Here is a 57,671-nt window from a genome sequence, read left to right on the forward strand (position 1 = left end):
AAAAGTTAATACAAAGAAACGCCAAAACCGACATTTGCCGGAATTGGCGTTTCTTATATTAGGGACTTATTTTACAGCCCCCATAACTGGTGTTACCTTGTTTTGGTTTTTCGACAACTATCAGGCAAATCTGGTGACCACGGCATGATCTTTTCAAGAGCGTTACCTAGAACGTTGTCCCAGGGATATTTCATAAGCTCTGTCAGAAGATATGGAAAATACTGATATGGCTTCAGATTGTTTGCCTTTGCGATTTCATCAATGCTGTAAAGCAGTGCAATGGCTCCTCTGATCGAATCAATGATGTGCCATGAATGCTTACCTGCACAGAATGCCTTGATACTTTTCTCGGCATCATTAAAGAATGCCCTCAAGTAAATTTCCTGATTAATAGAATAATTAATTGTTTCCTTCAGATTCGCACTACTGATGTTTTTCAGCTGTGCTGTTTGACCCGTGCGAAATAAGCATCCACAAAAGACTTTACTGATATTTATCTATTATCCAGCATCTCCTTTGCGGGTAATCTCTTAAGAATTTTCAAGATGGTACATAGCATCTATTCGCTGCACAGCTTCCGCGGCCACTTTCTGAGTTGGGGTTAATGCGGCTCCTTTTCTGATGGATTTGATGAGTATTGCGAACTTCCGTCTCGCATGTGCCCAGCAGCAGCTACCTCGATATCATCACTATGTTTTGCCAGCGTATGATAAGGATGGTAGCCATCGGTAATCAGTGTACCTTTATAACCCCGTAGATAATCTCGGATCACATCTTTCTGTGCACAGACTCAAGGCAGTGTTCGTATAGGCGTATCATCCATCCAGTCATATCCTGCCACGGGATATTAACATCGTTTCGCAAGAATTCCTCCGACAGTCAGTTGCGCGGCACAGCGTTAACACACTTGGCATTAAACACTGTAGCAGCAAGCTCCAGTGTAAGGATACTGTGAGGGAGAAGACAAGTCGGGCTTTTAGCCCGCTGATTCCACTTTTATCACCATTAGAAACACAAATCTTAATGTGGTGTTCCAACACTTTGAATCTGGCAAGAATCCGCTCCATTGTCAAAGTAAGTTCATTTCCGCACTATAAGGAATTAAGGGATTTTGACTTTGAATTTCAAACATCTATTAAACCGGAAATCAGGGATTTTGAAACACTGCGTTTTTTAGAGGCCGCAGAAAATATCGTTTTTCTTGGTTCCAGTGGTGTGGGGGAAAACACATCTGGACACTTCCATCGGTATAACTGCCGCCAAGAAGCAATACAGCACCTACTTCATAAAGTGCCATGATCTGATACAGCCGCTGAAGAAAGCAAAACTGAAAAAATGGCTGGAAACCCGGCTAAGGCACTTTTTAAGTATAAGCTGTTAAGCATTGATGAATTAGGCTATTTACCGATTGAAAAAGATGACTGAAAGCTGTTCTTTCAGCTGATTGATCTGCGAGGTGAAAAGCAAAGCACTATTTTGACTACAAATATAAATTTTAATTTCTGGGATGATGTATTCCATGACCCAGTCATCGCAAATGCAATCCTGGATCGAATTTTGCACCATGTACATGTAATAAACATAACCGAAAAATCTTACTAGTTAAGGGAATACATGACTCAAGACAATGAGTAAGCAAACTTGTACATACTTAAATGATCAAAAATGTACATTTTGATGTTGACATTTATATTCTCTTTTATTTTCATTGATGCCAACCACTAGCTTATATACCCTATTTTTTCTTTTCATCATCCAAATTATTATTTTGAGCAATTATCGTTAAAATTTTTTCAACTTCCTCCGCTGAATATCCTGTCATATCGATTCCTTTATATTTGAATCGGCTCTTTTTATATTTTGTCAGTGCAGCTACAATAATGGGGGTCAATCCTGCAATAACGCATGGCATAACCTCAATTAAAATTGTTATCAGCCTTATGTCGCCATTAAAAAATTCACTTTGGCTTTCCTGCATCTTACAGCCCAAGCGCTCTATTTCATCCTTTAATTCATAATCCTCTTCCGCCAATAATAAAGTTAATTTGTCCATTTTTATAATCCGCCTTTCTGCGAAAGGCACCAATGCGTCATGAAACTTGTTGGGCACTTTCGCTCTCTATTTTCTTTTTCTGTTCCCTTCTAATATTATTTACCTATAAGACTGACACACTACAGAACACGTGGAGGTGAGTGGCGGGGCTGTATAGCGGCGACCTCGCATTTTTATTTGTTGTCGGTCATCCGTTAAGGCATCAAAGATTGGCGCATAACGTAGCCCGTAAACTTATCTCTTCCAAAGTCGACTCGATTTTGCCGGATGACCAGTCACTGTCAGTTTCATAACCATAACTCATCAGGAGGTACTTTTATTGTCGTTTAAAATCCTTAAAAATAACTGCTGTGGACTTGATGTCCACAAAACCTGGATCTTTGCCTGTATCGGCATCACGGATTCCCTTAAACGTACGGAGTATAAACAAGCCCGCTTCTCTTCCTTTTCCAAAGGCCTGCAGGAGCTGTATGACTGGCTTTCTAAATACAACTGTACGGATGTCTGCATGGAATCTACCGGCAAGTACTGGATCCCTGTTTTTAACGTCCTGGAGAAGAATAACATCTGGGTTACTCTTTCCCACCCCAAATATACCAAGCCTCAAAAAGGCAATAAGACCGACCGTAAGGATGCCCGGTGGATCTGTGATTTATATATGTGTGGAATGGTAAAGCCTTCCTTTATTCCACCTGCTGACATCCGTGAATTACGGGATTTGGTAAGATACCGTTTCAAGCTCACCTGTATGATCACCGGTGAGAAGAACCGTGCCCATAACTGTCTTACCGTTTCTAACTTTAAATTAGATGATGTCTTTTCTGATATATTTGGTAAATCTTCACGTTCCATAACGGAACAGATTTTACAACACCCCGGGGAAACTTTTGATGTAGCACCTTTTGTTGATGGCAGATGTAAAACTCCTATCGGGGAAATACAGGCTGCTGTTGATGGTGCCATATCCAAAGAACAAGCTGTAAAGCTTAGACAATGCTTAAATCACATCGATGAATTAGAAATGCACAAAGTGGAAATAGAACGGGAAATCTTTCGCTTCAGTGATAAATATGAAAGCGTTCTCTATCTTATACGAACCATACCAGGATTCGATAAGAACCCATTGACTGCTATTCAGGTGCTATCTGAAATCGGAGGTGATATGTCTGTCTTCCCCACAGCTAAAAACCTCGTATCATGGGCTGGATGTTGTCCACGTAATGATCGGAGCAATCATAAAATCAAATTCACCAGGATTTCCCGTGCTGGTTCCTATTTTAAACCAGTTTTGGTGCAAATTGCAAATGCTAGATCAAATCTAAGAAACATCCTGAATTTACCACTCGGTATCGACGTATAAAAGCACGTCGTGGTCACAAGAAAGCCATTATTGCCATCTGTCGTATGATCCTGACCGCTATCTGGCACATACTCACAGATTTGAAACCATATACCCCAGAAGGCTTTCTTGAATCACGTCCTGTGAAGAATGAAAAAGTTCTTTCCACTTCACAAGCACTTAATCTTTTGAAACAGCGAGGCTACATCATCAAAGATGAACCTTTAACAACTTCCTGATTAGGTGTTGTGTATATATTCAATTTTTAAAACCGGCTGCTTAGGCGGTTTATTTGTCATGTCCTCTATTTCTTAACTGGCCTCTGCTTATTTGTTTCAAACTTGTTCTCCCTTCTACCATCTCAATTTAATCTTAAAACATCTTATTTTTCTAATGAACAATTTCTATATTTTTATGCATTTCCGAATATATGTGTAATATTTCATCTATATTTAGCGCTTGAAGTATAGGATCCATCGCCATAAAATCTAGCTTTGGATTCTTCATCTGTTCCCGTTTCATTGCCAATTGCACATTTGATACTAATTCATCATGAGTAACAGCGTTACCCACGGCTTCTGCATTAACCACCCCAGTACATTGTTCTTTTCCCTTTTCCCTTTTTATATACATTCCTTTAAACTCTTTCGTTATATATCCATCCTGATACATATGAAACACTGTATATATTGCTGACTTATAGTAAAACTCATGAATTTCATCTAATCCTTCCAAAATACATTCTATTCCATCGTTTAATTTCTTTTTGAAATCAGATTCATCCGCGAACTTCATAAACACATTAAATAATGGCACATATTTAAGAAATTCAGGATCTATATCACGCCCTTCTTCTATCATGTACATTTCATTTAGTACACAATTTACAAAAAGCTGTACCCTACTTATATGCCTTGATTTAATATGCTTTACCCTTCCTTCAAGAAATCTTATCATCTGTGTCACCATATGATTCGTTTCTTGTATTGTTAATATTCTGATTATTGTATCAATTGCAAAAAAAGCATCCTCCAATTTGCAATCGTTTTCTGCTTCCAAAATATCATATAATGCCATGAAATCACAATAACTCTCTTCTATAATTTGTTCAATGTCGCCAATTCCCTCATCCCCATTATCTATCCTTTTTTGTATTTCGCTATATATATTATAAAAATGAGTCCATGACATAATTTCTGGTTTGCTTGCATTTAATAACTCATAGGCACCCTTATCGTTTCCTATCTCCTCCGTCAATTCCTGAATAATCAAATGGCTTCTTTTATTTATTCCCCCTGCAACCGAATTCCATATGTCATCGTTTCCTTGTTCTCCTATTCCCATTTCTCCAAAATACCAAGCAGCTAATTTATTGAGAGGTACATTATTTTCACGTTCTAACTCTATATGATGTATCTCATGTGCCATTAAAAAAATCCCGCTTTCTCTCATCAGCACCGCTTTCCATGCAGCTATCCCCCCTCTCTTAAACAGGTTATATTGTTTTTCTCTTACCCAAATTTTCGTTTCTCTTCTATACAATATATTTGACTGCTCAATATAATGAAACGCGGCATCATAATATTCATGTACAAACAATACATCTGCCATAATTGCATATATATCTTTAATAATAATCTCGTAATTTATTTTTCTTTCATAAGCATATTCCAAAAAATCTTCCGGATCAATTCCATTTGCTGTGGCCCATTTAATATATTCTTTGGGATCCTCTTTTTCCAATTGTTCTACTAATTCCGGTCGTTTAAATCTTCCCAACGAATCTTCATTTGTAAGTAATGCTGAAATAATAACCTTTGTGAAATCACAAATTTGACTGTAACTTAAAATTATTGTTTTTTCACCATCTATAGTTAAATATTCAGATGTCTTTTCTAAATCGGAGACCCATTTTATGCTAGCCATCTCTTTATCCAAGCCACATCTCTTATAAATTTCTTTAGCACATTCTGTTAGATCATCAAATAATTCTATAATATGATAAAACGCCTTAAAATCTTTGACCAATTCATCGTATTTCGTTTCCGCGGATGAAAAAGGTTTTATAGTATCACTTACCTTCGCCTCAAAATTTTCTTCCAATCCATCAAAAATCTCTCTTAACTTTTCTGTACTGCAAACCTCACATTTATTAACTAATTCATTTACTAATTTTCTCCATTCTTTCAGCGAAAAATTTTCTGTTTTTTCTAAAAAATCACATTTAATGGCAGATAATATATTCGATGAAATAATATGTCTAGTATTTTTCAAATAATCTCTAATTTCATCAGAACTATAAGTACACCAAGGATATGCTATATATTTAGGCTTCTCACTCATTTTCCACGCTTTCCTTCCACATTATATATACAATAAAAGTTTCATAGTGCCAATGCAATGAACTACGATCTTATTGAAACTGCTAAAACCAGTTACCCTACAGAAATGCAATTTTTTGTCGTGTTACTCACAACTGAGGGTTTACTTTTTCTCTAATATATATCTCATCATCAATTTTTAGTACTTTTTCCCCATATTTATAATTATATAACTTTCCAACCACAATGTAAAGTTATATAACTGTAAAGGACTGCATAAATTTACCTTCGGAGACAATAGAACAGAGTTCTCCCACGACGTGCAGATAAAGCAGTAAGCATGACTTATGGATTTAATATACATCTTTTATACCCAACTATAAACGAGCAAATTTGAAAAATTGCACAAAACTACACTGCCAATTTCATAAACGAGTCAAAGTCATCGCTTTCCCTTGCACATTGAAACAGATACCGATACTGTTCCTGTTGGATAATATCGTGTATCCGTTGATATCTGTTTTCAAAAAAGCATGATTCTTTTGCCCCTGTAACACATATATGATATGCCAGTGACATCAGTAGCCAGTACCGCCGGATTCCCTGGCAGAACGTATCTTGTAGCTGCCCAGAGCCAGTTTATCCTTCCACTTTCAGAAAAATGCTTCGATTTGCCACCGGCATACAACAGGACAGGATTTCATCGGTTGATAATGATACAGCGGTGCTGAGAAAAGCCCGCAATGCTTTCGGATTTCCAAATGCTTTTTCCGAGTAGCTCAAAAGAACAACAGTATTTTCGATACCATTAAGTTTTCCTTCATACCGATACACATAGTAATTTTTGCGTTTAACTGTCACAAGGTTAAAATCTGAATATGTTACTGAACAGAAGGGCAGCGAATTCGCTGAGTTTCTTCCTGATCCTGAATGGATAAATCGTCCGGTTCGTTTTTAATGCACCAATCGTATGAAATCCTCTTTCCGCAAAGGCACTAATTATTTTTTCAGAAACATACCAGCAGTTGCAGAGAAAATAGGACGTTACCGGAGAAACCGGTAATTCCTCTGCAATGTTTTGCACAATGTCGATTTTGGAAAAGGATTTATTGTACAAAACAAAAGCATAATTCAAGACTATGCCGTTGTAGGAAAGCATGACAGCAACAGCCTGATACCCATAATTCTGTTTTCCTTTTAAATGGAACTGGTGGAAATACGCATCTTCAATTGGATGCAGAGCCCGTGACAAAGGCTTTGTCTATGAAGCGATCGTATTATCCACAATGCAGAAAACAGGCTTTCCGGTACGTAATGCTTCTGAATAAATAATTTCAATGACAGAACGTTTTAAAGTATCTGTAAGTAATGAGCCATCCCATTTCCCAAAGTTGAGAAAATGGGCAACCGTAGTCCTGTGACAGGAGCTGTTTTTAGCAAAGTCCGTGGTTTTTCCGTGATATCCTGTGACCAGAATGCTCATAAGATGATTTATCACCCAGTTAGAATAAAATTTGCAAAGGTTAAATGCTTATTTCGCATACTATTGCAAATTGACGTTATACTTTTTTTGTAGTATGCTATATATATAAATAATTTCTACGAACTGAGGTGAAAAATGTCAAGTTCCAAAAATGATTTAGCAGATAAAGAAAAGAACAATGATGAAATGATTGACTGGTGGGTTGGAACTGTTATCTTGGCTTTTTTCCCAATGATTATATCTATTATAACAAGCCTTTGTAGGTATGGAAGTGTTGATCTAAACCGTATGTTTGGAGATGGTGAACTAATTCTATCAGCATTTTTGATTACAACTCCTTCCTTGATCAATTTTTATAAAGAAAACATTTATCAACAAGGATCTAAAGTGCTATTTTACTTATTACTATTTACAGCTTTCTTTCAATTGGTTGCATATACTTCTATTAAAACCAATTCATCCAACGAACCTACAGTTGTATATATTACCTCCGCTTTATGTGTGTTTTCTTCAGTAATTATTTCATGGCTGGGAGAAAAAATATGCAAAGGAGGACTTAGCAAATGAACTTAATTGATTTATTCACAGATGTTCTTCCTATTTTTTCGGCCTTGTTAAGCCTAATAGCTTCCATCATTACTTTGGTATTTACCAAACGGATTAACAAAAAGAAAGATGATGTTAACAAAGTTACCCTTAAACTAAATAATAAAAAAATTAATGTTGACGGATATAGTGAAGAAGAACTAATGAAAATCCTCTCAAATGTTATGAAAGAAGAAAAACTTCAAAAGGAGCAGTTCGGCAAAACGGAAACTGAGAATTCATCTAAAAATTAATATTTATCAAAAGTTTGAACTATCTAAAAACATGAAGATATGTTGTTACGGTTAGCAACTTACAGGGAACAGATAACAAATCTGTTAAAGATATGAATATTCAGTTGAAGAAATAGGCTTTGGACTTACTGTTGTGTCTCTTCGGGGATATAGGGATTGAAATTGTGCTGTTATTTGGAGGCGAGGGTGCGGACATTTTCTTGGACTATCTAAGTGACCAATCCAAGTCTATGTCTGTACTCTATAGGACTCAAATATCCTAATGATTTTTTTATTCTTTTTTCATTATACCAATAAAGATAATCATTTAAAATACCAATAAATTCTGAGATGTTTACCCCAGACCAATCTGCATTATAGAACATCTCATTTTTAATTCTTCCAAATACGCCCTCGCAGGCAGAATTATCAGGTGAACAGCCTTTCTTTGACATTGATCGTATGAAACCATTTTTCTCCATCCTGTCAATCCAGCCTGGCCAGCGGTAGTGTACGCCTCTGTCTGAATGTATGATTGGTTTTTCTCCTACAGATAGTAATTTAGCTGCATCGTCAAGCATAGAATTGACAAGTAATGCATCTGGAGAAGTGCTTATATTCCAATTGACAAGTAAGCCATCAAAACAATCTACTATAGGCGATAAATAAACCTTTCCTGCCGGAATTGCAAACTCGGTTATATCTGTTAACCACTTTTCGTTAGGTTTAGATGCAGAAAAATTTCTGTTAATTAGATTATCTACTGCTGGAGATATTTCACCTTGATAGGAATTATATTTACGAGTTCGTTTGATTTTTACTACAAGTTGTTCTTCTTTCATAATCCTACGAATAACTTTTTCTGAGACAATTATATTTTCACGCTTAAGTAGGGCGTGAATTCGTCTGTAACCATATCGACCTTTATTCTCTGTAAATAATTCAATGACTCTAACACGTAAAAGTGTATATTTATCTTCTTTTTGTAGGGATTGTTCCTGATAATAATAACTACTTTTTGATAATTGTAATTTCTGTAATAATAATGGCAGTGGGTATCTATTTTTCAAGACATCGATTATCACCGCCTTCTCTCTGTTGCTGAGAGCACTCTGATCGATGTCTGGGTCTTTTTTTAATACATTTATCGTTTCTTTAAGAATGTCTATTTCTAATTGCATATCTTGCATTTGAGCCTTCAACTGATTTATTTCATCAGAAGAAATATCTGTACTTGAAACAGAACCTTCTACTAATGTTCCCGGAGTAATGTTTTTGTGATTCATAAGACCTAATGTACCTTCTTTTAAATAACGTTTTCGCCATTGATAAATACTAGCTCTACTATACCCAATGTCTTCTGAAACATATTTTATATTTTCTCCGAGTTCATAGCAACGGTGAATTGCATCTAATTTTACTTCTAATGGAGGATTGCGAGGATGATCAGGAGGATTATCAATTACAGGGTATTCTCTCCTTGTTTTGGGTGGGGTATTTTCTTCAGCAATCCATGTGTACAGATTTCTACGTGTTGGATACCCTAGAATCCTAATAGTTTCAGTTACAGACTCTGTTTGATGATATATCCGTAGTGCAATATCCTTTTGTTCTTTTGAATACATAAAAAGGCTCCTTTCGAAGCCCTATAGTAGTCCAGAATTTTGTCCGCACCCTCCCGTCATTTTGTTAGCTGAAATATTGAATTTTCAATGTGCGAATCCCATTTTAGGTGTGGGAAGTTTTAGTTTATTATTCTCAGTCAAATGAGCCACTGACATGGATATTTTTCTACATCTGGTGTTAAACATAGATGATTAGGGTATACGAAGTAAAATGTCATTATTTTTCGTTTTACATGACCTTGTGTATCCCCTCCCTTCTATGGCCGTCAACCTCCCATGTCTAACAGGATTTGGGTACTTTCCAGCTTAACCTCTTGATTACTTCTTTATCGTGGCTGGGATCAGGTGTCAAGGGTAGAACCGTTCCACGGCACTTTGTGCCCTTGATAACTTATTCCAACCGCGATACACTTGCAATAAGGTTCAGTAGTTATGCTACCTGCAGCATCTGTTTTTGTGGTCTTCTGATGTCACTTATCATCTTTGCTCCATCGTAATCAACTCTCGTTGTCAGGATCTTATATGCGATTTTCAAAAACTTACATGCCACTGCAACAAGCGATTGTTTCTTCTTTTTTAAAGGATTCTCTTCCCAGTGCGTGTAATAGTAGTGCAGTTCTTTAAACTCTTCATTCTTACCTACAAGAGACAGCGATGCTTCAAACAGTAAATATCTCAGCTTTTTTCATCCCCGTCAGCTTATCCGGGTTTCTCCCTGATGCTTCCCTGAACTATCCTCTACCAACGCATATCCAGCTAATTTCTGTATCTGTTTCGAATTATCAAAACGTCTTATGTCTCCGGCTTCAACTGCTAATCCCGATATTGTTTTTATTCCTACTCCCTCTATCTGGAGCATTTTTTCTACATATGGAATCTCTTTTACCAGTTCATCTATAAGTTCTACTAGTTCTTCCATTCGTTTGCTGTATCTCTCATAGTCTGACAAAAGTTTTTTATTTCCATACATGCTGTAGTCAGACCTTCCCGGCTTCCAATGCTGTGCTCTGCAGCTTCCACAAGCTTTATTGCTCTTTTCTTTCCTGCACCTCGCAGCTTGGCATCCCGCTAGATTTTGTTAACCCCATCCACACCTAACGCGCTGATATCAGCAGTCAGTGGCGCCTGTTCCGGCATCGTCAATCTACTTTTAGATTCACTTTTTCATAAGCGTCTTTATACTCTGGAAAATAAGTGCCAAACTATCTTGCAATCCTGTTCAAAATCCTTGTGAGTTCCTCCTGTGTCTGAAATTTCAGATTTGAAGCACTCCTGAGTTCTGCATAGACTCCTTCCGGAAGGTATGGATAAGTAAATCGCCCATCTTTGATCAGTCCTGCAATTACTTTTGGATCTTTTCGGTCATTCTTTGATGGGTTATTATCATCAAGTTCCTTTGACTGCTTTACATGATACTGGTTGACGAGTACCGGCTTTCTGTCTTTATCCTGTAAAAACTTTCCAAGATCAAACCAGTAGTGTCCTGTAGGTTCCATGCCTGGCACCAATTCCTCCTTGCCATTGTCTTTTGCGGTGTCCTGCATCAATTCTAAAAAACTGGCAAATTCAGCTTCTGTGTTGCTAAATTAGGAAAGCTTTCTTCGAGTACTCATAACCTCTCCCGTCAAAAGCCCTTGAATAAACGGTTTCGCTGCCTACATCAATACCTACGACTAAAGTGTATTCATTTCTTCGTAAATCCTCGACCACAAGTACCTTATCATGATATCATATTTTTGAGAAAATATCTCTTGTATCGTATAGCTCGAATCGTGCGATTCGCGCAATTCGTCCAATAAATACTCGGAAGTATCTCTCATGAACACGAAACAAAAATTACACCAGCTTCGTATGAACGAATGGACTACCCGTTTTTCAAATCAGAAAACAAGCGGGCTGACTATCAAAGAATGGTGCAATCAAAACAACTTATCCATTCACACTTACAACTACTGGAAACATGCTCTGAAAGAAGAACTCGCCAGTCAGGTTCTCCCGGACATTGTTCCAATCGTTATCCCTGAAACACCTGCATCTCCTGCTCCAATCGTATCTAACGATTCGGCTCTAACAAATTGCGTGATTCGCTCGATCGCAAAACTTACATACAATAACATCTCCATCGAATTCGATTCTGACATTTCAGAAGCATTTCTGGTAACCATCATTAAGGCGGTCCGCCATGCTTAAAGATGCTGATCTCGACGGTCTGCCTGCGATCACCGGCTTCCGGATGAAGAACTGGCCAGACTTTTTCCTCACAGATACAAAGGACTTCCGGACGAGATCTATCGCTGGCTTCACATCATCCATGCAAACGAGACACCTGTTAAGGTGATGCGTATTGATAACAACAAGATCAAAAACGGAAGGAAAACCTACATGTGGGTATACCGTAACCGCCCAACTGAAAAGGCCAGGTCGTCGATCGTTCTCTTTGACTGGCAGAGAGTGCGATGATCTGACCATCGGCGGCTAGCGGATATACGCAAGGCGTCCCAACTTTATGAAATCCCTCAATAGCATGATTGGAAAAGCATTGCCCTATAGGAATCCTATCTCCTCACTTTCTTGAATGATGGCGATGTTCCTACGGATAATAAGTATGCAGAACAGGCAATTCATCCTTTTGATCGTAAGAACTTCATTTTGATTGAGACCTCAAACGGAGCCCGTGTCAGTGCAATGATCTACAGTATTGTTGAGACTGCGAAAGCCAATTACCTGAATGTTTATCAATACTTCGAATTACTTCTCCCTGAGATTCCAATGCACATGAATGACGCAAATCTAAAATTCATGGATGAACTTCTTCCAGGGACACCACGTGTCCAGGAGAACTGTCCAAGTCGTTTTAAGAAATCTTAATTATATATATCAAAATCAGCTTAACCCTACAGTAATGCAGGGGGGTACTTTGTCGTGGTACTCACAATTGAGGGCTTACCAATCCGTCGTCTTCCCAGACCAGGCCTTTGATACTACATGCATATCGCAAATCAGAACAAATATTCTCACAAAGAAATTCTATTTTCACGGACGCTTCTCCATTCATTTACTTCAATGTTAATAATACAAATTGTTCTTTCAGCCAGTTACAATTTTTCGAAGTAAATACAAGCCCTTATCACTTTCATGGTTGCATTTACTATAAAATTTTATCTAATTTCTAACCATCTTTATCCAAAGTTGACACTATGTGAACAGATATATTCAATAACATATTTTCTTGCATTTGATAACGAATTTTTTTCATCAACTGGCTGGTAATTTCCGTCAAATTTTCTATTTCTGTTTTATCTGATATTATTTTTTTGCACATTTCATTTGCACATGCTTCTATTGCAATAGATATTTTTTCCCTTTTATACCAGGTTTGTTGAAAGAACACTGGATACCGTACAGAATTATATGCCCAATTTACGATATCAGATACTTGATGAAAGTTTTGATAAGTTATATATTCATCACAAATCATTTTTGATTCTTCATTTTTAATATTCATTCTTTTCCCCTGATATCCAGCAAAAAAGAGAGCATGATATATAGATGTTGGCCTATTTTGCGCAAATTCTTTTAAGAATAAATTCATTACATCCAAATTTTTATCATATCTATAATTTATTTTCGCGAAATTGCAAGCAAGCAAAAATTCCAAAATCGACCTATGTGCAAAATATAATCTATCATCATTTCGATTAAACAAAGAACGATTTCTTTTTCCATCAATATAATCTATATATGAAGTATTCGTTATTTTTTTTAGTTCATTAACATATATATAATAGTCACCTCTTTCTGGAAAAACTTTATACATATATACAGCAGCTTCATTAATTAGTTTTTCTAATGTATATCTTACATTTTCCGTTCGCAGAGATTTATTTTTTTTAGAAATGAAGAATGCTTCTCTTTTTATCCAGTTTTCAACAATCTCATTATAAATATTCAACAGTCCATGATACGAACCTTTTTTTATTATCAACAAATCCATGTAACTAATAATAACAGGTCTACATGCCAGATTCCCACACTTATAAATAATTCTACGTGCTTTTATATATTTATCAATTCGAAATTTATACTTTCTTATCAAATAAAAAATAACGTCCAAATGTGTAAAATCACAAATATGAAATATTTCATATTTTTCATTTTGAAGTGTAAGTACCCGATCTATGCCAATATCCCTATTTAAAAATTGATCATTATCAAAAAAGTTATTACGTGATGTAATAATCACCTTTGGAAACCATTTTGTTTTTTCCTCCAGCATTTCAAAAAAAGCTTGTGGATTTTTATTTGCTTCAGAAGCTTCATCAAAGGCATCCAACAATAATATAGTAGCTCCTTTATTTTCTATTGCATCAATCAAATCTAATGAATTTGATAATTTTAGGGGAACATATTCGATGTCATAGTTTCTTTTAAAAAATTTACATTTAAATATTGCATACAAATTCACTAAAAATGTTGATTTTCCTGTCCCCGCCTCTCCTAAAATTAAAATAAATTGTTTCCGACCTTTTATAAGCACTTGGTTTATAAATTTATTAAATCCATATATTTTTCTATTTTTCTTTAGACGGCTTTTTACAAAATAATGGGTATAATTCCAAAATTCTTCCTCACTTAAAGAAAGAGGACGTATTTTCTTCAATATTCTAATTATATATATACGATAAAAAATATATATAATTTGTGCAATCGTATACAATGCAGCTATATTTGACAATAATTTTGTAATATCTATTTTATGTAAAATATGTAGTATGTTCAATCTTCATCCTTTCACGGCTGATAATCTTTTATATTTCTTGTAACAATATATATTTTTTCAAGATGTTTTTATGTCAACACTGGAATCTCTCATTTCCGTATTTCATTGATCTAATTCAGATCTTTCTAGTCACAGACGTAATCTTATTTCCCCTGCAAGTATTCATCAATACCATCTGCAATCTTATTCTGGTACTCATCGGTTGCCATTTTTTAATCTTCTTCCTATTCTCTATTAATAAGTTTGTTTATTTTTACAATTTTATCTCAAAAATATATTTTTATACTATCTCCGTCATCATCAGTAGTCAATCCAATTCTGTTTTAATAAGAAAAAGTGATAATATATTCTTTTTTTGTCATACATCATCACTTTTTCTTACTTAAATATTCTATTTTTATTTAATACGGGTATTTCAAATTAATTTAACTCAGAACTGGAACTCTTCCTTCCAATATTGCGTTGATCTCATCCAGATCCTTACCTGTGATGGATGCAATGTTTTCCGTGGACATTCCACTACGGTTCATTTTAAGAATAATTTTTGCTTCTCCTACAACTTCTCCCATAGCTTTACCTCGCACTTCCCCTTCGGATTCTCCCAGCTTTCTGGCAGCACTTACTTCACGTTCGATGTCATCCTTCATCAATTCTCTCAACGCATCACACATATTCGCATCCCTCCTTATTTCACGATACAACTCATCATTTGCCCTGACACTTACCTGTAACACAGCCTCTACATTCTGCCGGTCACGCGATGTATTCATTCCTTCTGCTTTTCTCAGGAATTCCTCCACGTCTTCTTTCTTTGCATGATTTGACAAAATCCTCAAACTCCGATGCTCTCCCGGCTCTAATTCCTGTGTCACAATAATCTGCACTGGAAACGGCAGATGTTCTGTCACATAATAAATTCCCGGATATTTTTCTTCTATGTTTATGTCCATACTTCTGCAATGTCAAAAACATTTTCTCCGGTCGGGTTGCTCTGAAAATAGATACTGTCAGTTCATTGATTGGATATCACTTTCTTTGTTTAACTACTTAGCCATCACCTAGATAACAGTTTATTCAATTTCTTATCAAATGTTTTGATATCATATTTCTTTACACAACTATACGCATATAAAATACAGTCCACAAAGTCTAAATTATTTTCCGCATATGCGTCAAGTCCTACCTGAATAACTTCTTTTTCTGCAACTGTCACTTCTGACAAAAATTCCATCAATGCATCCCTAATCTTATTTCCATCAACAGAATATACGCCCTTTAATACATATACAACTTCCGCAATAACCTCAATTGGAACCATTGTAACTTCTGTTTTTATAATACTTTCAGCTTCTCTTGCCATTGCCTCATTATCATTCAGAAGATATCTTAAAATAACGTTTGCATCAAGCACTACCATGCTTTTCTGTCACCGCCTTTTCCCAAGCATATTGTTCTTTCTCTTGTAAGCTGGGATCTGCATATTGAGCCAATATCCCTCTCGCTGATTTTTTTTCATCTTTTGAATCTGATTCATCCATAAATTCGTCCAAAACTGTTATAATCAATTTTTGATTTTTCTTTGCATGAATTTTTTCTAAAGTTCGAACCATGTTTCCGTCATAGTATCCCTGCAAAGCCAACATACCAGTCACCTCCCCTTCTTAATTCCATACCTCTGCACGTTCAAGTATAAATTTCTTCTTTTAATTTACCCCAACACCGGAACTTTTCCTTCCAGTATTGCATGGATCTCATCCAGATCCTTGCCTGTGATGGATGCAATGTTTTCCGGCGACATTCCGCTGTGGTTCATTTTAAGAATAATTTTTGCTTCTCCTACAACTTCTCCCATTGCTTTACCTTCCGATTCTCCCAGTTTTCTGGCATCTTCCAGATCATCCTTCATCAGTTCTCTCAACGCATCACACATATTCGCATCCCTCCTTATTTCACGATATAACTCATCATTTGCTTTAACACTTACCTGTAACACAGCCTCAACATTCTGCCGATCACGCGGTGTGTTCATTTCTTCTGCTTTTCTCAGGAATTCTTCCACATCTTCTTTCTTTGCATGATTTGACAAAATTCTCAAACTTCGATGCTCTCCCGGCTCTAATTCCTGTGTCACAATAATCTGCGCTGGAAACGGTAAATGTTCTGTCACATAATAAATTCCCGGATATTTTTCTTCTATTTTATGTCCATACTTCTGCAATGTCAAAAACATTTTCTCCGGTCGGGTTGCTCTGAAAATAGATACTGTCAGTTCATTGATTGGAACTGCATCTACACGTTCTCCATAGCCTTTGTACAGACATGCATATCCGACTGTCTTATAAAAATCATCAATAGTCAGTGCATCTTCCGGGCTCTTATACTCGATCACATTATATTTTTTCATGATATGACCGATTTCATTCTTAATTCGTCTGTCACTTTCTTCTTTTATAATAAGAAGATCAATGCGGATTGGTTCTTTGCTCAGATTGTATTCCGGCTTTAACTCCAGCCGTTCAATATCTTCGTGGAATTCGAGCCCCGCGGCAGCGCAAAATGCCGGATGCCACTGGAGCTTATCTGGTGCATTTTTCAAATTGCTTCCTCCTGTTTGTGTGAATCACGATTCCGCAACATCGCAATTTGTTTTCGTGCACAAATGCTTAGTTTTCACCTCTTTCCTTTTCGATTTTCCCTCCGCAATCTTTTCCTGTCTTTATGATAACCTATTTATTTTTCTCCATCAAGCAGTTTCTTGTATCCCGAACACCCAAAATAATCTCATCGTTACTGTTCGCATCAAATTGTTAACGGAATCAATTATTAAAAAGAAGTGATGATGTATTGTTTTTCATATACATCATCACTTCTTTTTACTTTCTTATGTTGTTTTTAGATATTTCTTATTTTTCCTCTAATCCAGGCCACTTCTGGTCTTTCTCCGAAAGTGTCAGCGGTGTCCCATCTGCCATACAATATCCTTCCGCCGACGGGATTCCGCGATACCCACCTGTCACATCCGGCCACCGGATACCGATCTTTGGGTCATTCCATGCCAGGCCGCCCTCGTCGTTCGGATGCCAGAAGTCATTGACTTTGTAACAGAACTCTGCCTCATCGGACAGGACCAGAAAGCCATGCGCAAAGCCTTCCGGAATCAAAAACTGCTTTTTGTTTTCCTCGGAAAGTTCCACTCCGTACCATTTTCCATAGGTTGCGGAACCTTCCCGCAGATCCACTGCCACATCAAACACGCTGCCGCGCACAGCGCGCACGAGTTTGCACTGCGGATAGTTGATCTGGAAATGCAGTCCGCGCAATACGCCTTTGACGGACATGGACTGGTTATCCTGTACAAACTGGATATCGAATCCGGCTTCTTTCATTTCCCGTTCATTGTAGGTCTCCATAAAGTATCCGCGGGCATCCCCGTGTACGGCCGGTGTAATCACACACAGCCCTTCGATACCGCCGACATTTTTTTCAACTGTTATCTGTCCCACTGTTTTTTCCTCTTTCATGCTAATTTGTATCTATTCAGAACCCCCTCAGAATAGTTACGCTGATTTTAATATTTCACTCTGCCCTCTGCGACTGCTTTCAAATGCTCTCCATACGGACTCTTTCCGTAGCGTGCGGCCGAGTCCATCAGTTTTTCCTTTGTGATCCACTGATTGATATATGCGATTTCTTCCGGCGCGGAAATGGTCACACCCTGACGGTGCTCGATCATCTGCACAAATGCTGCCGCATCCAACAGACTGTCCATCGTTCCGGTATCCAGCCATGCAAACCCACGTCCGAGCAGCTGCACATTTAAGTTTTTCTGCTGCAGATACAGGTCATTTAAGGTGGTGATCTCCAGTTCGCCACGGGCGGATGGCTGCACCTGTTTTGCCATTTTGCTCACGCCTGCCGGATAGAAATACAGTCCGGTCACGGCATAGTTGCTCTTTGGCTGTGCCGGTTTTTCTTCAATGGATACGGCTTTTCCGTTCGCATCGAAATCCACGACACCGAAACGCTCCGGATCGTTGACATAATAGCCAAAGACGGTTGCCTGTCCCTCTTGTGCATCCTTTGCGGCATTGCGCAGAATTTTTCCGAATCCGTTTCCGTAGAAAATGTTGTCGCCGAGTACCATGGCACAGGCATCCTCTCCGATAAATTCCTCTCCAAGCAAAAATGCCTGTGCAAGTCCGTCCGGGGACGGCTGCACTTTGTAGGACAGATGAAGCCCGAACTGATTTCCATCCCCCAAAAGTGCTTCAAATCTCGGGGTATCTTCCTGCGTGGAAATAACTAAAATATCACGGATGCCTGCCAGCATCAGTGTAGACAGCGGATAATAAATCATCGGTTTGTCATATACCGGAAGCAATTGTTTACTGGTTACCATCGTCAGCGGATACAGCCGTGTCCCTGCGCCGCCTGCCAATATAATTCCCTTCATCTTAAAGTTCCCCCTGTCGCTTTAATTCCTGCAGATACCGCCCCAGTGCGTCCTGCCAGGTTGGAAGCGGTGTAAATCCATTTTCTTTCAGTTTCTTTTTTTCCAGTCTGCTGTTAAACGGACGCGCTGCCTTTGACAGACCGTATTCCGCGGTTGTCACAGGCTGCACTTCGGTAGCGAGTCCTGCCTGCCGGTAAATTTCTTTTGTAAAATCATACCAGGAGATGTAGCCACCTTCGTTTGTCGCATGATAATAACCATATTTTTCGGTTTCCATCATGTCAACAAGCAGTCTTGCCAGATCGTAAGTATAGGTTGGTGTGCCGATCTGGTCATTTACCACGCACACCTGTGGGTGATTTTTCGCTACCTGCAACATGGTTTTGATAAAATTCTTTCCATTTAATCCAAATACCCAAGCGATACGAACGATGAAATACTTTTCCAGTGTCTGTGCCACTGCCAGTTCCCCACCAAGTTTCGTCTGTCCGTATACGTTAAGCGGTGCGTATGCTTTGCAGTCCGGCTCCCACGGAGTCTCGCCCTGTCCGTCAAACACATAGTCGGTACTGATATAGATCATTTTGGCATCTGCTTTTTTCGCTGCGTCCGCAATATGTTTCGTTCCATCTACGTTGATGGCTCTGACTTTTGCCTGATTTTCTTCGTCCTCTGCTGCATCCACAGCGGTCCATGCCGCACAGTGCACGATGGCATCCGGCTGTACTTGCATGATTGTCTGTTCCACTGCTGCCGCATCGGTGATGTCCAGCGGCACATACGATGCACAGGATTCCAGTGTCGGTGCAATATCCGAACCGACTGCCTGATGTCCGCGCTTTGTCAGTTCGTTTACCACATCATGTCCCAGCTGTCCGGCAACGCCTGTCACGAATACTTTCATATTTATATGCCTTTCTTTATATCCCTTTTTTCCCATACATTTCTTTATAGTAATTTTGATACTCTCCGTTTACGATATTCTCCCACCATTCCTTATGATCCAGATACCACTGGATGGTCAGGCGGATACCATCTTTAAACATCGTCTCCGGCAGCCAGCCCAGCTCGTTGTGAATCTTGGTCGGATCGATGGCATAGCGCATATCGTGTCCTTTTCTGTCCTGCACATGCTCGATCAGACTCTCCGGCTTGCCAAGATATTCACAGATGAGTTTTACGATATCAATATTTTTCATCTCATTGTGTCCACCAATGTTGTAGACTTCTCCGACGGTTCCGTTGCGCAGGATCAGGTCAATCGCCTTACAGTGATCCCCGACATACAGCCAGTCGCGCACATTGAGTCCCTCTCCGTATACCGGAAGCGGCTTATCTGCCAGCGCATTTGCAATCATAAGCGGAATGAGTTTTTCCGGGAACTGGTATGGGCCGTAGTTGTTGGAACAGCGGCTGATCGTCACCGGCAGGCCGTACGTTCTGTGATATGCCATAACAAGCAGATCCGCAGATGCCTTGGAAGTGCTGTAAGGACTGGAGGTGTGGATCGGTGTATCCTCATGGAAGAACAGATCCGGACGGTCCAGTGGCAGATCTCCGTATACCTCATCCGTGGATACCTGATGATACCGTGAAATACCATACTTCCTGCATGCGTCCATCAGCACGGAAGTACCGATAATATTGGTCTGCAAAAAGACTTCCGGATTCTCAATGGAGCGGTCCACATGGGACTCCGCTGCAAAATTGACGATCACATCCGGTTTTTCTTCCTCAAAAAGGGTATATACTCCCGGACGGTCGCAGATATCGAGTTTTACGAAACGAAAATTCGGCTGATCCATCACCGGTGCAAGCGTGGACAGATTGCCCGCATAGGTCAGGGAATCCAGACAAACAATGCGATCCTGCGGATGTTCCTTTAACATATAGAAAATAAAGTTGCTGCCGATGAAACCGGCACCGCCCGTTACAATAATGGTCATGAGCATTTCCTCCTGTGTGCATTTACGATTTCTATATTTATTTCCATTATAAAAGGTGACGCTAGGTCACCTTCAAGTCTTTTTTATAGATTTTTCTAATTATTTTCTGCACAGGAAGATTCCGGCATCTTTTGTGATATAAAATCCATCTGCCACGCGGGCAGAAACAAATTCCCGGAACTCTTTGTACTGGTTCAAAAGCAGCTGGTTCTGATTTCCGTGACAGGAAAGAATATAGGAAATCAGCGGTTCTGCTTCCGCTATTTCAATCGCATCCTCGTATCTTCGCATCTGAATTTCCGAAAAATACGGTGCTAACAGGTTTTCTCCGTTTTCAAGCCCGAACCGCTCATACAGCACCTCCGCTGACAAAACGATTTCTTTATGGAACTGCTGCACCAGATCGGTAATTTCCCGCATATGCTGCTTTCCGTAGGTACTGCATAGAAACCGTCCCCCATTTTTTAAGACCCTCCGACATTCTGCAAGCACCTGTGGGATATCTTCACAGTAAAACAGCACATGATCCGCGATCACAAGATCAAACATTTCCTCCTCGTAAGGAATTTTTTCGCAGTCAAATTTTTTATAGGAAAAACGGCTGTCCTCTCCCAGTGCACGCCGGGCATCCTTTAGCATTCCTTCTGATTTGTCCGAGAGAACGACCCATAGATCCGCAGGCAGCTGTTCTCTGTTTTCAGTCCATAATGCTCCATTTCCACAGCCGAGCTCCAGAATCCGCATCCCCGGCTGCAGATTACACTGCTGCATAATCCACGGAAACCACCCCTGCGGATTGACGGAATACTCCCTGTGCAGGCGAATCCGGGCGGAAATATTTGCCGCATTCTGGTACTGGTTTTTCAGGCTTCGTTCTACTGCCGTCAAATGGATCAGATCCAGCATACTGTTCCAGTCAATCGCCTGTTCCGTCTGGATGGCTTCTATGGTGCGGTCAATTGCCTCATCCATCGCCTGCATTTCGTCCATTTTCTGCCGCAGCAGCTTCTTCTGTATCCGCATGGATTCAAGAAGATACTGCTGATCTGCCGAGGCAAGTGTCATCTCCCGGATATCTTCCAGCGAAAATCCCAGATATTTTAATAAAAGGATCTGCTGGAGTTTTGCCAGATCTGCATCCGTATACAGCCGCGCTCCTGCGGCAGTCCGTGCACTTGGTTTTAAAATATTCTGTTTATCATAATACCGAATCGCGCGAAGTGTCACATGTGCTTTTTTTGCAAATTGTCCGGATGTGTAATACGCATCCTTTTTCATCTACAGTTCTTTCACCTCATCCCGCATTTCTTCTGTCATATTCTGTACATAGGTCGTCTGGGAAGAAATTTCTTCCGTGTTTGCGGCAATCGTTGACACTTTCTGCGTCATGGTATTCATGCTTTCTACCAGATCTTTGATCGAATCCATGCTCTGTGTAATCTTTGGAAGAATTGCCTCGGCTTTCTGGTCGTTCTGTGTCAGAAGATCCTTCGTGGAATCAGACAGTGTACGGATTTCCTCCGCTACCACTGCAAAGCCTCTTCCGTTCTCACCGGCACGCGCCGCCTCAATGGAGGCATTGAGCGAAAGCAGATTTGTCTGTCCTGCAATGGCAGAAATATCTTCATTGCTCTTTTTATATACACTGATGAAATCCGACATAATGCGGATGGATTCATTCAGTTCATCGCACAGGCGGGAAATATCCTGAATATACTGTGCCAGATTGGTTGCTTCATTTGCAGACTCCTCATTTGCCGTATTCAATTCTGCAATGTTATCACTCAGGGTAATAAACCGGTCTGTGATATCTGTAATCTTCTGCTGGCGGATTTCCTGTTCCGTCCGCTCCTGATCGCGAAGTTCTGCAATCTTTTTTGTCTCTTCCTCTGCCATGCCCCGCACATAGTGCACACAGTTTTCTTTTACGTTGACTCCATTGTGGATGGCACGTACCATGTTGGTGCAGCTTGAATATCCACAGGATTCGCAGTCCCTGTGCTGTTCCTCATAGGTATCTTTTTTCATTTCTGCAAACAGGCGGTTCTTCTCCTGTTCGGACGGTTCCTCAATATGTACTGCGCGATTGGTGTAGCTGCGCATAAAATCGTTGATGTCCAGCTTTCCAAAAGCGTCCATGAAGTTTTTCAGACGTTCCTCCGGTGTCAGTGTATCTGCCCACGGACTCCTGCTTTTGCTCTTCCTGCCAAAGTGTGCCTTCTCCTGTTTTGCACTGGTTTTGCTGTTCCGCAGTTTTGCGATTGTCAGCATGACATCATCGGTTCCCCGTTTCGGATCTGTGGCAGTTCCGTAGAGACAGCCCTTCGCGCAATTTAAGATATCTACCATAAACGGAAGTTCTTTATTCTGCTGAATGCGTTTTGTATAGGAACGCAGATATTCATATGCCTCATGCTCGCCTTCTACCTGACGCACTACCTGCTCTTTTCCAAGAAAATGTTCTACATTCTCCCTCAATCCACCAGGCATCGGATACAAAGACCCCAGTCCATATTCCAGTTCATCGGTATATGGTTCACATCCTTCATAATCGTTTCCGATATACTTCATCATCTTTTCAAAAGTTACATTATAAGAAACATATCCGCCGCAATTTGGATCGGTAATCTCTAATTTTTTGGCAATACACGGACTGATAAAAGCGATTTCATCTGTGACCTGCATGTATTTTTTCATATAAATAGCAGTACACATCATCGGACTGTGTACCGGCATCAGACGCGGAATCAGCTCCGGTATATATTTTTCCACATAGGTGACTACTGCCGGACACGGCTGGGAAATGCCCCCGAAAAATTTGTGTTCCGTAATGTATTTGAGATATCCCCAGGTTGTGATATCCGCACCGAACGATACACTGCAGATATGGTTGACTCCCTTACTCTTTAAATATCCCAGCACACGCTGGTATTCTTTGGGATAATTTGCCAGAAATGCCGGTGCCAGTATCACGGAAATTTTCTTTCCCGATGCAAGGTCTTCAAAGAAGCGGTCCGTATCATCATAATAGTCTCTCGCTTCATGTGGGCAGACATCAAAGCATTCCCCACATGCAATACATTTGTCCGGGTCTACCGTTACATAACCTTCCTGCGTTGCAATATTTGCCGTAAGTACAGGACAGCCCCGCACGCATTTGTTGCATCCGGTGCATAAATCATTTGTGTAAATCAGTTCCATAAACGCACTCCTTATTATGATTTTTGTATAAACCCCACCCCTATATGCTTATAATTTTATTACTTTTTACCATATTTGTCCAGTGTAACCTTGCTTTTTCCGTTATTTTTATCAAAACACAAATGGTTGTCTATGATTTTTTGCAGACTGGATTTATATTTTTTTCCCATTTTGGATATATACACACCGATAGATCGCACTATACTAGGATACAAAGAACTATTTTCACCAATTCGGAGGTTTTCCATGAAAAAAGCAGCTGTTATCCATGATCTGTCCGGTTTCGGAAAGTGTTCGCTCACGGCAGCGATTCCGGTATTATCCGCGCTGGGCGTGCAGTGTTGTCCGGTTGCAACAGCCGTACTGACCGGCCAGACCGGTTATCCCTGTTATCACTGTACCGATCTGACCGCTATGTTACCGGACTATATCGATGCCTGGGGGAAAAATAACGCACATTTTGATGCCATCTACAGCGGATTTCTGACCGGGGCGAAACAGATTTCGCAGGTGCTTGATTTCATCCGCTATTTTCGGGAAGAACATACGCTTCTTCTGGTTGACCCTGTTATGGGGGATGACGGAAATGCTTATCCGTTTTTTACTCCGGGGCTGTTAAATGGAATGAAAGAACTGACGCTTGAAGCAGACGTGATCACACCGAATCTGACGGAAGCCTGTCTGCTGGCAGACATCCCGGAAGATGCCTTACTTCATTGCAGGACAAACACGGATCTGCTAAAACTGGCAGAAGATGTGGCCCAGCGTCTGCAAAAAAAGGTACCACACCCCCAGGATGTCGTGATCACCGGTGTCAAATGCCGTGGCGAGAAACATCCCGTCATTTATAATATTGCTGCCACTGCAAATGGAATTTACCGGCACGAATCGCCGTTTTTTGACCGGAGTTTTTCCGGAACCGGGGATCTGTTTGCCTCTGTATTGTGTGGCTGCCGCACAAAGGGCATGTGCACGGAAGATGCGATTCTGCTTGCAGGGAAATTCTTATCCCACAGTATCGGGGATACCATGAAAGAAAATACACCGGGACGCGATGGCGTTAATTTCGAGAAATTTCTTATTGACCTGATTGCAGATTCAAACGTGTAAAAAACGGTAAACCCGGAAACGAATTTCGCAATTGACTAATCCATACGATAGAAAGAAGGAATTGTTATGGCAAAAATTTTATATGTGTATAATGATCAGGTATATGCAAATATCACAAATAAATGTGACTGCAACTGTACGTTCTGTATCCGTAAACAGTTTGATGGTGTGGGTGATGCGGATACCCTCTGGCACAAAGCAGAGCCTTCTTTAAGTGAGATTATTGCCGCAATTGATGCCTTTGATTTCACCGGCTACAAAGAATTTGTTTTCTGTGGCTATGGGGAACCGACCTGTGCACTGGAGAATCTGATCGCCAGTGCCAGATATGTCAAAGAAAAAACAGGTCTCCCGATCCGTGTCAATTCCAATGGTCTGGGAAACCTATATTATAAACGTGACATTGTACCACAGCTGGCAGAAGTGGTAGATAGTATCTCCATCAGCTTAAATGAGGCAACTGCAGAAAAGTATGAAAAAGTAACCCGCCCATCCTTCCCCCATGCTTATGAAGCAATGCTTGATTTTGCAGAGGAATGTGGAAAACTCATCCCACACACGCAGCTGTCGATCGTGGATATTCTTCCGGAAGAAGACATTAAGGCGTGTCAGCGCATCGCCGACAGCCGCGGTGTCCATCTGAAAGTACGTCCGTGGGAGCACAGTGCATAAAGAAGTTACCGTTCTCATGCTTACCTGTGAGCACCAGCGGCATTACAGTCCCAGCACATCCAGAAGGATCTGTTCATCTTTCTTTTGTTTCTGTGGATGCTGTAATTCCGCATCTGCCAGGCGGGTACGGATATTCTGCATCCGCTGGTCCAGATCTGCACTGATCTGTGCACATTCGCTCAGTTCCTGTGCCAGACGCTCGGTTTCATCTGCCGGAACATTCTTTTTGTACCGCACTTTGTGCTCCAGACTCGCCCAGAAATCCATGGCAATGGTGCGAAGCTGTACTTCAACTTTCATTTCCCGTTTCTCATTCTGTAAAAAAATCGGTACTGCAACGATCAGATGCAGGCTACGGTATCCGTTTTCCTTCGGATGCTTGATATAATCTTTCTGTTCGATCAGACGGATATCATCCTGCTGAAGCAGGCAGTCCGCCAGCAGATAGATATCTTCCGGGAAAGAGCACACAACCCGGATTCCTGCTATATCATTGATGTTCTGTTCAATCGCCGAAAGCGTCAACGGAATATTTTTCCGGCGCACTTTGCGCACGATTCCGTCCAGCGATTTCACACGTGTCTTGATGGACTCGATCGGATTACGGTCATATTCCAGCGAAAATTGTTCGTTTAACACTTTAAACTTCGTTTCTACTTCCATGATTGCGCACTTGTAATATGCCATCATTGTATCCAGCGGTTTTGTATTTTCCTGCACAAAATCCAAAAATTCATCAGACATCAGACGGTTACGGACAAGGTTTTCCGCTGCCTGCTGCAGCTGCGCATTTACTACTTTACTTAATTCGTTCATATCTATTTCCTCTTTTTCTCCTGTAATTTTCTATATAAATAATTGTGAAATTCTTAGTTCCGGCGGACTCCCGTGTGGTGGCTCCGGCTGCGGCCTCTCCGATACGCACGAATTAGACAGAATCTTAAAATTTGCGAAAGTGATTGCGTGGCTCTAATTTTGTGTCCGGGCAATGTTTCGACAGCGGCGCGGTTTGTGTCCGTCTGCCAAGGATGCGCTCAGAATTTCTAGTCTGCCTAAGCGGAGCACTTCAAAAATTTTATGGCGCCCGCTCCCGGTTATGTCTCCCTACGGACTTTTTTGAATGACCTTAAATAAATGTGGTCGCAAACACGACCCGCGGGCACAGTATTTTGAAGCACTCCGCTAAGGCAGACACGAAATCCTTCGGACGCGTCCTTGGCAGACGGACACAAACCGCGCCGCTGTCGAAACTTGAACGAACACAAATCATCAAAGGAGTCACGCAGTCACTTTCTGCAAATTCTTGATTCTGGATATTGAGTGCGTATCGGAGAGGCCGCAGCCGGAGCCACCACACGGGAGTCCGCCGGAGCACAAACTTTCCCAATTGTTTTAAATAAAAAGAACTTCACGGAAATAAATTTCCATGAAGCTCTCCGCACATGGACTTTCCTTTCTGGTTTCCACATGCCTTTATTATAATGGATTCATCCGCAAAACGGAATAAATAAAGTCTGAACTTTTTCCGAATTTTATCTTAATCCTTGAACAGATCGGTAGAATAATAACGGTCTCCGCTGTCCGGAAGAAGCGCTACAACTGTCTTACCCTTAAACTCCGGTCTCTTTGCTACTTCGATGGCAGCCTTTAATGCTGCTCCGGAAGAAATACCTACCAGCACGCCTTCCTCTTTTGCAATATATTTGGAATACTCGAAAGAGTCTTCATTGGAAACCGGGATTACTTCGTCGTAAATCTTGGTATCGAGTGTGTTTGGAATAAATCCGGCTCCGATACCCTGGATCTTATGTGGACCTGCCTTTCCGGTAGACAATACTGCAGATGTCTCAGGCTCTACGGCAACGATCTTTACATCCGCGTTCTGGGATTTTAAATACTCACCAACACCTGTGATGGTTCCGCCTGTACCGACACCGGCTACAAATGCATCGACTTTTCCATCCGTATCTTCCCAGATCTCCGGTCCGGTTGTCTTCTTGTGTGCTGCCGGGTTTGCAGGGTTCTCAAACTGCTCCGGAATGAAGCTGTCTGCGATCTCTTTGTGAAGTTCCTCTGCCTTTGCGATGGCTCCCTTCATACCCTTGCTTCCATCGGAAAGAACAAGTTCTGCACCATATGCCTTGATGATGTTACGACGCTCAATACTCATGGTCTCCGGAAGAACGATGATCAGGCGGTATCCCTTTGCTGCTGCGATTGCCGCAAGACCGATACCTGTATTTCCGGATGTCGGCTCGATAATGGTGGAGCCCGGTTTTAATTTTCCGTCCTTCTCTGCCTGCTCAATCATCTCTTTTGCAATACGGTCCTTAACAGATCCTGCCGGGTTAAAGTACTCCAGCTTTGCAAGAAGTCTTGCCTCAAGGCCAAACTTCTTCTCGATGTGTTTAAACTCTACCAGTGGTGTGTGTCCGATCAGTTCCAATGTTCCTTCATAAATATTTGCCATTTTATTATCCTCCAATTTACTCTCTCTGATTTAATCCCTTATTTTCATACTTCTTTAGTAGGAATTATCTGTTGTTATGAATATACACCCTTTCCCAAACGCTGTCAACTACTTTTTACGATATTATTTTATACCCCTAAAAAAATACACGACACTCCTTATATTTTACTCCGCTTTGCCACAATTAAGACTCCAAAATTTTAACAGAGCCAGAAACTGCACAAAATTCGTAACGTATCCTATAAGAAGCATCGTGTATTTTTATCTATATGTGTATGAAAAGCCCTCCGACTTTATTACTCGTCATCCTCATCGTCATCATCGTCCGCATCCTCACCGAGCAAAGCCTCTTTTAAAGTTCTCCAGCCAAGGACTGCACACTTCACACGCGCCGGCATATGGGCGATATCGCGGAGTGCCGATGCCTCCTCAAGAGAATCAATCTCCTCCTCGCTGGCATCGCCTTTGATCATTTTCATAAAGATTTTCCCCATCTGCAGGGCCTCTTCTTTTTTCTTTCCGACAATCATGCCAAGCATGATATCTGCGGAAGCCTGGGAAATCGCGCATCCGTCCCCGACAAATGCACCATCGGTAATCGTGTCGCCATCCGTCTTTAATTTCAGGAAAATATCATCCCCACAGCTCGGGTTGACACCCTCAAGCACAATATCCGCATCCGGCAGATCATGTTTAAACTCCGGGCGCACGTTGTGCTCCGTTAAGATTTCATTATAAAAACTTCTATTTTCCATATCCCATTCGCTCCCTTATACTTGCGATGCTTGCTACAAATTGATCGGCTTCTTCTTCGGTATTGTAAAACATAAAGCTTGCCCGTGTGGCGGAACTGATACCCAGATAATTCAAAAGCGGCTGCGCACAATGATGTCCGGCACGCACACAGATGCCATCGGCAATTAAAATCTCGCTCACATCGTGTGGATGCACGTCATCAATGGTAAATGTAAGAATTCCGGTGTGTTCTTCGGCCCGGTCAGATCCAAGTACATGCACATGTGGAAGTTCTTTCAATCCGTCAAACGCACGCTTTGTCACGGCAAGTTCCCGCTCCTGCATCACGTCAAAGCCAACAGACTGTGCGTATTTTATGGCAGCATGCAGTGCTATGGCACCGGCAGCATTTACGGTTCCCGCCTCGAACTTATGCGGAAGTTCTGCGTATTTTGCGCTCTCGCGGGTCACGGATTCGATCATCTCTCCACCGGAAAGAAACGGCGGCATTTTCTTTAACAGTTTTTTCTTTCCATATAACACACCAATTCCCATCGGTCCGAAAATTTTATGTCCGGAAAATGCAAAGAAGTCTGCATCCAGCTCCTGCACATTGACCGGCATATGCGGGGTGCTCTGTGCCCCATCCACCACGATAATGGCATTTTTTTCATGTGCCATGGCTGCGATCTCTTTGATTGGATTGATCCGCCCAAGGACATTGGAAACCTGTGTGATTGCGACGATCTTCGTCTTTTCTGTAATCTGTTCCCGCACCTGATCCAGATCGAGAGATCCATCCGGGCGGCACTCGATAAACCGCAGTTTTGCTCCTGTCTGTCGGGCGACCATCTGCCATGGCAGAAGATTGCTGTGGTGCTCCATGATGGAGACAAGAATTTCGTCCCCTTCTTTTACATTGGTTAAACCATAACTGTACGCTACAAGGTTCATACTCTCGGTCGTGTTTCTTGTAAAAATAATTTCCCGCGCGGATTTGGCTCCGATAAAATCACGCACGCCTTTTCTGGCATTTTCATACAGTTCGGTTGCTTCCACACTCAGCGGATAATTTCCACGCAGCGGATTTGCATTGTGTTTCAGGTAAAAATCGCGTTCTGCATCAATGACACACTGTGGACGCTGGGAAGTTGCCGCATTGTCGATATAGATCCATTCCCTGCCATCGACTGTATTTTCCCCGATTTCTGACAGCAGTGGAAAGTCCTTGCGATAATCGGTCATGCTACACCTCCCCGAGTTCTTCGTCAATCATTCTGGCAAAGCTGTCGTCTTTGATGATTCCTTTCAGGCGGTCAATGTTTGCTCTTGCCATAATATTTTCCGCGTGCTCTTTGTCGATTCCGCGGCTGGCAAAATAAAACATGGTATCCTCATCAAGTTCCCCAATCGTTGCACCGTGATTACCAACGACATTTTCCTCGGAGCATAAGATCACCGGAACGGTTTTATTCTCCACATCATCGCCAAGCATCAGTACATTTTCCAGCTCGTTTCCGACAGAATCGGAAGAGCCGGTCTTAAAATCAATCGTTCCACGGAAGATCTTCTTTGCACCGTCGCGCAGGGCACCGCCCACGTTGATCTCACTCTCTGTATGCTTTCCAAAGTGGTTGACCACTTCATTCATGTCGATGATATGTGTGTGCTGCCCGATATAGCCGATATCGCTCCTAAAGCTGCTCGCATCGCCGTTTAAGTTGATGGTCGTATCGGAATAGATATCTCCTTTTCCGAGATAAATCTGTACCAGCTCGATACGGGCATTTTTTGCACATTCTCCCTCAATCTGATTGTACACAAGAGAATTTTCTGCTGTGTGCTGCAGCTGCACCAGACGCACCCGTGCATGTTCTTCCACCGAAAGGCTTGTCCTTACGGCAAGTTTTTCCTCTGTCTGATAATCCATAAACACGGTCACCTGCTTACCTGCCGGTGCTATGATATGGATCTTTTTGCTGCTGTATCTTCCCTCTCCGGTAATGGAAAAGCGTACCTCTTCGGTGCTTCCCGCTGTCACGGTTTCCTCCGGAAGTTCTGTTGTATGTTCTTTGTCCCACGGAAGCTTGGTCTCGTTGACATGTAACCAATACCAGGTCTTCGATGGAAGTTTATTGATTGTCATTTCTGTCATTGTTCTCCTCCTAACCTATGCTTCCCTTCATCTCCAGCCGGATCAGGTTGTTCATCTCAACCGCGTACTCGACCGGAAGTTCCTTGGATACGTTGTCTGCAAATCCACTGACTAAAAGTGCCCGGGCATCTTCTTCCGTCATGCCTCGTGACATCAGGTAAAAGACGGCATCGTCGCTGATGCTTCCGATTTTTGCCTCATGCCCCACAGCGGCATCTTTCGTGCGGATATCCATTGCCGGAATCGTGTCGGAACGGGACTCGGAATCCAACATCAGGGACTGACAGGATACGGCGGATTTTGATCCTTTCGCATTCTTTGCCACGACCACGCTGCTTCGGAAGGTACTGATTCCACCGTCTTTGCTGATGGAACGGGTATTCATATAGGAGCTGGTGTTTGGTGCGGCATGTACGACTTTTGCACCGGTATCCAGATTCTGTCCATGTCCGGCAAATGTCACACCGGTAAATTCCATTTTGGCACCCTCACCCTTTAATACGCTCATCGGGTACAGACAGCCCACATGGGAACCAAACGATCCGGAAACCCACTCAATCGTTCCGCCTTCCTCGACGGAAGCACGCTTGGTATTTAAGTTGTACATATTCTTGGACCAGTTTTCGATCGTGGAATAACGAAGCTTTGCATTTTTCTTGACGAACAGCTCTACACAGCCCGCATGCAGGTTGGCTACGTTATATTTCGGAGCCGAACATCCCTCGATGAAATGAAGGCTCGCGCCCTCGTCCACGATGATCAGTGTATGCTCAAACTGACCGGCTCCTTTGGCATTCAACCGGAAATAAGACTGCAGCGGAATGGACACGTGCACGCCCTTTGGCACATAGACGAACGAACCACCGGACCATACGGCTCCGTGCAGTGCTGCAAACTTATGGTCATGCGGGGTGACAAGTTTCATGAAATACTTGTGTACCATGTCCGCATATTCTCCTTTTAAGGCGCTTTCCATATCGGTGTAGACAACGCCCTGTGCGGCAACCTCGTCTTTGACATTGTGATATACCAGCTCGGAATCGTACTGGGCACCGACACCGGCTAAGGATTTCCGCTCGGCCTGCGGGATTCCCAGACGCTCAAATGTCTCTTTGATGTCTTCCGGCACATCCTTCCAGGATGCCTGCATTTTGGAATGTGGACGGACATAGGTGGCAATGTGATCCATGTCTAGTCCCTCAATTGACGGTCCCCAGTCCGGAACCGGCATCTCATTGTAAATCTGTAAGGACTCCAGGCGGAACTGCTGCATCCATGCCGGATCGCCCTTTTCTTTGGAAAGCTGCTCCACGATCTGTGGGGTCAGACCTTCTTTCATTCTGTATGCATCTTTTTCCTCATCGCGGATATCATAGATGCTGCGGTCGATATCTTCTACCTGACTCTTTTCTCTCATTTCGCACGCACCTTTCTTACTGTTCAAATTCCTCAAAACCGTTTTCGTTGATCTCATCTACTAAGGAAGCGTCTCCGTTTTTCACGACTTTTCCTTCGTCCATGACATGAGTTACATCCACATGCAATGACTCTAAAATTCGTGTGCTGTGGGTGATAATCAAAAGACTTCCCTTGCATTTTTCTTTATAAAGCTGGATTCCTTTGGATACGGTACGGACAGCATCCACATCCAGTCCGGAGTCGGTCTCGTCAAGAATTGCAAGCTTTGGCTCTAACATAAGCATCTGCAAAATCTCTGCTTTTTTCTTCTCACCACCGGAAAAGCCGACATTTAAATCACGCTCTGCATAGGACTCGTCCATGGAAAGAAGTTTCATGGTCTCGGTCAGTTTTTTCTTGAAATCCCACAGACGGACACGCTTTCCGGTCTTCTGCTCGAGTGCATTACGGATAAATGCGCTCAATGTCACCCCCGGAACTTCCAGCGGATTCTGGAAGGAGAGGAAGATTCCTTTTTTCGCACGCTCATTCACCGGCATCTCTGTGATGTCCTCTCCGTCAAAAAAGATCTGTCCGGATGTGATGGCATATTTCGGATGCCCGGTGATGGCATAGCCCAGGGTGGATTTTCCGGTTCCGTTCGGTCCCATCAGAACATGCACTTCGTCTTTTCCGACTTCTAAATTTACTCCGTGTAATATTTCTTTATCTTCAACGTTTACGTGCAGATCTTTGATCTCTAATAAGTTTTTTTCAGACATTTGTATTTCCTCCATATAAAACATGTTGTTTAACTTTCACAGGAATGCGTCTTCTGTGAAATCATATCCTCAAGGGTATGCTTCTCAAGGTAATCATTGATCACAGCTTCTAGTCCCTGCCAGAACGGAAGTGTGGTACACTCTGCGGTGCTCTCGCACTTTTTTCCACCTTCACACAGGCACGCGACCGGAGCTAAATTTCCTTCGATCAGTTGAAGGATCTCAATTACTTTATATTCCAACGGTTGTTTGATCAGACGGTAACCGCCACCCTTTCCGCTGGCACTCTCAAGCATCTTCCCTTTTGTCAGTATGGTCATAATACTTTCAAGATATTTCAGGGAAATGCCCTGCCTTGTGGCAATTTCTTTGACCGGAATGAATTCCCCGGAATTGTGCTGCGCAAGATCGACCATCACACGCAGTGCATATCTGCTTTTTGCGGATATCATCATATCGTTTTACCACCTCGTTTCATGAAATACGACCGCAGCGTATTCCGTGAGTTCTACGGTGTGATTATAAGCCTACTCCCCTACTATGTAAATAGGGAAATGTGGAAAATCATGTTTTTCTTCCAGTACAAATTGCTGTTTAACTGCGTGGTCTGGGATCTTTTGTTTTTCAGAGGGACGGATTTGCGGTGGATTGTTCTAAATATAAGTTTTTTCGATGCGACGGAAGAAGGGGGACATTCTCTTTCTCCAGAAAAATTTACAAGTCAGCGCCGATGTTGATTTCAGGTTAATTTGACAAAGGTTTTACTTTTATGCTATTAACGTTACATGATGGAACTACGGCGCAGTTGTAAATTTGTTCTTCCGAAAGAAATGTCCCCCTTCTTCCTGTAGATAGGAAAACTATAAGTAAAAGAATGATGTCCGCAAATCCTGTCTGTGGAACAAACATAAAGGCACCAGAACCTGCAGTTAAAGGGACGCCTCAAAAGCAGCTACGAATGCCATGAACTGGAATAAGCATAAAAATACCCTGTTAAATCACTTGATGATAAGGCCGGGTATCTATAGATGAAAAATTAAAGGTTTAGGTGACGGTTTTCCGAAATTTTAAGGCTTGAAATCAGGAAATGTCACCTATATAGTAAAAATTGTTTCTCCAGATACCAGTTTTTTAGAAAAAGCGGTACCTGGAGAAGCAATTTTTGATCTATAGAGACTTTCCGGTATCTGAATGTTAAATTTTCAATATATAGGTACCGCAATGGTATCTTTTACATGAATTTTATTGGTATAGATACCACGATGGCATCTTTTACTGAATTTTATTGATATAGGTATCACGATGATCTTTCCTATGAATTTTGATTATATAGAAATCTTCCTTTATTTATAATTTGATAATATCCATTCATATAAATACTTCAATAGAACTATTGTTTCACAAAATACCATCAATGAAATTTCCATCTATAATTTCTGGTGCGCAAAAAACGGTATTTTCTATAAAATGAAAAAAGACCCACGAATCTCTCATGAGTCTTTCTCCATTTTAGTTTTTTTGCAAAATTTATTTATTTTTTACAGTGACTTTGCACTTATTTGTGATACCGTTAGATTTTACAGTAATGGTAACTTTTCCTGCTTTCTTTGCCTTGATCACACCCTTGGAAGATACGGCTGCGATCTTAGTATTCGAAGATTTGTAAGTTACTTTTCCAATGCTTCCCTTTACGCTCAACTTCGCAGTCTTACCTTTTTTCAGGGTTACTGTCTTTTTGTTTAAGGTTGGATTTTTAACGGTAATTTTTACCTGTCCACTTACACCGTTGTTAGTTGCGGTGATGATAACAGAGCCTTTCTTTACAGCGGTAACTTTACCGTTGGCATCTACTTTGGCTACCTTCGGGTTGCTGCTGGTGTAGGTTGTAATTCCGCTTCCGGATACGACATTTGCAAGGATATTGGTCTTACCCTTTACGTACAGTGTGGTATTTTCGCTGACAACTGCAACTTTTGTGTCACGCTTGATATAGCTGATGGAAGAACCGTCCGGAGTCTCAAAGGTAAGGATGGTTGCCTCACCTTTCTTTGTGATGGCATACTTGCTGGCCTTTGTAAGTTTCTCACTGTCGGTTGAGATGTATACACCACTGCTTACATCTTCTTTTCCATCATTGTCATATGCATAAAATGTAAATGGACTCTCGGTATATGTTCCGGTTCCATTCGGATCGAAATACGTCACTCCGGTTCCGTCCGCTTTCAGTTCACAATACATTTTTGCGTTTTTATACTGCGGATTGCTGGCATATGCGGACATATCTGCATCCCAGACACCTGCTAAAACGCTCTGCTGTGCTGCGGTATCTGCATTCTTCATTTCTGCAAGATTTTCGGTACAGAATAAAGCGATGCAGTTTTGGATCATCTGCTCGTTTTTCTCTGTCAGTGCACTCTTTAAGATACCGGAGCCTACCCAGTTTGCATATTTTCCGGTGTTGAGTTTTAACAGTTCTGTCAGATCGCTGCCGTAACGGAATTCAATGTGATAGGTTGTTGCCGGAGTATCCGGGCAGAGGAATACATACTTAAACTCATCCTCGTTTTTGTCTGTGCTCTGGAATACATAACCTTCCATCACACCGCTGAGTGCATCTTTTTTCAAAAACTTATACGTATGGGAAACTTTTTTGCTGTCGCTTGTGGTAAATTCTACTTTGCCACCGTCCTGGAAAGAAACTTCCTTTACATCATTGATAAATCCACAGTAAAATGCATTTGGATCTGCTTTGTCACCGTAGGTCGTAGAACCCACGGAAGCCTTCAGCGTCTTTACGGCTTCTGCTACAGCACTTCCTCCGACAACGGCTGCTGCGTCATCGTTCCAATACTTATTGTATTTTACATCAAATAATGCATCCTTGAACAACTGGATGTAATCGCCTTTTACTGCGGTAAATAATTTATCCGCCTTGGAGCTGTCGGACTCCTCTGTCGGGATCGTTGGTACACTTGTGTTGGTGCCTGCCGCCATAACCGGTGCTGCAGATGTTCCTGCTACCGTAATGGACAATAACAGTGCGAGTAATGCTTTGCGCATCTTTTTCATAATTCTTCTCCTTTCAAAGTTCCGCAGTTAGTCTATTGTAACTGCTGTTAGTCTGTTTATTCTATGATAGTCTTTTCCCTATGTTATGTCAAGAAGGCAAAACAAAAATGGATATCATGTAAAAAAGGAGAGATACAAAATCATGATCTCTCCAAGAATTTTTATTTGGTTTCAATTGTTCCACCGCACAGCACATGATCGTCCTGATAAAAGACAGCAGCCTGGCCAGGCGTCATGGCACGCTGCGGTTCATCAAACTGTGCCAGCAGTGTTCCGTCCGGCTGCGGATACAGCGTACACGGTGCACCTGCATGCGAGTAGCGGATTTTACCGATAGCCTTGACCGGCCCGGTCAACTTTTCTTCTGCCATATAATTGATATTATCCACATGACAGTCACGAGAAAACAGGCTTTCGGACTTGCAAAGCACGACTTCGTTTGTCTGTGGGCGAAGTTCCTTGACAAAAATAGGCGTGGATGAAGAAATACCAAGACCCTTGCGCTGCCCGATCGTGTAATGAATCAGCCCGCGGTGCTGTCCCATAATGTTTCCTTCTTCATCGACAAAATTACCCGGTTTGCTTTCTTTTCCGGTCTCCTGTGTAATAAAAGAGGCATAATCATGATCCGGTACAAAACAGATATCCTGACTATCATGCTTTGTGGCAACCGGAAGTCCGATCTCCTCTGCAATCTGGCGGATATGTGGCTTATCGTAATCGCCCACCGGCATAAGTGTATGGGAAAGCTGCTCCTGCGTCAGATTGTAAAGTGCATAGGTCTGATCCTTTGCCGCTGTGACGGAATTACGGATCGTGTAACGCCCGTTTGGAAGCTGCATGATACGCGCATAGTGCCCGGTGGCAATGTAATCTGCACCGATCTCTAACGAACGGTGCAGCAGGGATTCCCACTTGACGTAGCGGTTGCAGGCAATGCACGGATTGGGCGTGCGTGCCTTTTCGTATTCGGATACAAAATAATCAATGACATATTTATGGAAATCTTCCTTGAAGTTCATCACATAATACGGAATTTCCAGACGCTCTGCCACACGGCGGGCATCATCTACCGCGGAAAGTCCGCAGCAGCCGCCCTCCTGTGACTGCACAAAGACATCTTCATCCTGCCAGATCTGCATGGTGACACCGATCACATCGTATCCCTGTTCCTTTAAAAGATAGGCTGCCACGGAGGAATCCACACCTCCGGACATGCCTACAACTACTTTTTCTTTCATTTAATACTCCTCTTCCGGAGCCTCTTCCTTCTCACTGATATCGTTGACCGGACGCTCTAATCCCTCGATCTTGATATTGTGTTTCTCTGCATAATCCCATAAAGCAGCATGAATTGCTTCCTCTGCCAGCAGGGAGCAATGCACCTTCACTGGTGGAAGTCCGTCGAGTGCTTCCATAACGGCCTTGTTGGTTACCTGCAGTGCTTCCTGGATCGTCTTGCCCTTTACAAGCTCGGTTGCCATACTGCTGGTTGCCACTGCTGCACCGCAGCCGAAAGTTTTAAATTTTGCCTCCTGGATGATGCCATTGTCATCAATATCCAGGTACATACGCATGATGTCTCCGCACTTTGCATTTCCAACAGTGCCAACACCACTTGGGTTCTCAATCTCTCCTACGTTTCTTGGGTTATTAAAATGGTCCATTACCTTTTCGCTGTACATTTTGTTTCTCTCCTTCTGCAAAATATTCTATCCGTTTTTCCGCACAAAATCCTCATACAGAGGAGACATGCTGCGCAGACGTTCGATAATTGCCTTCAATTTATCTACCGTATAATCAATATCTTCCATGGTTGTCTTCTCGGAAAGTGTCAGACGAAGACTTCCATGTGCAATCTCGTGTGGCAGTCCGATTGCTAAAAGCACGTGTGACGGATCTAATGATCCGGATGTGCAGGCGCTTCCGCTGCTGCCACAAATGCCCGCCTGATCGAGAAGGATCAGCATGGATTCTCCCTCGATAAACCGGAAACAGAAGTTGGCATTATTTGGAAGACGGTCGGTACGGTCTCCGTTTAAGCGGGTGTACGGGATCTCTGCAAGCACACGCTCGATCAGATGATCACGCAGTTTTACTTCATACTCCGTGTTCTTTTCCATATTGGCAACTGCAAGTTCCGCTGCTTTTCCAATTCCAACGATACCCGGAACATTGTGTGTGCCGGCACGGCGCTGACGTTCCTGTGCTCCGCCGTGAATGAAAGAACGGATCTTTACGCCTTTGCGGATATACATGACTCCGATTCCCTTTGGTCCGTTGATCTTGTGACCGCTGGCACTGAGCATGTCAATATTCATCTCGTCCACGTTGATCGGCACATGTGCAAATGCCTGTACCGCATCGGTATGGAACAGTACCCCGTGTTTCTTTGCAATCGCACCGATTTCCTTCAGTGGCTCGATGGTTCCGATCTCGTTGTTTGCTGCCATGACAGAGATGAGAATTGTATCCGGACGGATGGCTGCCTCAAGCTCGTCCAGCTTAATCTTACCATTTTCATCCACACCGACATAAGTCACTTCAAATCCGTGCAGTTCCAGCCACTGTGCTGTGTGCAGGATCGCATGGTGCTCGATCGCGGATGTGATAATGTGCTTTCCCTTGCTGCTGTATGCCTCTGCGGTTGCTTTGAGTGCCCAGTTATCGGACTCGCTTCCGCCTCCGGTGAAATAAATTTCCTCGGTCTTTGCCCCGATCACATCTGCGATCTGCTTTCTTGCTTTTGCAACCGCACGCTCCGACTCTCCTGCAAAGCTGTAAATAGCTGCCGGATTACCGTAATGCTCCGTAAAATACGGGAGCATCGCATCAAGAACTTCCGGATATACCTGTGTGGTAGCCGCATTGTCCAGATAGATTAATTTACTCATACTCTTCCTACTTTCTTTTCTTTTTTAATAAGGAGCACATCGCATGAGATATCTCTTCGAGATACCTCATATCACATAATCCCCATTTTTTTCTCTCTGCCAGTCAACCAGATCCTGCAATGTGATATGATCCACAACACTGCAGATGGCATCATTGATCTTTTTCCAGAGAATCAGGGTAACACATTCTTCCCGTTTCTCACAGTCAACATCGTCTCCCTCGTCGAGGCATGCAACCGGTGCCAGCGATCCCTCGGTCAGGCGGAGAATCATTCCAACCGTATACTCCTCCGGTGCTTTACGCAGCAGATATCCCCCCTGCGCTCCTCGCACACTACGCACATAACCGGCACGGTTTAAAACAGAAATGATCTGCTCCAGATATTTGTCAGAAATCTCCTGCCGTCTCGCAACATCTTTTAAACTGATCGGCGCTCCTGTGTTGTTCAATGCCAGATCCAGCATCAGTCTCATGGCATATCTGCCTTTTGTTGAAATTTTCATGATAATATATCTCTTCTTTCTTAAAAATGTACAGAGTTTAAAACTTAGTATTCCTACTAAGTTACTATACATTGATAAGATAGATTTGTCAATCTATTATCAATCGATATTTTTCCTGCTTTCTTTGCGCATTTGTTTCTGGCGGTACATATTCTGATCGGCAAGTGACAAATACTCATCTATAGTCTCTTCTCCCCCCGCAAACGTCAGCTCTACACCGATACTGATCATAATGTTTTCCTTGGTCAGCCGGCTCTGCACACGATCCGTGTACTGTTGTGCCTTTTCGGAAGTCGCATATGGGAAAAATCCGATGAACTCATCGCCTCCGTATCTGCATACATATCCCTGCTGTGGGCATTCCTCCTCCAGAACCTGCGCAATTCTTATCAGTACCTGATCTCCAAATTCATGTCCATATGTGTCATTCACAGATTTAAAATCATCCGCATCCACAAAGACAAGCGCACATGCTATTCCCTTTTCCTGATACTTTGCAAATGCCGGACGGATAATGTCCGTATACGCAATCCGGTTACAGATACCGGTCAGCGGATCCCTGTTGTACAGCATCTGGAGTTTGTTTGCTGCATTCTCCAGCTGTTTTTGCTTAAACTGCGTTTCCAGTGTCTTTACAATCGTGCTGTGAATGTCATAATAATATGGATTATCATACAGAAAGCGTCCGTTTTTCATTACCAGATAGCCAACCGACTGTTCCCGGAAATGAATCGGGGTAAACAGATAGGCATTCTGACTTCCTGTTTCTTCCAGATGGCGGTTCAGTTCCCCGACACTGGCAAATGCCATTCTCTTATGGTTCTCAAATCCATCTGCCACCACAAGATTCTTTTCATCATAGCCTTCCACCGGAAAATCCGTATCCTCATCGGCCGCAAACAGCTTGCGATCCACCACAAAATATACCCCGTCACATCTCAGTTTCTGGAAATAGTCAACAATATATTCAAAAATTTCCCGGAAACCATTGCACCTTGCCATCTGCGCTTCCAATTCCACGAGAAGGGAATCATCTTCATCTTTTTTGACCGTTGCAACAATCTTTTCCCTTAAATATTCGCGGTAGTTTACCATGCCGTTATTCGGACAGCCACAGCTTTCTCCGTAAATACAGGTAACCGGAATATAGTTGCGTTCTTCCACCGGTTTTCCTTCCCAGATACGGAGCAGTACATCCACACAAAGCTTTCCGATCTCCTCCCGGTCCTGAAATACAGTCGTAATCTGCGGACGGAAATAGGCTGCCTTATCCAGATTATCAAAGCCCGTCACCAGAAAATCGTCCGGTACGCGGTACCCCCACTGTTCTGCCTCTGCACAGATTCCTGCCGCAATATTGTCATTTGCACAGACAAACACATCCGGAAGTTTCGAGCCGCTATGGACATACTCCCGCATATAGTTCACGCCGGTCTCATAGTCGTAATCCCCACATAAAATCGGATTGTCATCCAATGTCATTCCATATTTTTTCAGGCATTCGCAGTACGCAGCAACACGTTCAAAATTTCCGAAAGCATCTTCCGGGCCTCCGGCAAAAACAAATCTGCGGCATCCATGCACTTCGTATAAATGTGTCATAAGTTCACGGATCGGACGCCGGTTATCTGCGCCTACATAATAAAATCCGCTGATATACCAGTCCAGGGAAAGAACCGGAACCCCGCAATTCTGCAGGCGTTCTACAATCTTTTCTTTTTGCCAGACATCCACAATATTGCTTCCATCCAGTATAATTCCATCAAACGCTGACAGATCCGGCAGATTATAAATATTATATTCGCCCGTATTATGCAATGCATCTTTGCTCCAATTGCCATAACAATTGTACTGATACAAAGCAATATCCTCATCCAGTTCCCGAATTCTCCGAATGATTCCATCTACCCAGGCATACGTGATCATCCGGCGCCAGCCGTCTGATATCAATGCTATTTTTTTCAATTGTCCTCCCCCATATACCAATTCATGCCGATATGTTTAATTTATCACAAAAAACCAAAGGCTTCAATGCTGTTCTATACAAAAAACATGTATCCTTTGTGATTTTTCACTTTTTATGATATGATAGGAGTCTAGACTTTAGAAAAGAGGATATTTTATGGCAAAAGGAACTGCTGGGAAAAACTATTGGGCACTTCTTTTGATGATTCTCGCAGGTGTTGTACTGGGTGGCTTTATCGGTCAGCTTAGTGCCGGTGTTCCGGCTCTCCGCTGGCTGAATTACGGACAGACCTTTGGTCTTTCCAACCCACTGGTACTTGATCTGGGAATTCTGGTGCTCACATTTGGATTAACCATAAAAATAACGATCGCCGGCATCATCGGAATTGTGCTGGCGATCCTGATTTATCGATTCCTGTAACAGGTGCTTATTTCAGGAAACGCTCGAGACTGCGCATATGCTCCTTCATCGTCTCCCGTCCCATGCGGTAGGCGGCAAGGAGTCTCTGCCGGTCTCTTTCTACTTTGCTGACTTCTATCTTTTTTGGCGGACGAATGACAAACAATTCCCCACGTTCTTCTTTTTCCCTGATATATTCCAGTTCTTCGTTGTAATGCTCATGCCGGTGTTCCATGGCATCAATCATCGCCGGATACCTGCGAAGCGATACTTTCGCCAGCGGCATCAGCTGATTCTTTTTTTTCACATAATCCCGCGGCTGCGTCAGAACCACTACCGTTTTATCAAACCCAAGTTCCTGCATTTTCTGCACCGGAATAGAATCTGCTACGCCTCCATCAAGCAATTCATATCCGTCTACACAGACCGGCTTTGACACAATCGGCATGGATGCCGATGCTCTCATCCATTCCATTTCTGTCTTATCACACCGATCCACTTTTTTGTAAAGAGCTTTCCCGGTTTTGGCATCTGTCACCACCACGTAAAAATCCATCGGATTCTTGCGGTAAGCCTCATAATCAAATGGGTCAAGATGCTCTGGGATATCATGATAACAGAACTGTTCCCCGAACATATCCCCTGTTTTCAAAAATGTGCGCAGTCCCGCATACTGCGGTTTATTGCAGTACGCTGCATTGTAACGAATGACGCGTCCCGGCTGACTAGACTTATAATTACAGCCAAACACTGCCCCTGCTGACACGCCCATCGCTCCGTCAAATGTTATCTGATGCTCCATCATCACGTCGATGACTCCGGCGGTGAACATTCCACGCATGGCTCCGCCTTCCATGACCAGTCCTTTTTTCATCATCGAATCCCTTCTTTAAATAAGCAATACTTTTTGATTCTATCATCTGTTTTGTATTCTAGCTTTCTTTCTCCATGATTTCAAGGGGCGAAACCATGATTCTACCTTAACATTTCCTTATTTTTACATAATCCCGCTTTCTTCTGCCCAAACTAATAAATATTTGTAGAGGAAAAGGAGTATGCCCTATGTATGGTTCACTATTTTATGTATTGCCCATTCTGGCAGTAATTGCAAAAACTGTTTTCCGCGCAGTCCTTCCCTTACTGATCGGCTGTATGATTGCCTATGTAGTTAATATCCTTATGTGTTTTTACGAAAAAGGATATGCAAGAATATGCCGTATGGCAGCCATTGCGCCCTTACAGCGTCCCCTATGTATGACACTCTCCTACCTTTCGCTTGTGCTTGTGATCCTGATCTTATGGTGGATGATCGTCCCTCAGCTGTTATCCTGCATCCGGATCATCGCAACCGATTTCCCCCAGGTTTTAGAATTACTGTGTGAGTGGGCAAACGAACATCTGCAAATGGATCTTGGCATGGGAAACGAAATCCGGGCATGGATGAATGAACCCTTTTGCTGGGATACACTGATTGTAAAAATCCCCCGTCTGGCAAAAGGCATGAAAACTTCCCTGGAGAAACTTGGCAGCTGGCTTTTAATTTTTCTGCCGGGACTGATGTTTTCTTTTTATCTGCTTGCTGCCAAAGAATCCCTCTTACGGATGGGCAGTTCCCTGATCGACCGGTGTTTCGGTGTTTTCCAAGGGAAAAAAATACGTTACGTACTGACGGTTCTCAATCAGTCCTTCCATCATTTTCTGGCAGGGCAAACCATAGAGGCCGTAATCCTCGGTATGCTTTGTACCATCGGCATGTGGATTCTGCGTCTCCCCTATGCTGCCATGATCGGTTGTCTGGTAGGTGTAACCGCGTTGCTACCGGTCATCGGAGCTTATATCGGTGCCGCAGCCGGTGCGTGTATGCTTCTTACGGTTTCCCCGGTAAAAGCACTGGTATTTCTTATCTTTTTAACGATTCTCCAGCAGATCGAAGGCAATTTTATCTATCCCCGTGTGGTCGGACATTCCATCGGGCTGCCCGGCATCTGGGTACTTGCCGCAGTCATTGTCGGCGGTGGGGCATTCGGTATCTGGGGAATCCTGTTTGCCGTGCCACTTGCAGCAGCCATCTACCGGCTGCTCCGTCCCTCAATCAATTAAAGCCGTGCAGCAACGCTGCACGGCTTCTTAAAAATAAGCAGAAATCAAATAGAGCTTACGCTCTCTGTGTTTTTTAAACTAAATGGAACCAGTTCATGTGTGGCCGGTTTGTTGAGATCAATCATGCCAAACAACAGATCAATACTTTTTCTGGCAATCTTTTCATACCCCTGACAAACCGTCACAATCTTTGGATTATAATAATCTGCAAGAAGTGTTCCGTCAAATCCGATCACCGAGATATCCTCCGGTACCCGCAGACCCGCATCAAAAATTGCGCGCATGGCACCAACTGCCATCACATCACTCATGGCAAAAACCGCTGTAATGGATCTTTTGGAAGCCAGCATCCGGTTCATGGCATTGTATGCACTCTCATATGAGAACCGCGCTACCGCATAACTTTCTTCCTCAAATTCACAGCCATGTTTTATAAAGCTGCGCTTCGCTCCTGCTTTACGATATTTACTTGGGGAAGATAATGCCATATCTCCCCCGATAACAGCAACATCGCGATGTCCGTGATCAAACAGATAATCAACCGCCATCTCCGCAGCTGCCATATCATCTGTTGAAACCGATGCAAGATTCCGAAATCCCAGTTTATCCGCCCGATCTGTCACCAGCACACACGGAACATTGACCAGTTCAAATTCTTCATGAAAGTACTGTATATTACCTCCAAGGAACAAAATCCCCATTGGCTTATGTTCCCTGCACATCCGCACAGCCTCTTTCACTTCATCTGCATCTTCATCCAGATAATGCACCCGCAGAGAATAATCCGATCCCTCGATAGTATCCTGAATTACCTCTATGATATTTGTAAACAGCATATTCGAAGTACCTTTTACGAGAATCAGAATACTCTGGCTCACAGTCTGTTTTAAATGCTTGGCATTGTTATTTGGTACAAACTGGTAAGCTTCCACAATTCGCATAATGCGGTCACGGGCTTCTTCGCTGACATCTCTTCTTCCATTCAGGACACGGGAAACCGTACTGACAGAATATCCTGCCTCTTTCGCAATATCTACAATTGTCATTCCTTCACCTCGTATATACAGACGAAATGTCTATTTTCTAGCCCTTGACAGCACCTGCAAGAACTCCTTCTATTATATATTTCTGGCACGCAATATAAAAGATAATAATTGGCAGAATTGCAAGAACAAGTACCGCCATCATGGCACCCCAGTCGATCTGTCCATGACTCTGTTTCAGAAACTGGATTGCGATCGGAATGGTTTTATACTTATTAATATTCAACACCAGACTCGGCAGAAGGTAATCATTCCATACCCACATCGCCTCAAGGATTGCTACCGTTACCGTCGTTGGCTTTAAAATTGGAAAAACCACCTTAAAAAAGGTCTGTAATGGTGTACATCCATCAATCATTGCAGCTTCTTCAATTTCCAGGGAAATTCCCTTTACAAAGCCGGTAAACATGAAAACGGCCAGCCCCGCTCCAAATCCCAGATATACAACAATAATTCCAAGAGGATTGGACAGATGTAAAAGGTTTGCAAATTTTGATAACGTAAACATTACCATCTGGAATGGAACAATCATAGAAAACAGACACAGTACATAAATTGTTTTCGTCACTTTTGTATGGACTCTGGTAATATACCATGCACACATGGAGCAGCAGATAATAATCAATGCAACCGACCCTACTGTAATAAACAGGGAAATCCCAAAACTGTTCCAGAAATTTGTCTTACGGATACCGTTGGAATAGTTCAGCCAGCCACAGAATGCACGTTCAACACCATGGATAAATTTATCCCAGCCAGCGGAAAGCGGCTCTGTTCCAAGTGTAAACGGATGTCTGAAAATAAAGGCTTTTCTTTTAAAGGAATTTAAAAGGACTACCAGAATTGGTGCAATCCATAAAATGCTGATAACCGTAAATGCCAGTGTCCAGATCCAGCCATGTTTTGCCTGACGGACAGCACTTACCTGATTGTTATTCTTTTTAGCCATTAGTCCTGCACCTCCTTGCTTGTGGTCAGTTTATTCTGAATCAGCGCAATAACTGCAACCAGAATAAAGAAGATAACCGCTTTGGCCTGACCAACGCCCTGCCATCCGGTCGTGCCGTACATTGTGTCATAAATATTTAATGCCAGAAGCTGTGACATCTTAGCCGGATTACCACCGGTCAGAGCGAAGTTCTGATCAAATAACTTAAATCCATTGGTCAGCGTCAGGAATGTACAAATGGTGATCGTCGGCATCAGCATCGGAAGTGTTACATACCGGAGCAGCTGCCAGGAATTTGCACCATCAATCTTTGCCGCCTCGATTAATTCTCCCGGAATATTCTGGATTCCTGCAATATAGATAATCATCATATATCCGATCTGCTGCCAGCATACTACAATAATCATACCCCAGAACGCATACCACTGTGTGGATACGATTGTCTTGGAGAAATTGGATAATACGCTGTTAAAAATCATTAACCAGATATAACTGAGTACGATACCACCAATCAGGTTGGGCAGGAAAAATACGGTACGGAAAAGATTGGTACCCCTGATGCCTTTGGTAAGTGCCATCGCAATGAGAAATGAAATCACATTGATGATCAGCACCGATACAACCGTAAATAACGCTGTATACCATAATGAATGAATAAATGTTGTGTCTAACTTTCCGTTTACAAAAAAGATTCTCGAATAATTCTGTAACCCTTTCCATTTCCAGTCTGTAACGGTTGTGAACTTACAAAAAGATAAGAAAATTCCATATACAAACGGTACAATAAATCCAATTGCAAACGCAATCATTGTCGGAAGCAGAAAAATCGGGAAATATTTTTTAATTGCTTTTTCCATAATACATTCCTTTCACTAACTGCAGCCCCTGCCAGTACCAGCCTGCACTGCAGGTGCTTCTTTTAAAAAAGGAGTAAGCGGCATGCCACTTACCCCTTTTCCCATCATCTTTGATTACTGTGCATCATCTTCATGGGCGATCTTCCACTGATTTGCCCATCCATCAACAAATGCGGTCTTTACAGCATCCCACTCACCTTCACCTGCGGTATAGGCAGTCAGGGCAGAAACAACATCCGCTCTCCAGTCATCTACGTTTGGAGTAGCATTGAAGCTCCATGCTACAGATGTTTTTCCGTCAGTCATTAACTTGTTTGCAGCCTGTGCAAATGCATTCTTTGTCTCGTAATCACCTGTAAATGTATCATATGGAGCAGTAAGTCCCATCTGATTTGTAATGGCATCACGTCCCTCGTCAGAAGTGATTACCCAGTTTAAGAACTCAAGTGTTGCATCAATATCTTCCTGAGATGCCTTTGCGTTCACTGCCCAGTAGTTCTCAGTACCAACACAAAGTCCTTCATTCTCATCATCTACACCAAAGTAAATTGGCATCATGGATAAGTCATCTGCTGTAACGACATATCCGTTCTCCTCGTTTGTTAACGGAGAGAACTCCCAGTCACCATTCTGGTAGAAGACTGCCTCTCCCATACCAAACTCAGACTCTGCATTTAATGCACCGGAATTTAATGTCTTAGGATCTGCTGCGGAATCAGATACATACATATCCCATACGTTTTTGAAGTTATCAAGATAAGTTCCCTTAATGGACTCTTCCCCGGCTGTAAGGTCACATCCATCATCCTTGAACTCATAGTACAGTGGCATATTGGCAAGATGTCCGGCAAATCTCCAGGAAGATCCGTCATCCAGTCCTGCGGAAGCAAATGCCTCTGTCAGGTCAGTTCCAAGTTCTTTATTGATGTCATCAATACGGGAATTGATGTCATCTGCAACTTTCTTTAAAGTATCAAAGTTGTTAATCTCATCTACCGAAGAAACTACAGCACCATCCATGCCACAGTATCCTTCCAGAATTGTCTTGTTGTAGATCAGGCCGTAGCACTCATAGCAGTTTGCAATGGCAGCTACCTTATCATCAGAGTTGATTACAAGAGACTTATCTGTCAGATGCTTGTAAAGTTCAGAGTCCTTCAGATCATATGTATAATCGTTCCATGTCTGTGCTGCGGAAGAATTTCCCACATTGAAGATGGTAGGTGCATCTGACTTTGCCATCTCGGACTGTAATGTTGTGTTGTACTGTCCGTCTGCTGCAGTAAGCACATTTACCTCTACACCGGTCTGATCGGTATAGGTCTCTGCCAGATCCTGCCAGGCTTCGTCTGTCTCTGGTTTAAAGTTTAACATGTAAACCTTTCCAGAACTCTTGCTGGTCTTGTCTCCACCCTGTGTGGATGTGCCACCCTTATCGCTTCCGCATCCTGCGAATGCTGTGACAACCATTGCGGCAACCATTAATGCTGATACAATTTTCTTTTTCATATTTTCACCCTCCTAAAATAAATACGTTCGTAGAGTTACCGTCCATACGGCAGCCCCTGGTCGAAAACGTTCACGGCAATGTTTCCGGTAACGTTTTCAGTAAGCAGAGTATACACCTTTTTTGCACAGTTTCGCAAGTGTTATTCTCATTTTTGTGAAATAAGTAAGTTTTCCTCTCTATTTTTCGTGCATATTGCACAACACTTTTCCCTTTGCTTGACATGTATAGGCTGTCGATATATACTTTCATGTATAGACTGTCTATAGTACTTATCACTGAAAGGAGGTCATATACCATGGGTATTGACAAAAATCTCGTACAGGGAAGCATGGCATTGCTGCTTCTGCGCCTTTTGGAAACGAAAGATATGTATGGCTACGAAATGATTGAAGCTCTTCGCAGCAAATCCAACAACGTCTTTGAACTGAAAGCCGGCACCCTGTACCCACTGCTCCACTCTCTGGAGAGCAAGGGCTATGTGCGGTCCTATGAGGATGCCTCTTCCGGGAAAAAACGCAGATATTACCAGCTGACAGAGGCCGGTCGGCATCATTCTTCCGAAAAAAAGCAGGAATGGATGGCTTATCAGGCTGCTGTAAGCAATGTGTTAAGTTTTGAAGGAGGAATCTGATATGGAGGAAAAAGAATATCTGCAGACCCTGGGCGAACAGATTTTAAACCCACATGCACGTACCCATGTGCTGGAAGAAATTAAGGAACACATTGACGAACAGATGCAGGATTATATAGATACAGGAATGTCTCCGGACGCAGCAGAAAAAGAAGCTGTCCGGCAGATGGGAGACCCGGTTGCAGCCGGCACGGAATTAAACCGGATCCATCGTCCCCGGTTTCCGGGTGTTTTGTTCGGCATTGCGGTGGTTCTTACATTATCCGGAATTTTCATGCAATATATCCTGTATGGCTCTGAACCACTTAACACCACCTATTCCAACACCGCGTTTATGCAGCATGCCGTTTTCTATCAGGTGATTGGCTTCGGCATTATTCTGTTTGGGATGTTCAGCAATTACATGTGTTTATCAAAATACAGCTGGTTTTTATACGGTCTGTTTTTGGGATTCGCGCTGCTCGCCTGCTTCTTTCCGGGCACGTTCTCTTTCTGGCAGACCCGTACCTTTAGCTATTATCTGTGTCTGCTGTATCCACTGTCCTATGCACTGCTGCTATACTCCAACCGGGAAAAAGGATGGAAAACCATTGTCTGGCTGCATGTGCTGTCACTCCTGTTTTTCGGAGCGATCCTAAGCCACACCAGTGGTTTTGTATGGCCGCCGGTTCTGGCATTTGTTTTTCTGTCCGTCCTGCTGTCCGGAATCTGTATCCAAAAAAGGATTCTGCCCGGTTCCAAAAAGGTTCTCTGGTGCTGGACACTTCTTCCTTATATCGGAATCGCAGCTTTGGCAGGCAGCCTGTTTTTACGTCCGCAAACCTATCTGTATGACCGCCTGTTGACTGCACTCGGACTGCAGCATACTGACGACGGACCTGGCTTTACGAGACTTGCCCTGCAGTATGAACAGACACGTTTTTCCCTGTTCGGTGGAAGTTCTGTCAGTGACCGTCTTCCACGGGAAGAACTTTACTCTACCTATCTGCTGCACAGTATTTTTCTGTGGTTCGGCATTGCGGCCGGCATTTTAATCATCGCTGCACTTGCCTTTTTTGCGCTGTACAGCATGCACTGTGCGCTGCGGCAGAGCAACCGTCTGGCAATGCTGCTTGGTACTGCTGCCAGCGGAGTCCTTCTCCTTGAGCTGTTCAACTATGTACTGACGAACTTTGGCATCAATCTGTTTTATACCGCCTCTGTTCCGTTCTTATCTTACGGACTTACCGGCACAGTTGCCAATTCCATTCTGGTGGGGATTCTGCTAGGAATCATCCGGAACCGGAATGTGTTGTATGAAAAAGAATCCGGCCCAGCCGTAATTCCGGATACCGGAACGGTTTAAACAGCAAACGGCATAGCCTATGATCCCTGCAATATGTACTGGATCACAGCTATGCCGTTTTTATCTTGTTTTATTTCCGTAGTAAAAGAAAAATCGGGTGAGCTGGCGGCTTCTTTGCCACCGGATCATCCGATTTTAGTATCTGCCTGTTACAAATCGCAGGAAGGATACCGGTTTGCGTCCACAGCTCTTCGTCCGTTTCACGTAATCCTTGTAATACTGAACTACCTGAGCAAAGGACATGGTTGGATCGATTGCATACATCATCGATACACCTCCTTTTTTATTTTGGTGTGCGCCCTTCTCAATTATCTTATGTCATATGGGCTGATATGTTCGAAATGATTTTCTCATTTCTTGTATACATTATAGCACCATCTTTGGTAGTTTTCAACAAAAATAACGTAAATTTTTTGTGCAAATCACATATTGCTTTTGTAAATATTGCTCATAAATAAATGTTCCCGCAACAATTCTTTCTGCGTCCTCTCTGCTGTCCAGAAAATATTATTGCCTGTGATTACAGCTTTTAGTGCAATTGGTTCCACACCCGACTTTTTATATTCTGCCAGAAATACATCCACCTGATCCGAATTCATTTCCGAAAAAATCAGCATTTCTGCCGGAAATTCCGGACCGTCATATTTTTTTGCCTCTCTGGTAAATCCCTGTATCTGCGCCAGCGTGCCCAGTTTCTGGGAATAATCCTTGCGGGCAACATCTATGATACGGATGCCTAATGTCCTGCATACATTCTGAACCACTGCGTATTTATCCCGGTTTATACGAAAAAGTAATATTGTCTGTGCCATAATTTTCTCCCTGCTGATCCGCTGCCTTATCTGTGTCTGTTTTCATCAGACTCCAAACTCCCTGTAATCCTCCGGCAAAAAACGATGGTAAATGATATGGATTCCCTCATCCTTAAAACAATAATAATAGGGATCTTCCTCATCCTCCGCAAACCGGAACATCCAGTCGAATTCCCCATTTTCGATCTTCTGACATTCCACATGGGACGAATGTTTACAGAACAGTTCCCGGATCTCCTGCATGGTACAGCCATGCCTGCCAACCAGTTCCACCAGTTCCCGGATAAATTCATCCGGCTTTTCATGCTCATGGACATATACACTTCCCTGTTCCGGAATATAAAAACAGAAACGCTCTTTTTTTGCCGTCACACCTACATCCCCGAGTTTCTCCTGCCAGGTTTCCGGCAGATGCTGCAGGCGATGAAGCATTTGTTCTTCTCTCTCCTGCACGTCAAAAAAGTGATTCAGAGAGGACAGGGGATAGTATAACCGGATGGCTTCTTTTCGAAATCCCAGTTTTGCCTGTTCCTCTTTGATCGTGTCCGTCAGACTTTTTTCCAGCCGCTCGTATCCCATCCTGTCCTCCTGTACCCATAACTGCATGATAAAATCTGCTTTACCGATCCTGCAGCAGAATCTGCCGTGTCTTGGGATCATCCGGCGGTAGATTGCAGTGCAGGACATGAAATTCTCCGGTCTGTGACCCTTCAATCACATTGATTGCCCCATTGTAGAGTCTTGTCTTTCCGGTTCCGATCTCATGATTCGTAAGCCCTGCCAGAAGCACATTGATTGCCGCTCCATGGGATACCGCAGCCACTGCCTGATGCCCCGTTGCCGCAAGAAGCTCTATCGCACGCTCCATGCGTTTCTGCACATCGGCAAACGGCTCCATTCCTTCGACATGGTCGCCTGCCGCAAGTGCAAAATACTCTTTTTTATCTTTTACCAGTTGTCCGGAAAACGGACCAAGATCCCGCTCAATCAGCTCCTGCATCGGCTCTACACCGTCTCTGCTTAACCCGATCTGTGCAGCAATCTCCTCCCCTGTGCAGTGTGCACGTTTCAGTGGGCTTGTATACACAGCTTCTATCCCCAGTCCCTGCAGCGTCTGCCCACAGCGTACTGCCTGTGCAATTCCTGCCGCATTCAGTTCTATATCTTCCCTTCCCTGAAAACGGTTGATATGATTCCAGTCCGTTTCTCCGTGCCTGATTAAATATATTTTCATTTTTTATGTTTACCAGCCTCAAAAAATTTCTTTGTCTCATATACAACCACACCATTTAAAGCAAACAGCGCAATCATATTCGGCAGTGCCATCAGACCATTGAAAATATCGGCAATTGTCCAGACAGCACTTACCGTCATATACGGTCCGATAAATACTGCCAGAATATAAATCCAGCGGAACACCATTACTTTTTTCATATTTCCACCGGTCAGATATTCCAGACATCTCTCACTGTAATAATCCCATCCAAGAATCGTTGTAAAGGCAAAAAATACCAGACACATCATCAGGACAAAAGAAGATACCACATGAGGGAACGGAAGTCCGTTCTGGAACGCATATGTAGTAACCTGAACGCCCTCGAGTCCATCCACCTGCCATGCTCCGGTCAGTACAATGGAAAGTCCGGTCAGTGTACAGATCACAATCGTGTCAATAAATGTACCTGTCATGCTGACAAGTCCCTGACGCACCGGCTCATGTGTCTGTGCTGCTGCCGCTGCGATCGGCGCACTACCAAGTCCTGCCTCGTTTGAGAAAATGCCCCTTGCAACACCGTTTTGCATGGCAACAAACATACTGCCTACCACACCACCGGTGACTGCACGCGGATGAAATGCGCCCTGCACAACCGTAACAACCGCTGCAGGGACTTTTGTAATATTACAGATAATTAAAATCAATGCAAATACAAAATATGCAACTGCCATAAACGGAACAACAATCTGGCTGACACTTGCTATACGCTTGATTCCGCCAATCAACACGGCACCCACGCAAAATGCAAGGATCAGGGAAGCGATTACAACCGTCCAGGAATAAGTTCCGATTCCCGGAATTGCCATGGTATGAACCTTATTCGGGTCAAAAAAGTTCTGGATGGCACTGGCTATACCGTTCACCTGGCTGAATGTTCCGATTCCGAACAGACCTACACAGACTCCAAAAAAGGCAAAAATCTTTGCAAGCCATTTCCATTTCGATCCCATTCCCTGTTCAATATAGTAGAACGGACCACCCAGACTGTGTCCGTCTTTGTCAACTACACGGTATTTAATGGCAAGTAATCCTTCGGAAAATTTTGTTGCCATTCCGAAAAATGCCGCCACAATCATCCAGAACAATGCCCCCGGACCGCCTGCGCATACCGCAGTTGCCACGCCGACAATGTTTCCCGTACCGATCGTTGCACTCAGTGCCGTACATAAAGCCGCAAAACTGGATATTTCTCCCTTGCCGCCCTCTTCATTTTTGATCATCCACTTGAGTGCCAGCGGAAGCCTGCGCATCTGCAGGACTCCCAGACGCACGGTCAGTAAGATACCACCGCAGAGGATCAATACCATAAGCGGGACTCCCCAGACGAAGTTGTCCACGGTCTTTAAAAATGCATTGATTGTTGTCCACATAATTTTTCTCCTTATTTTCCTTTTTCAAAAGGCTTTTCCTGCGTACAAATGTGCTTTGTACGCGCACATTAAAAATTATACGCAAAACAGGAAACAAGTGCAAGAAAAAAATCATTTTTGTCGGTGAAAACATAAAATTCTGTTGCTATTTTAAATCAAAAAAAATATACTATAAGAAAAACAGATCAGATTTAAGGGGGAATTTTCCATGAAAACATTCATCGGCACAGGTGTGGGACAGCCGGAAGCTGCCGTGCATCAGGCAGTACAGGGACTTACATCCCCAAGTGCAATTCTTTTTATGGCTTCTTATGAACATTTCAAAGAAACTGCCTCACGCTTAAAAGAACTTTTTCCGGATACTCCGTGTATCGGAACGATCGGAACCAGACTCGTAAACGGACAGGTGAATGATTCCGGTCTTGCGGTTCTTGGATTTTTTTCTGATGTGAAGATCCGCTGTGGTATCATCACCGAAGCCAGCCGTTGTCCGGTTGCGGGCACAACGCAGCTTCTGAAGCAGATTGCAGAGATTTCTCCCGGCACAGACGATACGGTATGCGTGGAATATTGTACCGGCTCCGAAGAAAAGCTGGTAACCACGTTTACATCCTGTCTGGAAACAAAGGGCATCCATCTGGCAGGAGGCACCGTTTTCGGTGTCCCGGACGGCAAACCTCCGGTCGTTGCATATAACGGAGAATTATATGAAGATGCCTGCGTCTATGCACTGATCAAAAATACAACCGGAAAAATACGTGTATACAAAGAAAACATCTATGAAAAAACATCGGCTCAGAGTCACTTTGCCACAAAAGTCGATGTGTCCCGTAAAGCACTCATCGAACTTGACGGCAGACCCGCCGCAGACGTATACAGCGCAGAACTTGGCATTCCCCGTGATAAAATCGTCGACAACGTACTGGTCAATCCTATGGGACGTGCGGTGGGCGATCAGGTTTTTATCTCTTCCATGAACGGAATGGATGCAAACGGCACACTGACCAACTACAAACGAATCAATAAAAACGACTGCATTTATTTCTTAAGCCTCGGTGACTACAAAGCAACGGAACAGCAGACACGCCAACAGATCCAGCAGGACGCATCCCATATTTCCCTGGTTTTATCCATTGACTGTATCTACCGGTACCTGCTCTACGAAAAAGAGGGATATTTTTCTACATATGCAAAAGACATGGCAGTTCTCGGACCACACCTTGGCATTGTCGGCGGTGGCGAACAGTATAATAACCAGCATGTAAACCAGACGATGGTCTGCGTGGTATTTGAATAGGAGGAACTTTTTATGTTTGGAAAAAAGAAAACCACAGGAGCCGCAACACCTGTTCCACAGGTTTCCAATAAAAAGAAAGTAGAAGATTATCTGACATCCATGTCTTTTCTCAGCCATTTTGTCATTGACAAAAAGGAATCTCTCGTAGAAGAAGAGATCAAGACCGTGCGCGAGATTGATAAAGTAAAAGACTCTTACACCGATGTCATTGAACACAATGCCTCGATCCGCGAAGCTGTTGATTCCCTGCAAAAAGAATTCGGGAAAATCGGAGAAATTTCCAGACAATTTACAGATGTAATCACCGGTGTGACCAGCGTATCCGATGATGCCATGCAGGATATCCGTGATCTGAAAGAAAGCTCTGCCAAAGTGGAAACGCAGTTCGCAGAGATTCATAAAATCTACGATGAATTTCAGGCCCGCTTTGATGAAATCCATGCAACCATGCAAAACATTGTCGGCATTGCAAACCAGACCAACCTGCTGGCATTAAATGCTTCCATCGAAGCGGCCCGTGCCGGTGAACACGGAAAAGGATTTGCCGTTGTTGCAGATGAAGTCACAAAACTTTCCATTGGCATCAAAGAACTGGTGGGTGATGTAAACAAAAGTATGGAAGGTTTGCAGACAAGCTCCGAAAATCTGACGCATTCTCTGCTGGATGTACAGGATGCACTGGATGCTTCCCGCACACAGATGGACACAACCGAAAATATCTTTTCCCATATCAATGATTCTGTGTCCGGCGTAGAAAATGTTCACCGCGGCATCAATGAGGTTGTGGAAAACTGCAGCGGACAGGTGGATCAGCTCCGGGAAGACATGGAAGCCCATGAAACCCGTTATGCCCAGGTTCAGTCCGATATTGACGGCTTAAAGAGCCTGATGACAGAAAAGGGATTTATCTATGAGGACATTTCCAATATGATGGAACAGGCTGATCCATTGATCGAAAATATCAAAACGGAATTAAACAAATAAATCTCATTATTCCCCATCTTCTGCCCAGAGCCGTGCGCACCGCACGGCTCTCTGCCATCCCCTGAGCAGCTTTTTGCGCTCCCCTGCGTCCATTACCGGTTCAAACCTTCGTCCCAGCTGCCAGTTTTCCCGGATTTCATCCCTATCTTTCCAGTAACCTGCCGCAAGTCCTGCCAGATATGCCGCTCCGAGTGCTGTTGTCTCAATACATTCCGGTCGAAGTACTGCCGCATCAATGATATCTGCCTGAAACTGTACAAGCATGTTATTTGCACTGGCTCCTCCGTCCACACGCAGACCATTCAGCGTCACGCCGGCATCCTCTTCCATGGCGTGAATGACATCTTTCGCCTGATAGGCAATAGACTCTAATGTCGCACGGATAAAATGTTCCTTTTTGCATCCCCGTGTCAGCCCGACAATCGTTCCGCGCGCATACGGATTCCAATACGGTGCCCCCATGCCGGCAAATGCAGGAACAATATAAACACCATTGGAATCCGGGACTCTCTTGGCATATTCCTCGGACTGTCCTGCGGTACGGATCATACGCATCCCGTCCCTCAGCCACTGGATGGCCGCCCCTGCCACAAAAACACTTCCCTCAAGTGCATATTCCACTTCCCCTGCAGTACCCGCAGCAATGGTCGTAAGCAGTCCATGTCTGGAAATGATTGGTTCCTTTCCGGTATGCATCAAAAGAAAACAACCGGTTCCATAGGTATTTTTTACATCTCCTTTTTCAAAACAGCACTGTCCGAACAATGCCGCCTGCTGGTCTCCTGCCACACCCATCACAGGAATTTTACCGCCAAAAATCTGCTCCTGTGTCTCTCCGAAGAAACCACTCGACGGCCGCACTTCCGGCAGCATTTCTTTGGGAATGCGAAACAGCTCTAATATCTCTTCCTCCCAGCAGCATCTGTGTATGTCAAACAACATGGTTCTTGCCGCATTCGTATAATCCGTGACATGCACCGCTCCCTTGGTCAGATTCCAGATCAGCCATGTATCCACCGTGCCAAACAAAAGTTCCCCTTTTTCTGCCGCCTCACGCGCGCCTTTCACATGATCAAGAATCCATGCGATCTTGCTTGCGGAAAAATAAGCATCCGGCACCAGACCTGTCCGCTTCTGCAGCATCGGTCCATATCCTTTTTCTTTCAGTTCATCAATCTGTTCTGCCGTGCGCCGGCACTGCCAGACGATCGCATTGTATACGGGTTCCCCGGTCTTTTTATCCCAGACGATTGTGGTTTCGCGCTGGTTTGTGATGCCAATGGCACGGATATTTTTGGATGATGCCCCGATATTCGCCATTGCC

At 43.0% G+C, this 57,671-nt stretch carries 60 protein-coding genes and 2 pseudogenes (1 of these 62 running past the window's edge); 17 read left to right on the forward strand and 45 right to left on the reverse strand.

Annotation, left to right across the window (positions count from 1 at the left end; translation table 11 throughout):
- Nucleotides 1-530 precede the first annotated feature (530 nt).
- Nucleotides 531-638: a hypothetical protein gene (locus tag M72_RS18175; RefSeq protein ID WP_141652688.1), complete on the reverse strand. Its 108-nt coding sequence runs from the start codon at nt 636-638 to the stop codon at nt 531-533.
- Nucleotides 602-772, reverse strand: coding sequence for a hypothetical protein (locus tag M72_RS18180; RefSeq protein ID WP_405560102.1), 171 nt, complete (start codon nt 770-772; stop codon nt 602-604). The genes M72_RS18175 and M72_RS18180 overlap by 37 nt, the downstream gene beginning before the upstream one ends.
- A 269-nt stretch (nt 773-1,041) precedes the next feature.
- On the opposite strand from M72_RS18180, the gene M72_RS17790 reads away from it, so the two are divergent.
- From M72_RS17790 to M72_RS17800, 3 genes are read left to right on the forward strand one after another with little or no spacing between them, the layout of a single operon-like run.
- A complete protein-coding gene (locus M72_RS17790) occupies nt 1,042-1,299 on the forward strand; it encodes an ATP-binding protein (RefSeq protein WP_314733820.1) in 258 nt (85 codons plus the stop codon).
- Entirely contained in the window at nt 1,250-1,381 is a 132-nt protein-coding gene (locus M72_RS17795; protein WP_314733822.1) for a hypothetical protein, read from the forward strand. Before M72_RS17790 ends, M72_RS17795 begins: the two co-directional genes overlap by 50 nt.
- Nucleotides 1,382-1,428: 47 nt before the next feature.
- On the forward strand, nt 1,429-1,602 hold the full coding sequence (locus M72_RS17800; protein ID WP_314733823.1) for an ATP-binding protein: 174 nt from the start codon (nt 1,429-1,431) through the stop codon (nt 1,600-1,602).
- Between the two features lie 133 nt (nt 1,603-1,735).
- Here M72_RS17800 and M72_RS03090 read toward each other — a convergent pair whose 3' ends face one another.
- Nucleotides 1,736-2,053 carry a hypothetical protein gene (locus M72_RS03090; RefSeq protein ID WP_055067140.1) on the reverse strand — a complete coding sequence of 106 codons (318 nt, stop codon included), beginning with the start codon at nt 2,051-2,053 and terminating at the stop codon, nt 1,736-1,738.
- Nucleotides 2,054-2,372: 319 nt separating this feature from the next.
- Between M72_RS03090 and M72_RS03095 the strand changes: the two are divergent.
- Nucleotides 2,373-3,631 (forward strand): annotated as a pseudogene (locus tag M72_RS03095) (IS110 family RNA-guided transposase).
- A gap of 151 nt (nt 3,632-3,782) precedes the next feature.
- Here the strand turns inward: M72_RS03095 and M72_RS03100 are convergent.
- From M72_RS03100 to M72_RS17505, 4 genes are all read right to left on the reverse strand, one after another.
- Nucleotides 3,783-5,735 carry a hypothetical protein gene (locus M72_RS03100; protein WP_055067141.1) on the reverse strand — a complete coding sequence of 651 codons (1,953 nt, stop codon included), beginning with the start codon at nt 5,733-5,735 and terminating at the stop codon, nt 3,783-3,785.
- 617 nt (nt 5,736-6,352) lie between these two features.
- Entirely contained in the window at nt 6,353-6,496 is a 144-nt protein-coding gene (locus tag M72_RS17495) for a hypothetical protein (RefSeq protein WP_261291777.1), read from the reverse strand.
- Between the two features lie 82 nt (nt 6,497-6,578).
- On the reverse strand, nt 6,579-6,872 hold the full coding sequence (locus tag M72_RS17500; RefSeq protein ID WP_261291778.1) for a hypothetical protein: 294 nt from the start codon (nt 6,870-6,872) through the stop codon (nt 6,579-6,581).
- A gap of 102 nt (nt 6,873-6,974) precedes the next feature.
- Entirely contained in the window at nt 6,975-7,196 is a 222-nt protein-coding gene (locus M72_RS17505; protein WP_055067142.1) for a hypothetical protein, read from the reverse strand.
- Nucleotides 7,197-7,331: 135 nt separating this feature from the next.
- Here M72_RS17505 and M72_RS03115 point away from each other — a divergent pair, with 135 nt between their 5' ends.
- Entirely contained in the window at nt 7,332-7,763 is a 432-nt protein-coding gene (locus M72_RS03115; RefSeq protein ID WP_055067143.1) for a hypothetical protein, read from the forward strand.
- Nucleotides 7,760-8,035: a hypothetical protein gene (locus M72_RS03120; RefSeq protein WP_055067144.1), complete on the forward strand. Its 276-nt coding sequence runs from the start codon at nt 7,760-7,762 to the stop codon at nt 8,033-8,035. Before M72_RS03115 ends, M72_RS03120 begins: the two co-directional genes overlap by 4 nt.
- Before the next feature lie 209 nt (nt 8,036-8,244).
- Here the strand turns inward: M72_RS03120 and M72_RS03125 are convergent, their stop codons facing one another.
- Both M72_RS03125 and M72_RS18030 read right to left on the reverse strand, forming a co-directional pair.
- Nucleotides 8,245-9,639, reverse strand: coding sequence for an IS3 family transposase (locus M72_RS03125; protein WP_082413753.1), 1,395 nt, complete (start codon nt 9,637-9,639; stop codon nt 8,245-8,247).
- Nucleotides 9,640-10,069: 430 nt separating this feature from the next.
- Nucleotides 10,070-11,349, reverse strand: a pseudogene (locus M72_RS18030) (IS110 family RNA-guided transposase).
- Nucleotides 11,350-11,457: 108 nt separating this feature from the next.
- Between M72_RS18030 and tnpA the strand changes: the two are divergent.
- From tnpA to M72_RS18190, 3 genes are all read left to right on the forward strand, one after another.
- Entirely contained in the window at nt 11,458-11,829 is a 372-nt protein-coding gene (gene tnpA, locus M72_RS03140) for an IS66 family insertion sequence element accessory protein TnpA (protein WP_055067145.1), read from the forward strand.
- A 117-nt stretch (nt 11,830-11,946) separates the two neighbouring features.
- On the forward strand, nt 11,947-12,099 hold the full coding sequence (locus M72_RS18185) for an IS66 family transposase (protein ID WP_416389696.1): 153 nt from the start codon (nt 11,947-11,949) through the stop codon (nt 12,097-12,099).
- Between the two features lie 111 nt (nt 12,100-12,210).
- Nucleotides 12,211-12,507, forward strand: coding sequence for a transposase domain-containing protein (locus M72_RS18190; protein ID WP_055067146.1), 297 nt, complete (start codon nt 12,211-12,213; stop codon nt 12,505-12,507).
- Nucleotides 12,508-12,808: 301 nt separating this feature from the next.
- On the opposite strand, the gene M72_RS03150 is transcribed toward M72_RS18190, so the two are convergent.
- The 11 genes from M72_RS03150 to M72_RS03200 form a co-directional block, all read right to left on the reverse strand.
- Nucleotides 12,809-14,419 carry an NACHT domain-containing protein gene (locus M72_RS03150; protein ID WP_055067147.1) on the reverse strand — a complete coding sequence of 537 codons (1,611 nt, stop codon included), beginning with the start codon at nt 14,417-14,419 and terminating at the stop codon, nt 12,809-12,811.
- 425 nt (nt 14,420-14,844) lie between these two features.
- Entirely contained in the window at nt 14,845-15,369 is a 525-nt protein-coding gene (locus M72_RS03155) for an RpnC/YadD family protein (RefSeq protein ID WP_055067148.1), read from the reverse strand.
- A gap of 104 nt (nt 15,370-15,473) precedes the next feature.
- Nucleotides 15,474-15,836, reverse strand: a complete 363-nt coding sequence (locus tag M72_RS03160; RefSeq protein WP_055067149.1) for a PIN domain-containing protein — start codon at nt 15,834-15,836, stop codon at nt 15,474-15,476.
- On the reverse strand, nt 15,823-16,062 hold the full coding sequence (locus M72_RS03165; protein ID WP_022045387.1) for a hypothetical protein: 240 nt from the start codon (nt 16,060-16,062) through the stop codon (nt 15,823-15,825). The genes M72_RS03160 and M72_RS03165 overlap by 14 nt, the downstream gene beginning before the upstream one ends.
- Before the next feature lie 65 nt (nt 16,063-16,127).
- On the reverse strand, nt 16,128-17,015 hold the full coding sequence (locus M72_RS03170; protein WP_055067150.1) for an RpnC/YadD family protein: 888 nt from the start codon (nt 17,013-17,015) through the stop codon (nt 16,128-16,130).
- 307 nt (nt 17,016-17,322) lie between these two features.
- Complete coding sequence (gene rfbC / locus M72_RS03175; RefSeq protein ID WP_055067214.1) at nt 17,323-17,922, reverse strand: dTDP-4-dehydrorhamnose 3,5-epimerase; 600 nt, start codon at nt 17,920-17,922, stop codon at nt 17,323-17,325.
- A 65-nt stretch (nt 17,923-17,987) separates the two neighbouring features.
- Nucleotides 17,988-18,872 carry a glucose-1-phosphate thymidylyltransferase RfbA gene (gene rfbA, locus M72_RS03180; protein ID WP_055067151.1) on the reverse strand — a complete coding sequence of 295 codons (885 nt, stop codon included), beginning with the start codon at nt 18,870-18,872 and terminating at the stop codon, nt 17,988-17,990.
- 1 nt (nt 18,873) lies between these two features.
- Nucleotides 18,874-19,776 carry a dTDP-4-dehydrorhamnose reductase gene (gene rfbD / locus M72_RS03185; protein WP_055067215.1) on the reverse strand — a complete coding sequence of 301 codons (903 nt, stop codon included), beginning with the start codon at nt 19,774-19,776 and terminating at the stop codon, nt 18,874-18,876.
- A gap of 16 nt (nt 19,777-19,792) precedes the next feature.
- Nucleotides 19,793-20,818 (reverse strand): dTDP-glucose 4,6-dehydratase, encoded by a 1,026-nt coding sequence (gene rfbB, locus M72_RS03190; protein WP_055067152.1) that lies wholly within the window; start codon nt 20,816-20,818, stop codon nt 19,793-19,795.
- Between the two features lie 99 nt (nt 20,819-20,917).
- Nucleotides 20,918-22,096 carry a MerR family transcriptional regulator gene (locus tag M72_RS03195; protein WP_055067153.1) on the reverse strand — a complete coding sequence of 393 codons (1,179 nt, stop codon included), beginning with the start codon at nt 22,094-22,096 and terminating at the stop codon, nt 20,918-20,920.
- The gene (locus tag M72_RS03200; protein WP_055067154.1) at nt 22,097-24,019 is read right to left on the reverse strand and encodes a [Fe-Fe] hydrogenase large subunit C-terminal domain-containing protein; all 1,923 of its coding nucleotides are present in this window, start codon (nt 24,017-24,019) and stop codon (nt 22,097-22,099) included.
- A gap of 246 nt (nt 24,020-24,265) precedes the next feature.
- Between M72_RS03200 and M72_RS03205 the strand changes: the two genes are divergently transcribed.
- Nucleotides 24,266-25,129, forward strand: a complete 864-nt coding sequence (locus tag M72_RS03205) for a pyridoxamine kinase (protein ID WP_055067155.1) — start codon at nt 24,266-24,268, stop codon at nt 25,127-25,129.
- 66 nt (nt 25,130-25,195) lie between these two features.
- Complete coding sequence (locus tag M72_RS03210) at nt 25,196-25,801, forward strand: TIGR04100 family radical SAM protein (RefSeq protein WP_055067156.1); 606 nt, start codon at nt 25,196-25,198, stop codon at nt 25,799-25,801.
- A gap of 42 nt (nt 25,802-25,843) precedes the next feature.
- Here M72_RS03210 and M72_RS03215 read toward each other — a convergent pair whose 3' ends face one another.
- The 14 genes from M72_RS03215 to M72_RS03280 form a co-directional block, all read right to left on the reverse strand.
- Nucleotides 25,844-26,617: a GTP pyrophosphokinase gene (locus tag M72_RS03215; protein WP_055067157.1), complete on the reverse strand. Its 774-nt coding sequence runs from the start codon at nt 26,615-26,617 to the stop codon at nt 25,844-25,846.
- A gap of 721 nt (nt 26,618-27,338) precedes the next feature.
- The gene (gene cysK / locus M72_RS03220) at nt 27,339-28,271 is read right to left on the reverse strand and encodes a cysteine synthase A (RefSeq protein WP_055067158.1); all 933 of its coding nucleotides are present in this window, start codon (nt 28,269-28,271) and stop codon (nt 27,339-27,341) included.
- A 296-nt stretch (nt 28,272-28,567) separates the two neighbouring features.
- Nucleotides 28,568-29,026 (reverse strand): Fe-S cluster assembly sulfur transfer protein SufU, encoded by a 459-nt coding sequence (gene sufU / locus M72_RS03225; RefSeq protein ID WP_022046936.1) that lies wholly within the window; start codon nt 29,024-29,026, stop codon nt 28,568-28,570.
- Entirely contained in the window at nt 29,016-30,251 is a 1,236-nt protein-coding gene (locus M72_RS03230; protein WP_022046935.1) for an aminotransferase class V-fold PLP-dependent enzyme, read from the reverse strand. The genes sufU and M72_RS03230 overlap by 11 nt, the downstream gene beginning before the upstream one ends.
- A gap of 1 nt (nt 30,252) precedes the next feature.
- Nucleotides 30,253-31,161, reverse strand: a complete 909-nt coding sequence (locus M72_RS03235; RefSeq protein WP_022046934.1) for a SufB/SufD family protein — start codon at nt 31,159-31,161, stop codon at nt 30,253-30,255.
- Nucleotides 31,162-31,171: 10 nt separating this feature from the next.
- Nucleotides 31,172-32,578, reverse strand: a complete 1,407-nt coding sequence (sufB, locus tag M72_RS03240) for a Fe-S cluster assembly protein SufB (RefSeq protein ID WP_055067159.1) — start codon at nt 32,576-32,578, stop codon at nt 31,172-31,174.
- A 16-nt stretch (nt 32,579-32,594) separates the two neighbouring features.
- Nucleotides 32,595-33,341, reverse strand: coding sequence for a Fe-S cluster assembly ATPase SufC (sufC, locus tag M72_RS03245; protein ID WP_055067160.1), 747 nt, complete (start codon nt 33,339-33,341; stop codon nt 32,595-32,597).
- A gap of 29 nt (nt 33,342-33,370) precedes the next feature.
- Complete coding sequence (locus M72_RS03250) at nt 33,371-33,796, reverse strand: RrF2 family transcriptional regulator (RefSeq protein WP_055067161.1); 426 nt, start codon at nt 33,794-33,796, stop codon at nt 33,371-33,373.
- A gap of 1,072 nt (nt 33,797-34,868) precedes the next feature.
- Nucleotides 34,869-36,410, reverse strand: a complete 1,542-nt coding sequence (locus M72_RS03255) for an Ig-like domain-containing protein (protein WP_055067162.1) — start codon at nt 36,408-36,410, stop codon at nt 34,869-34,871.
- Between the two features lie 161 nt (nt 36,411-36,571).
- Nucleotides 36,572-37,651 carry a tRNA 2-thiouridine(34) synthase MnmA gene (mnmA, locus tag M72_RS03260; RefSeq protein WP_055067163.1) on the reverse strand — a complete coding sequence of 360 codons (1,080 nt, stop codon included), beginning with the start codon at nt 37,649-37,651 and terminating at the stop codon, nt 36,572-36,574.
- Nucleotides 37,652-38,095 (reverse strand): Fe-S cluster assembly scaffold protein NifU, encoded by a 444-nt coding sequence (gene nifU / locus M72_RS03265; RefSeq protein ID WP_022044805.1) that lies wholly within the window; start codon nt 38,093-38,095, stop codon nt 37,652-37,654.
- Nucleotides 38,096-38,122: 27 nt separating this feature from the next.
- A complete protein-coding gene (nifS, locus tag M72_RS03270; RefSeq protein WP_055067164.1) occupies nt 38,123-39,304 on the reverse strand; it encodes a cysteine desulfurase NifS in 1,182 nt (393 codons plus the stop codon).
- Between the two features lie 66 nt (nt 39,305-39,370).
- The gene (locus M72_RS03275) at nt 39,371-39,808 is read right to left on the reverse strand and encodes an RrF2 family transcriptional regulator (RefSeq protein WP_055067165.1); all 438 of its coding nucleotides are present in this window, start codon (nt 39,806-39,808) and stop codon (nt 39,371-39,373) included.
- A 99-nt stretch (nt 39,809-39,907) separates the two neighbouring features.
- Nucleotides 39,908-41,773 (reverse strand): diguanylate cyclase, encoded by a 1,866-nt coding sequence (locus tag M72_RS03280; RefSeq protein ID WP_055067166.1) that lies wholly within the window; start codon nt 41,771-41,773, stop codon nt 39,908-39,910.
- Nucleotides 41,774-41,930: 157 nt separating this feature from the next.
- On the opposite strand from M72_RS03280, the gene M72_RS03285 reads away from it, so the two are divergent.
- Nucleotides 41,931-42,194, forward strand: coding sequence for a DUF4321 domain-containing protein (locus M72_RS03285; protein ID WP_055067167.1), 264 nt, complete (start codon nt 41,931-41,933; stop codon nt 42,192-42,194).
- A 7-nt stretch (nt 42,195-42,201) separates the two neighbouring features.
- Here M72_RS03285 and M72_RS03290 read toward each other — a convergent pair whose 3' ends face one another.
- Nucleotides 42,202-43,050 carry a patatin-like phospholipase family protein gene (locus M72_RS03290; protein WP_243248730.1) on the reverse strand — a complete coding sequence of 283 codons (849 nt, stop codon included), beginning with the start codon at nt 43,048-43,050 and terminating at the stop codon, nt 42,202-42,204.
- A gap of 185 nt (nt 43,051-43,235) precedes the next feature.
- Between M72_RS03290 and M72_RS03295 the strand changes: the two genes are divergently transcribed.
- On the forward strand, nt 43,236-44,273 hold the full coding sequence (locus M72_RS03295) for an AI-2E family transporter (RefSeq protein WP_055067168.1): 1,038 nt from the start codon (nt 43,236-43,238) through the stop codon (nt 44,271-44,273).
- Between the two features lie 44 nt (nt 44,274-44,317).
- Here M72_RS03295 and M72_RS03300 read toward each other — a convergent pair whose 3' ends face one another.
- The 4 genes from M72_RS03300 to M72_RS03315 form a co-directional block, all read right to left on the reverse strand.
- The gene (locus tag M72_RS03300) at nt 44,318-45,319 is read right to left on the reverse strand and encodes a LacI family DNA-binding transcriptional regulator (RefSeq protein ID WP_055067169.1); all 1,002 of its coding nucleotides are present in this window, start codon (nt 45,317-45,319) and stop codon (nt 44,318-44,320) included.
- A gap of 37 nt (nt 45,320-45,356) precedes the next feature.
- On the reverse strand, nt 45,357-46,265 hold the full coding sequence (locus M72_RS03305) for a carbohydrate ABC transporter permease (RefSeq protein ID WP_022044939.1): 909 nt from the start codon (nt 46,263-46,265) through the stop codon (nt 45,357-45,359).
- Entirely contained in the window at nt 46,265-47,122 is an 858-nt protein-coding gene (locus tag M72_RS03310; protein WP_055067170.1) for a carbohydrate ABC transporter permease, read from the reverse strand. The genes M72_RS03305 and M72_RS03310 overlap by 1 nt, the downstream gene beginning before the upstream one ends.
- Nucleotides 47,123-47,236: 114 nt before the next feature.
- Entirely contained in the window at nt 47,237-48,631 is a 1,395-nt protein-coding gene (locus M72_RS03315) for an ABC transporter substrate-binding protein (protein ID WP_055067171.1), read from the reverse strand.
- A 296-nt stretch (nt 48,632-48,927) separates the two neighbouring features.
- Between M72_RS03315 and M72_RS03320 the strand changes: the two genes are divergently transcribed.
- Both M72_RS03320 and M72_RS03325 read left to right on the forward strand, forming a co-directional pair.
- Nucleotides 48,928-49,263, forward strand: coding sequence for a PadR family transcriptional regulator (locus M72_RS03320; RefSeq protein ID WP_022044942.1), 336 nt, complete (start codon nt 48,928-48,930; stop codon nt 49,261-49,263).
- Between the two features lies 1 nt (nt 49,264).
- Nucleotides 49,265-50,608, forward strand: a complete 1,344-nt coding sequence (locus tag M72_RS03325) for a permease prefix domain 1-containing protein (RefSeq protein ID WP_055067172.1) — start codon at nt 49,265-49,267, stop codon at nt 50,606-50,608.
- Nucleotides 50,609-50,743: 135 nt separating this feature from the next.
- On the opposite strand, the gene M72_RS03330 is transcribed toward M72_RS03325, so the two are convergent.
- From M72_RS03330 to M72_RS03350, 5 genes are all read right to left on the reverse strand, one after another.
- The gene (locus M72_RS03330) at nt 50,744-50,875 is read right to left on the reverse strand and encodes a hypothetical protein (protein WP_022044944.1); all 132 of its coding nucleotides are present in this window, start codon (nt 50,873-50,875) and stop codon (nt 50,744-50,746) included.
- A 155-nt stretch (nt 50,876-51,030) separates the two neighbouring features.
- A complete protein-coding gene (locus M72_RS03335) occupies nt 51,031-51,420 on the reverse strand; it encodes a DUF3783 domain-containing protein (RefSeq protein ID WP_055067173.1) in 390 nt (129 codons plus the stop codon).
- A gap of 45 nt (nt 51,421-51,465) precedes the next feature.
- Entirely contained in the window at nt 51,466-51,999 is a 534-nt protein-coding gene (locus M72_RS03340) for a DUF3877 family protein (RefSeq protein ID WP_055067174.1), read from the reverse strand.
- 40 nt (nt 52,000-52,039) lie between these two features.
- Nucleotides 52,040-52,654, reverse strand: coding sequence for a histidine phosphatase family protein (locus M72_RS03345; RefSeq protein WP_055067175.1), 615 nt, complete (start codon nt 52,652-52,654; stop codon nt 52,040-52,042).
- Nucleotides 52,651-54,066, reverse strand: a complete 1,416-nt coding sequence (locus M72_RS03350; RefSeq protein ID WP_055067176.1) for an alanine/glycine:cation symporter family protein — start codon at nt 54,064-54,066, stop codon at nt 52,651-52,653. Before M72_RS03350 ends, M72_RS03345 begins: the two co-directional genes overlap by 4 nt.
- Before the next feature lie 208 nt (nt 54,067-54,274).
- Here M72_RS03350 and M72_RS03355 point away from each other — a divergent pair, with 208 nt between their 5' ends.
- The gene (locus M72_RS03355; RefSeq protein WP_055067177.1) at nt 54,275-55,363 is read left to right on the forward strand and encodes an FIST signal transduction protein; all 1,089 of its coding nucleotides are present in this window, start codon (nt 54,275-54,277) and stop codon (nt 55,361-55,363) included.
- 12 nt (nt 55,364-55,375) lie between these two features.
- The gene (locus tag M72_RS03360) at nt 55,376-56,347 is read left to right on the forward strand and encodes a methyl-accepting chemotaxis protein (protein ID WP_055067178.1); all 972 of its coding nucleotides are present in this window, start codon (nt 55,376-55,378) and stop codon (nt 56,345-56,347) included.
- A 6-nt stretch (nt 56,348-56,353) separates the two neighbouring features.
- On the opposite strand, the gene glpK is transcribed toward M72_RS03360, so the two are convergent.
- Nucleotides 56,354-57,671, reverse strand: the 3' portion of a protein-coding gene (gene glpK / locus M72_RS03365; RefSeq protein WP_055067217.1) for a glycerol kinase GlpK. Its footprint extends 182 nt past the window's final position; 1,318 of the gene's 1,500 nt are visible here — the last part of the coding sequence; its start codon lies off the right edge, out of view; its stop codon occupies nt 56,354-56,356.

The organism is Roseburia faecis, from assembly GCF_001406815.1.
GTDB classification, from domain to species: Bacteria; Bacillota; Clostridia; order Lachnospirales; family Lachnospiraceae; genus Roseburia; species Roseburia faecis.

Bases quoted from the DNA above. Each gene is read 5' to 3' on its own strand.
- M72_RS03090 (WP_055067140.1), bottom strand. From the start codon at position 2,053: ATGGACAAATTAACTTTATTATTGGCGGAAGAGGATTATGAATTAAAG.
- M72_RS03100 (WP_055067141.1), bottom strand. From the start codon at position 5,735: ATGAGTGAGAAGCCTAAATATATAGCATATCCTTGGTGTACTTATAGT.
- M72_RS17500 (WP_261291778.1), bottom strand. From the start codon at position 6,872: ATGCTTTCCTACAACGGCATAGTCTTGAATTATGCTTTTGTTTTGTAC.
- M72_RS17505 (WP_055067142.1), bottom strand. From the start codon at position 7,196: ATGAGCATTCTGGTCACAGGATATCACGGAAAAACCACGGACTTTGCT.
- M72_RS03115 (WP_055067143.1), top strand. From the start codon at position 7,332: ATGTCAAGTTCCAAAAATGATTTAGCAGATAAAGAAAAGAACAATGAT.
- M72_RS03120 (WP_055067144.1), top strand. From the start codon at position 7,760: ATGAACTTAATTGATTTATTCACAGATGTTCTTCCTATTTTTTCGGCC.
- M72_RS03125 (WP_082413753.1), bottom strand. From the start codon at position 9,639: ATGTATTCAAAAGAACAAAAGGATATTGCACTACGGATATATCATCAA.
- tnpA (WP_055067145.1), top strand. From the start codon at position 11,458: ATGAACACGAAACAAAAATTACACCAGCTTCGTATGAACGAATGGACT.
- M72_RS03155 (WP_055067148.1), bottom strand. From the start codon at position 15,369: ATGGACATAAACATAGAAGAAAAATATCCGGGAATTTATTATGTGACA.
- M72_RS03160 (WP_055067149.1), bottom strand. From the start codon at position 15,836: ATGGTAGTGCTTGATGCAAACGTTATTTTAAGATATCTTCTGAATGAT.
- M72_RS03165 (WP_022045387.1), bottom strand. From the start codon at position 16,062: ATGTTGGCTTTGCAGGGATACTATGACGGAAACATGGTTCGAACTTTA.
- rfbA (WP_055067151.1), bottom strand. From the start codon at position 18,872: ATGAAGGGAATTATATTGGCAGGCGGCGCAGGGACACGGCTGTATCCG.
- rfbD (WP_055067215.1), bottom strand. From the start codon at position 19,776: ATGAAAGTATTCGTGACAGGCGTTGCCGGACAGCTGGGACATGATGTG.
- rfbB (WP_055067152.1), bottom strand. From the start codon at position 20,818: ATGACCATTATTGTAACGGGCGGTGCCGGTTTCATCGGCAGCAACTTT.
- M72_RS03195 (WP_055067153.1), bottom strand. From the start codon at position 22,096: ATGAAAAAGGATGCGTATTACACATCCGGACAATTTGCAAAAAAAGCA.
- M72_RS03200 (WP_055067154.1), bottom strand. From the start codon at position 24,019: ATGGAACTGATTTACACAAATGATTTATGCACCGGATGCAACAAATGC.
- M72_RS03205 (WP_055067155.1), top strand. From the start codon at position 24,266: ATGAAAAAAGCAGCTGTTATCCATGATCTGTCCGGTTTCGGAAAGTGT.
- M72_RS03210 (WP_055067156.1), top strand. From the start codon at position 25,196: ATGGCAAAAATTTTATATGTGTATAATGATCAGGTATATGCAAATATC.
- M72_RS03215 (WP_055067157.1), bottom strand. From the start codon at position 26,617: ATGAACGAATTAAGTAAAGTAGTAAATGCGCAGCTGCAGCAGGCAGCG.
- cysK (WP_055067158.1), bottom strand. From the start codon at position 28,271: ATGGCAAATATTTATGAAGGAACATTGGAACTGATCGGACACACACCA.
- sufU (WP_022046936.1), bottom strand. From the start codon at position 29,026: ATGGAAAATAGAAGTTTTTATAATGAAATCTTAACGGAGCACAACGTG.
- M72_RS03230 (WP_022046935.1), bottom strand. From the start codon at position 30,251: ATGACCGATTATCGCAAGGACTTTCCACTGCTGTCAGAAATCGGGGAA.
- M72_RS03235 (WP_022046934.1), bottom strand. From the start codon at position 31,161: ATGACAGAAATGACAATCAATAAACTTCCATCGAAGACCTGGTATTGG.
- sufB (WP_055067159.1), bottom strand. From the start codon at position 32,578: ATGAGAGAAAAGAGTCAGGTAGAAGATATCGACCGCAGCATCTATGAT.
- sufC (WP_055067160.1), bottom strand. From the start codon at position 33,341: ATGTCTGAAAAAAACTTATTAGAGATCAAAGATCTGCACGTAAACGTT.
- M72_RS03250 (WP_055067161.1), bottom strand. From the start codon at position 33,796: ATGATGATATCCGCAAAAAGCAGATATGCACTGCGTGTGATGGTCGAT.
- M72_RS03255 (WP_055067162.1), bottom strand. From the start codon at position 36,410: ATGAAAAAGATGCGCAAAGCATTACTCGCACTGTTATTGTCCATTACG.
- mnmA (WP_055067163.1), bottom strand. From the start codon at position 37,651: ATGAAAGAAAAAGTAGTTGTAGGCATGTCCGGAGGTGTGGATTCCTCC.
- nifU (WP_022044805.1), bottom strand. From the start codon at position 38,095: ATGTACAGCGAAAAGGTAATGGACCATTTTAATAACCCAAGAAACGTA.
- nifS (WP_055067164.1), bottom strand. From the start codon at position 39,304: ATGAGTAAATTAATCTATCTGGACAATGCGGCTACCACACAGGTATAT.
- M72_RS03275 (WP_055067165.1), bottom strand. From the start codon at position 39,808: ATGAAAATTTCAACAAAAGGCAGATATGCCATGAGACTGATGCTGGAT.
- M72_RS03285 (WP_055067167.1), top strand. From the start codon at position 41,931: ATGGCAAAAGGAACTGCTGGGAAAAACTATTGGGCACTTCTTTTGATG.
- M72_RS03290 (WP_243248730.1), bottom strand. From the start codon at position 43,050: ATGATGAAAAAAGGACTGGTCATGGAAGGCGGAGCCATGCGTGGAATG.
- M72_RS03295 (WP_055067168.1), top strand. From the start codon at position 43,236: ATGTATGGTTCACTATTTTATGTATTGCCCATTCTGGCAGTAATTGCA.
- M72_RS03300 (WP_055067169.1), bottom strand. From the start codon at position 45,319: ATGACAATTGTAGATATTGCGAAAGAGGCAGGATATTCTGTCAGTACG.
- M72_RS03305 (WP_022044939.1), bottom strand. From the start codon at position 46,265: ATGGCTAAAAAGAATAACAATCAGGTAAGTGCTGTCCGTCAGGCAAAA.
- M72_RS03310 (WP_055067170.1), bottom strand. From the start codon at position 47,122: ATGGAAAAAGCAATTAAAAAATATTTCCCGATTTTTCTGCTTCCGACA.
- M72_RS03315 (WP_055067171.1), bottom strand. From the start codon at position 48,631: ATGAAAAAGAAAATTGTATCAGCATTAATGGTTGCCGCAATGGTTGTC.
- M72_RS03320 (WP_022044942.1), top strand. From the start codon at position 48,928: ATGGGTATTGACAAAAATCTCGTACAGGGAAGCATGGCATTGCTGCTT.
- M72_RS03325 (WP_055067172.1), top strand. From the start codon at position 49,265: ATGGAGGAAAAAGAATATCTGCAGACCCTGGGCGAACAGATTTTAAAC.
- M72_RS03330 (WP_022044944.1), bottom strand. From the start codon at position 50,875: ATGATGTATGCAATCGATCCAACCATGTCCTTTGCTCAGGTAGTTCAG.
- M72_RS03335 (WP_055067173.1), bottom strand. From the start codon at position 51,420: ATGGCACAGACAATATTACTTTTTCGTATAAACCGGGATAAATACGCA.
- M72_RS03340 (WP_055067174.1), bottom strand. From the start codon at position 51,999: ATGGGATACGAGCGGCTGGAAAAAAGTCTGACGGACACGATCAAAGAG.
- M72_RS03345 (WP_055067175.1), bottom strand. From the start codon at position 52,654: ATGAAAATATATTTAATCAGGCACGGAGAAACGGACTGGAATCATATC.
- M72_RS03350 (WP_055067176.1), bottom strand. From the start codon at position 54,066: ATGTGGACAACAATCAATGCATTTTTAAAGACCGTGGACAACTTCGTC.
- M72_RS03355 (WP_055067177.1), top strand. From the start codon at position 54,275: ATGAAAACATTCATCGGCACAGGTGTGGGACAGCCGGAAGCTGCCGTG.
- M72_RS03360 (WP_055067178.1), top strand. From the start codon at position 55,376: ATGTTTGGAAAAAAGAAAACCACAGGAGCCGCAACACCTGTTCCACAG.